This is a genomic window from Maribacter sp. IgM3_T14_3 (genome assembly GCF_049603095.1).
GTDB lineage: Bacteria > Bacteroidota > Bacteroidia > Flavobacteriales > Flavobacteriaceae > Maribacter.
In genome coordinates, this window is record NZ_CP187138.1 from 2,218,087 (window position 1) to 2,275,757 (window position 57,671).

General features: G+C 33.2%; 45 protein-coding genes and 1 pseudogene (1 of these 46 running past the window's edge). 34 read left to right on the forward strand and 12 right to left on the reverse strand.

From position 1 onward, the window contains the following. The first annotated feature begins 662 nt into the window (after positions 1-662). The 24 genes from ACPF9A_RS09925 to purD all read left to right on the forward strand — a co-directional run bounded on the left by ACPF9A_RS09925 (position 663) and on the right by purD (position 30,993). On the forward strand, positions 663-1,535 hold the full coding sequence (locus tag ACPF9A_RS09925) for a M23 family metallopeptidase (RefSeq protein ID WP_424004013.1): 873 nt from the start codon (positions 663-665) through the stop codon (positions 1,533-1,535). A gap of 6 nt (positions 1,536-1,541) precedes the next feature. Beyond that, positions 1,542-3,038, forward strand: a complete 1,497-nt coding sequence (locus ACPF9A_RS09930) for a GH3 family domain-containing protein (RefSeq protein WP_424004015.1) — start codon at positions 1,542-1,544, stop codon at positions 3,036-3,038. Positions 3,039-3,093: 55 nt separating this feature from the next. Next, positions 3,094-4,776, forward strand: coding sequence for a DUF6909 family protein (locus tag ACPF9A_RS09935; RefSeq protein WP_424004017.1), 1,683 nt, complete (start codon positions 3,094-3,096; stop codon positions 4,774-4,776). Beyond that, the gene (locus tag ACPF9A_RS09940; protein ID WP_424004019.1) at positions 4,776-5,774 is read left to right on the forward strand and encodes a hypothetical protein; all 999 of its coding nucleotides are present in this window, start codon (positions 4,776-4,778) and stop codon (positions 5,772-5,774) included. Before ACPF9A_RS09935 ends, ACPF9A_RS09940 begins: the two co-directional genes overlap by 1 nt. Before the next feature lie 14 nt (positions 5,775-5,788). Next, positions 5,789-6,832, forward strand: a complete 1,044-nt coding sequence (rfbB, locus tag ACPF9A_RS09945; RefSeq protein ID WP_424004021.1) for a dTDP-glucose 4,6-dehydratase — start codon at positions 5,789-5,791, stop codon at positions 6,830-6,832. A 24-nt stretch (positions 6,833-6,856) separates the two neighbouring features. Beyond that, positions 6,857-7,726 carry a glucose-1-phosphate thymidylyltransferase RfbA gene (gene rfbA / locus ACPF9A_RS09950; protein WP_424004023.1) on the forward strand — a complete coding sequence of 290 codons (870 nt, stop codon included), beginning with the start codon at positions 6,857-6,859 and terminating at the stop codon, positions 7,724-7,726. Further along, the gene (gene rfbC, locus ACPF9A_RS09955) at positions 7,723-8,268 is read left to right on the forward strand and encodes a dTDP-4-dehydrorhamnose 3,5-epimerase (RefSeq protein WP_299318388.1); all 546 of its coding nucleotides are present in this window, start codon (positions 7,723-7,725) and stop codon (positions 8,266-8,268) included. Before rfbA ends, rfbC begins: the two co-directional genes overlap by 4 nt. Continuing rightward, positions 8,265-9,116, forward strand: coding sequence for a dTDP-4-dehydrorhamnose reductase (gene rfbD / locus ACPF9A_RS09960; RefSeq protein WP_424004025.1), 852 nt, complete (start codon positions 8,265-8,267; stop codon positions 9,114-9,116). The genes rfbC and rfbD overlap by 4 nt, the downstream gene beginning before the upstream one ends. Positions 9,117-9,155: 39 nt before the next feature. After that, on the forward strand, positions 9,156-10,580 hold the full coding sequence (locus tag ACPF9A_RS09965) for an oligosaccharide flippase family protein (RefSeq protein WP_424004027.1): 1,425 nt from the start codon (positions 9,156-9,158) through the stop codon (positions 10,578-10,580). After that, positions 10,580-11,740, forward strand: coding sequence for a hypothetical protein (locus tag ACPF9A_RS09970; RefSeq protein ID WP_424004029.1), 1,161 nt, complete (start codon positions 10,580-10,582; stop codon positions 11,738-11,740). Before ACPF9A_RS09965 ends, ACPF9A_RS09970 begins: the two co-directional genes overlap by 1 nt. Positions 11,741-11,875: 135 nt before the next feature. Next, a complete protein-coding gene (locus tag ACPF9A_RS09975; RefSeq protein WP_424004031.1) occupies positions 11,876-12,655 on the forward strand; it encodes a hypothetical protein in 780 nt (259 codons plus the stop codon). Positions 12,656-12,727: 72 nt separating this feature from the next. Next, positions 12,728-15,271 (forward strand): T9SS type A sorting domain-containing protein, encoded by a 2,544-nt coding sequence (locus tag ACPF9A_RS09980; RefSeq protein WP_424004033.1) that lies wholly within the window; start codon positions 12,728-12,730, stop codon positions 15,269-15,271. Positions 15,272-15,781: 510 nt separating this feature from the next. Further along, positions 15,782-16,705 carry a hypothetical protein gene (locus ACPF9A_RS09985; protein ID WP_424004035.1) on the forward strand — a complete coding sequence of 308 codons (924 nt, stop codon included), beginning with the start codon at positions 15,782-15,784 and terminating at the stop codon, positions 16,703-16,705. 118 nt (positions 16,706-16,823) lie between these two features. Next, a complete protein-coding gene (locus ACPF9A_RS09990; RefSeq protein WP_424004037.1) occupies positions 16,824-18,473 on the forward strand; it encodes an O-antigen ligase family protein in 1,650 nt (549 codons plus the stop codon). A 160-nt stretch (positions 18,474-18,633) separates the two neighbouring features. Then, on the forward strand, positions 18,634-19,980 hold the full coding sequence (locus ACPF9A_RS09995) for an MBOAT family O-acyltransferase (RefSeq protein WP_424004039.1): 1,347 nt from the start codon (positions 18,634-18,636) through the stop codon (positions 19,978-19,980). 11 nt (positions 19,981-19,991) lie between these two features. Next, complete coding sequence (locus ACPF9A_RS10000) at positions 19,992-20,930, forward strand: hypothetical protein (RefSeq protein WP_424004041.1); 939 nt, start codon at positions 19,992-19,994, stop codon at positions 20,928-20,930. A gap of 106 nt (positions 20,931-21,036) precedes the next feature. Then, positions 21,037-22,455 (forward strand): MBOAT family O-acyltransferase, encoded by a 1,419-nt coding sequence (locus tag ACPF9A_RS10005; RefSeq protein ID WP_424004043.1) that lies wholly within the window; start codon positions 21,037-21,039, stop codon positions 22,453-22,455. Between the two features lie 4 nt (positions 22,456-22,459). Further along, positions 22,460-24,184, forward strand: a complete 1,725-nt coding sequence (locus ACPF9A_RS10010) for an alginate O-acetyltransferase AlgX-related protein (RefSeq protein ID WP_424004045.1) — start codon at positions 22,460-22,462, stop codon at positions 24,182-24,184. Between the two features lie 45 nt (positions 24,185-24,229). Continuing rightward, positions 24,230-24,949: a glycosyltransferase gene (locus ACPF9A_RS10015; protein WP_424004047.1), complete on the forward strand. Its 720-nt coding sequence runs from the start codon at positions 24,230-24,232 to the stop codon at positions 24,947-24,949. Positions 24,950-25,052: 103 nt separating this feature from the next. Continuing rightward, entirely contained in the window at positions 25,053-26,192 is a 1,140-nt protein-coding gene (locus tag ACPF9A_RS10020; RefSeq protein ID WP_424004049.1) for an SDR family NAD(P)-dependent oxidoreductase, read from the forward strand. A gap of 7 nt (positions 26,193-26,199) precedes the next feature. Continuing rightward, on the forward strand, positions 26,200-27,186 hold the full coding sequence (locus tag ACPF9A_RS10025; RefSeq protein WP_424004051.1) for a hypothetical protein: 987 nt from the start codon (positions 26,200-26,202) through the stop codon (positions 27,184-27,186). A 155-nt stretch (positions 27,187-27,341) separates the two neighbouring features. Next, a complete protein-coding gene (locus ACPF9A_RS10030; RefSeq protein WP_424004053.1) occupies positions 27,342-28,694 on the forward strand; it encodes an exopolysaccharide biosynthesis polyprenyl glycosylphosphotransferase in 1,353 nt (450 codons plus the stop codon). 7 nt (positions 28,695-28,701) lie between these two features. Next, on the forward strand, positions 28,702-29,679 hold the full coding sequence (locus ACPF9A_RS10035) for a UDP-glucuronic acid decarboxylase family protein (protein ID WP_424004055.1): 978 nt from the start codon (positions 28,702-28,704) through the stop codon (positions 29,677-29,679). Between the two features lie 42 nt (positions 29,680-29,721). Then, positions 29,722-30,993 (forward strand): phosphoribosylamine--glycine ligase, encoded by a 1,272-nt coding sequence (gene purD, locus ACPF9A_RS10040; protein WP_424004057.1) that lies wholly within the window; start codon positions 29,722-29,724, stop codon positions 30,991-30,993. Between the two features lie 58 nt (positions 30,994-31,051). Here purD and ACPF9A_RS10045 read toward each other — a convergent pair whose 3' ends face one another. Continuing rightward, complete coding sequence (locus ACPF9A_RS10045; protein WP_424004059.1) at positions 31,052-31,273, reverse strand: DUF6341 family protein; 222 nt, start codon at positions 31,271-31,273, stop codon at positions 31,052-31,054. Positions 31,274-31,313: 40 nt separating this feature from the next. Between ACPF9A_RS10045 and ACPF9A_RS10050 the strand changes: the two genes are divergently transcribed. The 3 genes from ACPF9A_RS10050 to ACPF9A_RS10060 are packed head-to-tail and all read left to right on the forward strand — an operon-like array spanning position 31,314 to position 33,924. Further along, positions 31,314-32,243: a hypothetical protein gene (locus ACPF9A_RS10050; protein ID WP_424004061.1), complete on the forward strand. Its 930-nt coding sequence runs from the start codon at positions 31,314-31,316 to the stop codon at positions 32,241-32,243. A 39-nt stretch (positions 32,244-32,282) separates the two neighbouring features. Further along, the gene (locus tag ACPF9A_RS10055) at positions 32,283-32,885 is read left to right on the forward strand and encodes a DUF4254 domain-containing protein (protein ID WP_424004063.1); all 603 of its coding nucleotides are present in this window, start codon (positions 32,283-32,285) and stop codon (positions 32,883-32,885) included. Beyond that, on the forward strand, positions 32,872-33,924 hold the full coding sequence (locus ACPF9A_RS10060) for a glycosyltransferase family 9 protein (RefSeq protein WP_424004065.1): 1,053 nt from the start codon (positions 32,872-32,874) through the stop codon (positions 33,922-33,924). Before ACPF9A_RS10055 ends, ACPF9A_RS10060 begins: the two co-directional genes overlap by 14 nt. Here the strand turns inward: ACPF9A_RS10060 and ACPF9A_RS10065 are convergent. From ACPF9A_RS10065 to ACPF9A_RS10100, 8 genes and pseudogenes are all read right to left on the reverse strand, one after another. Beyond that, positions 33,921-34,538 (reverse strand): TetR/AcrR family transcriptional regulator, encoded by a 618-nt coding sequence (locus ACPF9A_RS10065; protein ID WP_424004067.1) that lies wholly within the window; start codon positions 34,536-34,538, stop codon positions 33,921-33,923. The genes ACPF9A_RS10060 and ACPF9A_RS10065 overlap by 4 nt on opposite strands. Positions 34,539-34,811: 273 nt before the next feature. Continuing rightward, complete coding sequence (gene arsS / locus ACPF9A_RS10070) at positions 34,812-35,867, reverse strand: arsenosugar biosynthesis radical SAM (seleno)protein ArsS (RefSeq protein WP_424004069.1); 1,056 nt, start codon at positions 35,865-35,867, stop codon at positions 34,812-34,814. Positions 35,868-36,079: 212 nt separating this feature from the next. Further along, positions 36,080-36,415 (reverse strand): arsenosugar biosynthesis-associated peroxidase-like protein, encoded by a 336-nt coding sequence (locus ACPF9A_RS10075; RefSeq protein ID WP_081819435.1) that lies wholly within the window; start codon positions 36,413-36,415, stop codon positions 36,080-36,082. Between the two features lie 240 nt (positions 36,416-36,655). Further along, positions 36,656-37,285, reverse strand: a pseudogene (locus ACPF9A_RS10080) (metallophosphoesterase family protein); the annotation flags it as partial. Further along, positions 37,270-38,610 (reverse strand): sodium:solute symporter, encoded by a 1,341-nt coding sequence (locus ACPF9A_RS10085; protein WP_424004071.1) that lies wholly within the window; start codon positions 38,608-38,610, stop codon positions 37,270-37,272. The pseudogene ACPF9A_RS10080 and the gene ACPF9A_RS10085, both read right to left, overlap by 16 nt. A gap of 51 nt (positions 38,611-38,661) precedes the next feature. Further along, complete coding sequence (locus ACPF9A_RS10090) at positions 38,662-40,086, reverse strand: SusD/RagB family nutrient-binding outer membrane lipoprotein (protein ID WP_424004073.1); 1,425 nt, start codon at positions 40,084-40,086, stop codon at positions 38,662-38,664. A gap of 9 nt (positions 40,087-40,095) precedes the next feature. Beyond that, positions 40,096-43,299: a SusC/RagA family TonB-linked outer membrane protein gene (locus ACPF9A_RS10095; protein WP_424004075.1), complete on the reverse strand. Its 3,204-nt coding sequence runs from the start codon at positions 43,297-43,299 to the stop codon at positions 40,096-40,098. A 51-nt stretch (positions 43,300-43,350) separates the two neighbouring features. Then, positions 43,351-44,040 carry a TIGR04282 family arsenosugar biosynthesis glycosyltransferase gene (locus ACPF9A_RS10100; protein ID WP_424004077.1) on the reverse strand — a complete coding sequence of 230 codons (690 nt, stop codon included), beginning with the start codon at positions 44,038-44,040 and terminating at the stop codon, positions 43,351-43,353. Between the two features lie 373 nt (positions 44,041-44,413). Here ACPF9A_RS10100 and ACPF9A_RS10105 point away from each other — a divergent pair, with 373 nt between their 5' ends. Then, entirely contained in the window at positions 44,414-45,928 is a 1,515-nt protein-coding gene (locus tag ACPF9A_RS10105) for a Do family serine endopeptidase (protein WP_424004079.1), read from the forward strand. A gap of 78 nt (positions 45,929-46,006) precedes the next feature. Next, complete coding sequence (locus ACPF9A_RS10110; protein WP_424004081.1) at positions 46,007-46,780, forward strand: patatin-like phospholipase family protein; 774 nt, start codon at positions 46,007-46,009, stop codon at positions 46,778-46,780. Positions 46,781-46,788: 8 nt separating this feature from the next. Here ACPF9A_RS10110 and ACPF9A_RS10115 read toward each other — a convergent pair whose 3' ends face one another. The 3 genes from ACPF9A_RS10115 to ACPF9A_RS10125 form a co-directional block, all read right to left on the reverse strand. After that, a complete protein-coding gene (locus ACPF9A_RS10115) occupies positions 46,789-47,190 on the reverse strand; it encodes an SLC13 family permease (RefSeq protein ID WP_424004083.1) in 402 nt (133 codons plus the stop codon). Next, positions 47,187-48,617 (reverse strand): SLC13 family permease, encoded by a 1,431-nt coding sequence (locus ACPF9A_RS10120; RefSeq protein ID WP_424004085.1) that lies wholly within the window; start codon positions 48,615-48,617, stop codon positions 47,187-47,189. The genes ACPF9A_RS10115 and ACPF9A_RS10120 overlap by 4 nt, the downstream gene beginning before the upstream one ends. 245 nt (positions 48,618-48,862) lie before the next feature. After that, complete coding sequence (locus ACPF9A_RS10125) at positions 48,863-49,912, reverse strand: 2Fe-2S iron-sulfur cluster-binding protein (RefSeq protein ID WP_424004087.1); 1,050 nt, start codon at positions 49,910-49,912, stop codon at positions 48,863-48,865. A 238-nt stretch (positions 49,913-50,150) separates the two neighbouring features. On the opposite strand from ACPF9A_RS10125, the gene ACPF9A_RS10130 reads away from it, so the two are divergent. The 5 genes from ACPF9A_RS10130 to ACPF9A_RS10150 form a co-directional block, all read left to right on the forward strand. After that, positions 50,151-50,498, forward strand: a complete 348-nt coding sequence (locus tag ACPF9A_RS10130; protein ID WP_424004089.1) for a YciI family protein — start codon at positions 50,151-50,153, stop codon at positions 50,496-50,498. A gap of 5 nt (positions 50,499-50,503) precedes the next feature. After that, a complete protein-coding gene (locus ACPF9A_RS10135; RefSeq protein WP_424004090.1) occupies positions 50,504-51,742 on the forward strand; it encodes an RNA polymerase sigma factor in 1,239 nt (412 codons plus the stop codon). Positions 51,743-51,857: 115 nt separating this feature from the next. Then, positions 51,858-53,327 (forward strand): DUF5687 family protein, encoded by a 1,470-nt coding sequence (locus ACPF9A_RS10140; protein ID WP_424004092.1) that lies wholly within the window; start codon positions 51,858-51,860, stop codon positions 53,325-53,327. A 55-nt stretch (positions 53,328-53,382) separates the two neighbouring features. Further along, positions 53,383-54,078 carry an ABC transporter ATP-binding protein gene (locus ACPF9A_RS10145; RefSeq protein ID WP_424004094.1) on the forward strand — a complete coding sequence of 232 codons (696 nt, stop codon included), beginning with the start codon at positions 53,383-53,385 and terminating at the stop codon, positions 54,076-54,078. 718 nt (positions 54,079-54,796) lie between these two features. Continuing rightward, positions 54,797-57,671 carry the 5' portion of a gliding motility-associated C-terminal domain-containing protein gene (locus ACPF9A_RS10150; protein WP_424004096.1) on the forward strand. The gene runs 1,586 nt beyond the window's last position, so 2,875 of the gene's 4,461 nt are visible here — the first part of the coding sequence; its start codon is at positions 54,797-54,799; its stop codon lies off the right edge, out of view.

Here is a 57,671-nt window from a genome sequence, read left to right on the forward strand (position 1 = left end):
TTAAAAGAACGAGACCACTTTACGCTAGTAATCTTTATAATTCGTTAATATGGAAAAAATATACTGTGCATCCCTGATTTGTGAAGATCTAAATTGGATAAAGCTTTATTATGGCGTGCTCATATTATTTTCTTTGATTTTAAACGCTAACAATACACCAAATGTACCATGCCAGATATAATTTGGCATTCAGTGTAAATCTCATTAAATAGAAAATTTATAGATGTCGGACTTTAAAAAATACAAGTACAGCGATTTAGCCTATAGTTTTATTTAACTTATGCATGATTTCGGTATGAGTTTGAAAAGATTATATGTTTAACCATTTTTAGTTTAAATCTAGATGCTTTAAAAGGAAATTTGAATGTATCTATAAAGAGAGTATATCGATTTTTGATTTGCTAACTAGTAGTTTGGGTGGGTGAATATCCTAAAGACTACGATGTCTAGTCTTTAAGGAAAAGTTGATTAAAGAGAATTTTTACATTCCTAAACAATCAAATTAGTAAATAAGTAATTTTATTGATTGAAATTTTAAGAATCAATTAGTAGACCGGATGAACTAAAATTGTATTAAAAAACGTAACTAGTTAATCCTCTCTTTCTAAATTAATCATTTCAAAGAAGGTCTAAAATTAAATTCTAAGTTTATCTTTGTTAAGATGGCCAAAAAGAAAGTCAAGAAAAGAAAAGAAATAAAAAGGAAACTACTTCACAAGTACCGTTTAGTAATACTAAACGAGAGTACTTTTGAAGAGAAAATTTCTTTTAAATTAAGTAGGCTCAATGTTTTTGTTACAGGGTCTCTTTTTATGATAACCTTAATCGGACTTACAACATTACTAATCGCTTTTACACCTCTTCGAGAATATATACCGGGTTATTCTTCGACAAGACTTAAGAGAGAAGCTACTGAACTTACCTATAAAACAGACTCTTTGGTTAGAACCTTAAATTATACCAATAAGTATTTAGATAATATTCGTATGGTTTTAAAAGGGGATATCGAAAATACGGTTGTGAATAGAGATTCTCTGTTTCAACAATTTATACTAGACCCTGCATCAGTAGATTTGAACCCGATAAAAGAAGATTCATTATTAAGGGCAGAAGTTGCTCTTGAAGATAAGTATAACTTATTCGAACGAACGATTGACAAGAAAAATTTAGTATTGTTTACCCCTGTTTCAGGATCAATCTCTATGGGTTTCAATGCAAATGAAAAGCATTATGCAGTCGATATTACTGCTGTAACCGACAGTCCTGTAAAAGCAATTGCGAACGGCACGGTAATTTTTTCTGAATGGACGGCAGACACCGGATATGTTATTATAATAGAGCACGAAGGCGGATTGTTAAGTGTATACAAGCATAATGGGTCATTATCAAAATATCAAGGTAATATCGTAAGGGGTGGTGAAGTAATTGCTGCAGTTGGTAATACGGGCGAGCTTACTACTGGGCCACATTTACATTTCGAAATTTGGGATAACGGTACACCTATTGACCCTTTAAATTATATTGACTTTAATTAATACCAAATGTCACTAAAGACTATCGCTGCTAAAATATTTGCACACCGTATCGCGAAAAGAACCGATAGGTGGGTAAATAATCCTATTGAGACACAAGCTAGGGTTTTTACTGAACTCATAGCAAAAGGAAGTGAGACAAAGTTTGGTAAAGATCATAACTTAAAGACGATAAAAACGCATAGCGATTTTATAGCTCAGGTTCCTATTAGAGATTACGAAGAACTTAAAGAGTATGTGAATTTAGCGGTTGCTGGGCAAGAAGATATTCTTTGGCCAGGCAAACCTTTATATTTCGCAAAAACATCTGGCACCACTTCTGGAGCAAAATATATACCCATTACAGAAGGTAGTATTAAAGAACAGGTAAAAGCTTCCAGAAATGCTATTCTTAATTACATACATGAAACCGGTAAGGCGGACTTCGTAACGGGTAAAATGATCTTTTTACAAGGGAGTCCTGTTTTGACTGAGAAGAACGGAGTAAAATTGGGTAGACTTTCTGGTATTTCAGCGCATTATGTGCCTAATTACCTTCAGAAAAACAGAATGCCCACTTGGGAAACAAATTGTATTGAAGATTGGGAAACCAAGGTAAATGCCATTGTAGAAGAAACCAAGAACGAAGACATGACGGTCATAGCCGGCATACCGTCATGGGTACAAATGTACTTTGAGAAACTAAAAGAAAATACCAATGAGTATGTAGGTGATTTGTTCAAGAATTTTGAGCTATTCATTTATGGTGGAGTCAATTATGAACCGTATAGAAAGAAGTTTGAATCATTAATTGGTCGTAAAGTAGCTAGTATAGAATTGTTTCCGGCAAGTGAAGGTTTCTTTGCGTATCAGAATTCTCAGACAGAAAAGGGTATGTTATTGTTACTAGATGCAGGCATATTTTATGAATTTGTACGATCTGATGAATTTTTTGATGAACACCCTAATAGAATTACTTTAAAGGATGTTGAAATCGGTGTAGATTACGTCATGATCATTACAACAAATGCTGGATTATGGGCATATAACCTTGGTGATACCATTCGGTTTATTTCAATATATCCTTTTAAAATTGTGGTATCTGGTCGTATTAAACATTTTATTTCCGCTTTTGGGGAACACGTTATAGCCAAAGAAGTGGAAGAGGCTATGTTGGCAGCAACAAAAGCAACCGATGCCAGTGTAAGCGAATTTACTGTAGCACCACAAATTACTCCGCAAGAAAATGAGTTGCCTTTTCACGAGTGGTTTATAGAGTTTGAAAAATTACCATCTAACTTGGATCTATTTATACAAGAGTTAGATTTGGCACTTCAAAAACAAAACAGTTATTACTATGACCTTATTGTAGGCAAGGTGCTACAAACTTTAAAAGTTACTCCCGTTAAAAGCGGAGGGTTTTTAGAATATATGAAATCAATAGGTAAGCTCGGCGGACAAAATAAAGTTCAGCGACTTTCTAATGACCGACAAGTGGTTGAAGCGCTGTCAAAATATAAAGCATAGCGCAACGAGCTTTTAAATAACAAATTATAAATCGTAATTTCGTTTGAAATCATCAATGGGAAAAGCAATTACAACAACAAGAGCTCAAGAGTCCACAAATGCAATAGAACGCATGTATATTACTATGCGCCATCTTTTTAATAGAGGTTTCTATAAACCAAACGGAGTTTCTGGTGAAGCATTGAAAAATGCTTTACTACAGCTAAGACCTGAGATATATGGTTCTGTAGGTGAAGAAAAAGCCGAATTAAACGGACTCATATACGTTTTAGAAAGATTACCTGAGGGAATAGAACAATGTTCTTTTATAAATCTAACTTCAGATGAAGGGTATGGTATTTCTCATATCAATCCTATAATTCCGCCAAAAAGAAGAAGAAACTGCTACCGTATCGACGAAGAGCAGATGAATATAGAAATCACCAGAGGCCGTTCAGATATTTATGATATTCTTACACACCTTACTTTTTTATTCATTGAATCTGAAAAAATATGTAAGCGTGTTTTAATAACAGATACAGAAAGAACTATAAGAGATTGGGCTAAACTTGAAGCTGCAGTTCAAAAAGAAGAGTTGACCCAAGCTGAGCGAGAAATTGCACTTATACATACTGCCAACATTTTAGGTAGGTCTTTTGAAGAAATTCTAGAAGTCTATAAGAAGTTCAGTACCAAAAGTAATCCAGATAGATTTTTGAATGTCATTTATTGGTTGGGTAAGCTTGCCTTAGATGAAGAAATCTCAGGCGAGAAAAGAGCAGTTACATTTAGTGCTTTGCTAAGAGAACGATTAGGGCATCATATTCATGGAGAAAGATGGGCAAATAACATAAAGGAGGTTTTAACCAAAAACAAACTTATGCATAGGCCAATTCATATTATTTCTGCGAATATGCATAGTGTAATGAATTCTTTATTTGCAAAAGCAGCATTGAAAACTGAATTTCCGAACACAGATTCATTAGAAATTTTTGAAGCACTTAGTAGTTCTGGCAATGCAGCGCTAAGAAAGAAAGTAACGGACTTGGCAGAGAAGAATGGTATGATTATTATGGATGATACCTCAGGAACTAATATTGATGTTCAAATTTTTGACACCGCTAAAATAAAAGTTAACAATTGCTCATATGAGTTTTCTGAAAAGGAGCTTGATAAGAAACCTGTTATATTCGTAATGGATTATGCATTTGGTGAGCAGGCGTATGAAACCATAGATGAGTTGTTAAAACCATATATTACTAAAAAGAACGCACCGTCTCTAATAAATGTGGATTCTGTTTCAATAATGGGAAAAGCAGGTATTCTAGAGGGCGGGAAAGGAGATTTAATGATTCCTTCTGCACATATTTTTGAAGGAACGGCAGACAATTATCCATTTAAAAATGAATTGTGTGCCAAAGACTTTGAAGGTTATGGTTTAGAGGTATTTGAAGGGACTATGGTGACTGTTTTAGGAACATCACTTCAAAATAAAGATATTTTGAAGTTCTTTCATAAATCAACTTGGAATGTTATAGGATTAGAGATGGAAGGTGTGCATTATCAGAAAGCAATACAGTCTGCCTCTAAAATTAGAAAGAGTATAGGTGAAGATGTAAAAGTGCGTTATGCATATTATGCATCAGATAACCCTTTAGAAACTGGAAGTACTTTAGCGTCTGGCGGATTGGGTACAACAGGAGTAAAACCAACATATCTTATTACAGATAAAATTTTAAAGCAAATATTTAATACATAATGGCAAGTAATCAATCACCGTCTACTCAAAGCAATTCAGATGAAATTGACTTAGGGCAATTATTTCAGTTAATAGGAAGGGGTTTCAATGCCATATTTCGATGGTTTTTAAGAGTATTTCTTTATCTTAAAAAGAACATGCTTTTACTAATTGGTCTTGTAGTAGTTGGATTAGCAATTGGTTATGGTTTAAATAAAATAATATCTAAGAAATTTAAAACTGAGGTAATTGTTAAGCCTCAAATTGAAAGTAAAAATTACTTGTATGATGTTGTAGCTGAGATTCAATCAAATATAAAATCAAAGGACACTTTGTTTTTTGAATCGATTGGTGTTGAGAATATTGATTTCAATGGTTTAAATATTGAAATTTCTAGAGTTGCTGAAGTAGGAGGCTCAGAAAGTGATATTAAATATTTAGAGCTACTTCAAAGTTTTGAGAATACTGATGCAATTGCGGATATTGTAAGGGCGGAGCTTCAGAACAAAAGCTCATTTAACCATAGAATTACATTCTACTATAAAAATGCTGATTTTGGAAGAGTATTTGCAGAAAAAGTATTGAGTTATATTAATACTAATACGTATTTCAATGGACTTTTAGAAGTGTATAGAGGTAATGCCAATGCACGTATTGATGAGAATCAAAAGCTTTTGACGCAAGTCGATCAAATCATTACTAATTATACGCTTGGGTTAGCAAGCAAACGGGGCACTTCTGCCAATGAAAAAATTATTTTAGATAATCAAGAACAAGTAAATATCGCCGATATTTTTGAATATAAAACAAAGCTGATTAGGGATATTGAAGTTAAGAAGTTAGAATTAGAGGAGCAAACATTACCGGTAAGTATTATTAACTTAGGTCAACCTCAAGTAGAGCAAAAGTCATTTTTCGGTAAAAGTATTGTGTTGATTCCAATAATATTTGTTATGGTTTTCTTCATGTTGTCTGCATTGATATATTTAAATAAAAAATCAAAATTAATACACCAATAAAGAATTACTTAGGTATGAATATATTAATAACAGGAGGCGCAGGTTTTATTGGATCTCATGTAGTTAGAAGGTTCGTAAAGAATTATCCAAATTATAATATCTATAATCTTGACGCTTTGACCTATGCTGGCAACCTTGAGAATTTAAAAGATATTGATGGTAAGCCAAACTACAAGTTTATTAAAGGAGATATCGTAGACGAAAGTTTTATCAATAAGTTGTTTGCCGATGTTAACTTTGATGGGGTAATTCATTTGGCTGCAGAATCTCATGTTGATCGTTCTATTGAAGACCCGCTTGCTTTTGTAAGAACAAATATAATAGGTACAGTAAACCTTTTAAATGCTGCTAAAAATACATGGAAAGATAATTTCGAAGGAAAACGATTCTATCATGTAAGCACAGATGAAGTTTATGGTGCTTTGGGTGAAGAAGGCTTGTTTACAGAAACAACATCATATGATCCAAATTCACCATACTCTGCTTCAAAAGCAGGTTCTGATCATTTTGTAAGAGCCTATGGGGAAACATATGGTTTACCATATGTGATTACCAATTGTTCTAACAATTATGGGCCATATCATTTTCCAGAAAAGCTTATTCCTCTATTTATTAATAATATAATGGAAAATAAATCTCTTCCGGTTTATGGCGACGGTAAATATACTCGAGATTGGCTTTTTGTGGAAGATCACGCAAGAGCTATTGATTTAGTTTTTCATAAAGGTAAAAATCACGATACGTACAATATTGGAGGGTTTAATGAATGGCAGAATATTGATTTAGTAAAATTACTCTGTTCAGTTATGGACAAAAAATTAAACAGAGCCGAAGGTGAATCAGAGAAATTAATAACCTACGTAAAAGACAGACCAGGGCATGATTTAAGATATGCTATTGATGCTACTAAAATAAATAAGGAGCTAGGTTGGAAACCTTCTGTAACTTTTGAAGAAGGTCTAGAATTAACGGTAGATTGGTACTTTGATAATTCAGATTGGTTAAGTCATGTTACCTCTGGTGATTATAAAGAGTATTATAAAAAAATGTATACATAGTTTAACCATATCAAACCAAAAAGTATGAAAGGAATAATCTTGGCAGGAGGATCAGGAACTAGGCTTCACCCACTAACACTATCAGTTAGTAAACAATTAATGCCTATTTATGATAAACCGATGATTTATTATCCGTTGTCAACTTTAATGTATGCGGGTATTAAGGAAATTCTAATAATATCTACGCCAAAAGATTTACCACTTTTTGAAGATTTGCTTGGAGACGGCAAAAAATTTGGCTGCTCTTTTTCATATGCAGTTCAAGATGCTCCAAACGGGCTGGCTGAAGCTTTTATAATAGGTGCTGATTTTATAGGTAAAGAAAAGGTTGCACTTGTATTAGGAGATAATATATTTTATGGTTCTGGTTTGGCAAAACTACTTCAAAATAATAATGATCCAGATGGAGGTATTATTTATGCGTATAGAGTTCATGATCCAGAAAGATATGGTGTAGTTGAATTTGATGAAAATGGCGTTGCAATTAGCATTGAAGAAAAACCTATTGAGCCAAGGTCTAATTTTGCGGTTCCGGGTATATACTTTTATGATAATAATGTAGTTGAAATAGCTGCCAACATAAAGCCTAGTCCAAGAGGTGAATTAGAAATTACAGATATAAACAAAGAATACTTAAAACAAGGTAAACTAAGCGTAAGTATTTTGGATAGAGGTACAGCTTGGTTAGATACCGGTACATTTCAATCGTTAATGCAGGCTTCTCAATTTGTTGAGGTAATTGAAGAACGCCAGGGACTTAAGATTGGTGCAATTGAAGCTGCGGCTTATGAAATGGGATATATAGATAAAAATCAGTTTAAAGCGCTGGCAGAACCTTTAATGAAGAGTGGTTACGGCAAAAATCTTCTAGGTATTTTAAATAAAAATCAATGAATTTTATAGAGACTAAGTTAAAGGGTTGTTTTATTATAGAACCAACTTTATTTGCCGATGATAGAGGTTATTTCTTTGAATCGTTTAATGAAGAAAGATTTAATAAAGGCATTGGAACAAACGTAGAATTTGTTCAAGACAATCAATCATTTTCTCAGCAAGGCGTTATAAGAGCAATTCATTATCAATTAGGAGAATATGCACAAGCAAAATTAGTTAGGGTTTTGCATGGAACTGTTATTGATGTAGCTGTTGATTTAAGAAAAAGTTCTCCTACTTATGGACAACATGTAGCTATTGAATTAAGTGGTGAAAATAAAAGACAATTGTTTATTCCAAGAGGATTTGGGCATGGTTTCTCTGTAGTATCTGAAACGGCTGAATTTTTCTATAAATGTGATAATTACTATAATAAAGAATCTGAAGGTGGAATCATTTTTAACGATTCAACTTTAGAGATAGATTGGAAAGTAGATTCGGATCAAATTAAAGTATCTGAAAAGGATTTAATCTTGCCAACTTTAAATAAGGCTAGATTATGAAAAATATCCTTGTAACGGGAGGTAATGGACAACTAGCTACCTGTCTTAAAGAAGTAAGCGAGGAGCAAGGTGATTTAAATTTTCTTTTTGTTAGTTCTAAGCAATTAGATATAACAGATTATAATGCAGTTAATGATTTTTTTAAGAAGAATGATATCTCTTATTGCATTAATTGTGCAGCCTATACAGCCGTTGATAAAGCAGAAACTGATATAGAAGCTGCTACAAAGGTTAATGTTGTTGGTGCTAGAAACCTTTCTAAAGTTTGTAGTTTATTTAATACGATATTAATACATATCTCAACAGATTTTGTTTTTGACGGGGAGAAAACTTCTTTGTATTCTGAGGAAGATAAGGAAACCCCTATCTGTGTTTACGGGCAAACTAAGCTTAAAGGTGAAATTGCTATAGCCGAATCTTGGGAGAAACATATAATAATTAGAACTTCATGGCTATATTCAGAGTATGGTAATAATTTTTTAAAAACTATGCTTAGATTAGGCTCAGAAAGAGACAAGTTAGGTGTAGTCGTTGATCAAATTGGTACACCGACCTACGCGGTAGATTTGGCAAAAGTTATAGTTACTTTTATACACAAAGAGAGTATCGATTTTGGCATTTTTCACTTTAGTAATGAAGGTGTTGCTAGTTGGTATGATTTTGCTAAATCTATTTTTGATATTAGTAAAACTAAGGTTGAGTTAGCACCTATTAAATCGGAGGCTTATCCAACACCAGCGAAAAGACCATCTTTTAGCGTTATGGACAAGTCTAAAATCAAAAATGAGTTAGATATAACAATACCTTACTGGAGAGATAGTGTTGCTATGTGTTTGTCTAAATTTTAGTGTCATACTTTTAACATTGATTAATTAAAACTATAATTTGTGAGTAGTCTGGCCAAAGGGAGTTTACTTATTGCTGCTGGAACTCTATACAAAATTTTACTAACCATATTAATTGATAAGTATCTTGCTATTCATTTAGGTGTAGAGGATTTTGGAAAGTTTAAGTATGGTATTACCATAGTTTTATTATTAAGTACATTCTGTACCTTAGGTTTCAATTCTTCTATTATTAGATTTTTGGCAATACAAACGTCTTTTGATAAAAAGAAGTTGTTAATTAGTATATCGTTGGCTTTAACAGCTTTAATGACAATTTTAGTCGTTTCATTAGGGTTGATAAACCCTTCTCTTTTTGGTGTTGAATCTCCATTTTTATACGCAACCATTTTTTTTAGTTTAAACACATTATATACTAGTATTTATAGTGGTGTTGAAAAACCTAAACTAAAAGTTTTAATTAACGATATATTTGGGTTCTCAGCTTATCTAGTGTTTTTATGGGCATACTTTCATTTTTTTGAGCATAAATTTCAAATTGCACAGGCATATTTGGCATATGTATTAGTTGTTTTTATACTCAACCTATTATCCATTAAGTCTTATTACAAAAAAATTAATGCAATAGATTTAAAGAGTAAATTATTAAAAGAATATTCCTCTTATACCATTCCTCTTTTTGGGGTTTCAGTTCTTATTATTTTGAGCGCAAATTTGGACAAGGTTGTTCTAAATTTCTTCGTTTCGGAAAAGCAATTAGGGATTTATTACTCAGTATTTAATATTAGTAATTTACTACCCTTAATATTAACGATATTGGTTTTCATGTACTTGCCGAGAATGAGCAAAATTTTACAAAAGGGTAAAAAGAATAAAGCCGCTTTGTTGAGTAGTTATTCTTCTAAATGGACCATGATAATGGCATCTATCTTTTTTGGAGCAATATTCTTTTATGGTGTAGAGATTATGGAGTTATTGTACACAGATGATTTTGTAAGTGGGGTTAATGTATTGCAAGTTTTGGCTTTGGGGCAATGGATCAATGTGTCATTAGGTTTTACTGGTCAAAACTTATTGGCATTAGGAGATAGTAAAAGGCAACTTTATATAAGATTAATGTCATTTACAGTGGGGTTAGTTCTTCTTTATTTTGGAGCCAAGTATTATGGAAATATAGGGGCTGCAGTTTCAATTTTAATTGCTTTATTATGCTCAAATATTCTGCAGATAACAGTGTTAAAGAATGTTCATAATTTTGTTGGATATAGGAGGCAAAACATCTTTACATTGGGTATAGTGGTGTTAACCGGACTTTTCCTCTCATATTTGCATAAATTAGAATTTTTAAAAAACCTACACTTTGTGATTTCTATGGGGCTAGATCTAATAATTTTTTTAGTTACCATATTTTTAGTAAAAGTGATAAGTAAAAAGGATTTACAAGTATTGAAAATATCTGAAGGTTGATGGGAACACAAGAAGTACATGTTTTTATAGTTTGGAGTAAGGGGTTAAACCAAAAGGAGAAAATTTTAAATGATGTTCGGCAACATTTTGAAATTTTGCAATGTATTGATACTACATGGTCAAAGCAAAAATTTCCAGAGAACCTATCTCGTTTTTATGGTGAAAACCTGCCAAAAAACTCATCAAAAGAAAAACACTGCGGCACAGATACTTTTTTGTGTATTATAATTAGAGATAAACAACCGGTATATGAGTTACGGGAAACATCTAAAGGAATAAAGCCTGTAAACATAAATATGTTCGACGCTAAACAGCGATATCGGGAGTGGACAGGTGGTGGTCATAAAATACATGGTTCAGACAATGTTACAGAAGCTAGGAGTAATATTTATTTATTATATGGCATTCAGTATGAAGATTTTTTAAATACAAAGGAGAGTGAAGTAAACAAGACATTTACTGATGATTTAATTGGTGCTCACGGTTGGAATTCTTTAGACCAAGTCTTTTCTGCTTTTAATGAACTTGCAAAATATGTTGTTTTAAGAAATTTTGTTAATATAGAAGATGAATTAAAAAATTTACATCCGGATATTGATGTGTTAACTGATAACAAACGTTTATTAGCTGATATCTCTAATGCTAAACCAACTTATAGCGATAAAAGGAGAGTACAGTACTTAGTTAAGATCAATGAACAAAAGGTGTTTTTTGATTTTAGATTTATAGGAGATGGTTATTACGATTATAAGTGGCAACAAAACATTTTAAATACTCGTATATCATTCGGTAATATGTTTATACCTAATAGAGATAATCATTTCTACTCATTAATGTATCATGCATTTATTCATAAAGAAAAGGTGATATCAGATTATGTGATAAAACTAATGCACTTGTCAAAAGAATTAGAGCTTAATTATAACAATGTTTCTTTCCTAAATTATGACGTTTTAAAGGACCTTAACTCTTTTATGATGCTCAATAATTATAACTATGTTGAGCCAAGAGATTTAACCGTTTTTTATAATACTAAAATTATTGAGCCTTTTAAACATATTCTTTATTCTCAAAGCCGTAAAAAGCATGAAAATTTTAGGGCATTTAAAAATTTAATCAAAAAAATTTTTAAAAAGCTAGGTATTAAAATTGGCAATTAAAAGTAGGGTAATGCGTTTTCAAATTGTTCTATTAGTTTAGTTCTTTTATTTGTTATTGAAGATGGTGGTTTATATAGAATAATATCTAATTAATTGTTTAAAAAAGCATAAGAGAATAAAACGCATAAAATTAATATGGCCTTATTACGAAACTTATTGACCGCAGTTTACCGAAACTTAAAAAATGGAAGGTTTTATCTGAAAAACAAAAAATTTATTGTTGGTTTTTTTAAGGAAAATGGTTATCACCAAATAAAAACCTTTAACCTAAGTAAATGGCACCATGACTTGTACTTGTTCACAGCTGTTGATAAAGTGGGTGATCCTGTTTTTATTAAATTCACAAATTTACCTAGAATCTTAAAGAACGAAAATAGGGCGTACAAAAAATTACAAAAAAATGATTTTTTAAAAGATCATTTAATTGAACATAAAGGTTATATAAAGAAAGATGGCTATAAGGCTCTTATTTTAAAAAGAGCAAATGGAATAGTGTTAAATGAAGAATGGGCTTATCAAAATATAGATAAATTAGGAGACTTAATTAGAATAGTAGATGAGTTTACAGGTCTTTCTTTAATTCATAGAGATATTAAATTAGATAATTTCATCTATGAAAATGGTCATATAAAAGTTTTTGATTTTTCTTTCATGATAGATATGACTGAAGATAAAAAAATGAAAGAAATAGATCTTTCCAACAATGATAATATGATGAAACTTGTAACTATGGGTGTAAGCTATAAGCCAGCTCCTTTAAAGTGGGATGATTATTTTGCGTTGCATGTAGTTTTTAACTTCTTATTGAACAATAAACTCTCAACGATTTCGTTAGAAAATAGTAATCTTTTAGAACAGTATTTGAAAGAAGTTTCCGATAAAATTAATACCAATAGCTATACTATTTTAAAGTAAATATCTTAACTCTAATTTAACGGGTATTATGCTATGAGGTTTTTTTTGTTCATCTTATTTACTTTTTGTGGTTTGCAACATTCCTACGGACAATGCGAGCCAGTCTCTGCCATTCAAGAACCAGGGTTTGAGACTAATGTTGAACTGCCTTTTTATAATAGTAACGAAGGTCCTTGGCTTACAAACGATGGTCACATAATAGATGACGAAACTCCACACGAAGGGGATTTTTCGTTTTGTTTTGCTAATGGATCCATTTCACAAGAATTTGATCTATTACCAAACACAGAATATTTATTAACTTTTTGGATCAAAATACCTGCTAACGAGAGCTTATCTGCGGGGGTGTATAAATCATTATCTAATGGTAATGTGGAAAAGATAACTTCTAAAAGATGGACAGAAACTAGTGGTTGGGAACAGGTTTCTCTTCCTTTTTTTATAGGTTCAGATTATTTAGACTTAGTTCTTGATCTTGGCGGCACCAATTCTTGTATAGATTCATTCGAACTTTGTATAGTCGATTCTTATGTAAATTCTAATATAATAAGAGTACCACAAGATTATGAGGCCATTCAAGATGCCGTTGATGCAGCGAATGATAATGATATTGTTTTAATAGGACCAGGATTATATACTGTACAGGAAACGATAATCGTAGATAAGCCTATAAAAATAACATCGGAATACTTAAATTCAAGCAACGAAGCGGATATTGATGTTACCATCATTACTGGTCCTACCAATTTAGATCCACTACTACTTTTTACAGAAGCTGCTAATGGCTCAGAATGTACTGGTTTGACCTTTAAGGGCGCTCGAAAACAAGTGACACTAGAGTGCGAGTTTATGAAAGTAACATATTGTAAGTTTTTTGATAATAGTAGTGATGCTTTAAATATAGAAGCGGCTGGCGGTTATTTTGCATACAATTACTTTGAAAATAATGGAGATGAAGCTATTGACGCAGATGATAGTTTAGATTGGATTGCAGAATACAACACCATAATAAACCCTGGGGATGATGGTTTTGAAATTAGGTTACACAACAATGATTTTTCACAACGTACACATATAATCAGGTACAACTATATTTCGGGTGCAGATGAAGACGGCATTCAACTCATAGATTATGATGGCAATTCTGGTAGGAAATTTATAATCCATAACAATGTAATCCGTAATAGTGCAATGGTAGGTTTAGGTACTACTAGAGACGGTAATACCGTGGAGGATTTTGAAGGCTCATACATTGACGAAGAAGTGTTGGTGTATAACAATGTTTTTGATAATAATAATTATGGTATTACAGGCGCTAATAATATGGCTGTTATAAATAATATTATTGTAAATAATGAAACGGTTGGACTTAAAAAATTAGACAATAATTCTTATGCAGACTATAATTGCTTGTTTAACAACGGAGATGATTTTGATAACGTAGCGGCAGATTCCAATAATATTTTTGTTGATCCATTATTGAGGACAGATTACACATTAGAAGCAACAAGTTCATGTATAGATAGTGGTATTAGTTTTTCAAGCAAAAATGGCTTGATAACAGCGGTGTATTTAGCTAATATTTCAGGTAACGGTATTGATATAGGAGCTAATGAATTCATCGGTGTTGAGGAGTTGACTAATACGGCACCAACTGTTGATTTAGGAGAAAACCAAATACTTTTAAACCCAAATAATACTTTATTGTTGTCTGGTGATGTCTCAGACGATGATTTGCCGCAGAATAGTTTGGTGACAGTTCAGTGGAGTCTTGAATCTAGTCCACAAGATGCAAATGTAATTTTTGAGAATGCTACGAGTGCAGAAACCAATATTACCTTTGATGAGCAGGGTGTTTACGTATTAAAACTAACGGCTAACGATAGCGAATATACCAGTAGCGATATATTAACTATATCTTTTGTAAATGACTTTAAAGACTCATTAGTAGAGTTAACAGAAAGTACTTTTATTGAAGCCGAAGATTATAGGTTTTTGGCAGGTAATGCTCAAGTAATCAATTTTATCGAGGCTAGTGACAATGAAATAATAACGGTACCTGTGGGTAGCGGTAGTTATGGGTATACGGAATATCGCTTAGTAACTTTTTCAGAAGGAACTTATTACGTTTGGATAAACGCATCTGGGCTAGATAACGCGAGCAATGGTTTAAATGTATCTTTCAATGACTTAGAAAACGAGATGTTGTTAGAAACTACAATAACCAATAGTTTTGGTGATGAAAGTTGGGTTATGGTTGCTTTTGAGAATATTCCAGAAGGTGTATATCCGTTAAGAATTTCATCAACAGAAGAAGGTGTTAGTTGGGATAGAATATTTATAACAACAGATGAAAGTGAATTGCCATTTGAGATAAGTTATACCAACCCAGTCATATACCCCGTACCTAATCAAGGACAATTAACTGTTGCGCTAAAGAATACTCTACCTACTAAGATTAGTGTTTTTACAATGAACGGTCGATTGGTGTACAATACTGAAGTCAGCGATAAGCTTTTTGCTACACTTGATTTAACCGTTGCGGGAAAAGGAATTTATTTGGTAAAAATTGAAATGGAAAAGGAAGTTGTTTTTAAGAAAATAATAATAAATTAAATTCAAATCTTATAACGTATTCTGTTTTGTAGGACTTTCTGAGTTGTATAAAAAGCTAAGAAATTTTCACTACGTAAGATTTAAACATAAAAATCTGATGCTATTATCATTTGAATAAATACAGATTTGAATATCAGCTTACTAGAATGTTCTATTCGTTTTTTAAGAAAATTTGAGCATATTAGAATTAAATCTCCTGTTTTCAATTGGTAAGTGTATTTTTGTTTAATCTATGAACAAATAATTATTTGTTGCTAATCAATGTTTAGACTACTTAAAAACCCTTTTTATATATATGTTTTAGGTTTTGCACTGACCTTTGTAGTATATACGTTTAACTGGTCTGACATATATCCTAACTTGAGTTTAGGGATGAAAGTGTTTTTCACAATAACTTTTATTTGTTTCTTACTCCTTGGTATCACTGTAAATGAGTTTAAGCTTATAGGAAAAACAAAAACAAGAACAAAAAGCAAACTAATAAGGAACTGTTTTTATATAATTGCAGTATTGTATTTTGCTGAATTTCTTTATGAGCAAGATATTCCTTTGTTATCTACTATTTTAGGAAGACCAGGTGTTAGTTATCGCGAATTTGGCATACCTCTTTTACATGGAGTATTAATTTCTTTTAATTCTTTTCTAATTGCCCATTCCTTTGCGGTTTATATGTCTAGTAAAGATAGAAAAGTACTATTATACTATATTCTTTTATATGTGCCAGCTCTTTTAATAATCAATAGAAGTATTATAATGTTTGGGGTAATAACTTCTGTATTCATATTCCTTCATTTTGTAGGTAAGGTGAAGTTCAAAAATCAATTGAAACTGATTTTATTGGCGCTAGTTGGACTGTTTTGTTTCGGATACGTGGGTAATTTAAGATCAGGAGAAGAATTTATATACACACAAAGTAAGGTAAACAAAGAGTTTATGGAGTCGTCCATACCTAAAGAATATTATTGGACTTACCTATATGTTGCCTCGCCGTTAGCCAACTTTCAAAATACGGTTAATAAGAAGTATGTTGAAGAATATGATTTTACGGGTTTTGTTTTTTATGAAAATCTACCTAGAATTATATCTAAAAATTTAGGTGAGCCTTTAAATATTGAAAGAAAAGATTTGGTTAGAATTGTGCCTTGGTTAACGGTAGGTACCACCTATGCACGGTCATATTCATATTTAGGCTGGGGAGGACCATATTTATTATTTATAGCTAACCTTTTAGTTTATTTTTTAATTCTGTTTTTAGTTCCAAAGAAAAGTAATTATCATGTTACAACGGTAGCCATTTTATCTGTTATTGTGCTTTTAAACATTTTTACTAATATGCTTATTGTTACAGGAATTTCTTTTCAATTAGTGTATTGCATAGTATTCGCTTTTTTTCAGAATAAGAAAATAGTTTACAAGAAGGCGATTTCAAATTAAGTAATTAGGAAGTAAGGTTGATATGATAAAATTTGTCGCTAAGAAGTACTGTTTTTCTTTAATAGTTGTTCTTGGCATATTATGCTCTACTTTTTTGTCTTCTTTTTATCTAAGTCATATGGAAAATAAGTTGGAGAATGGTTTCTATGGCTTTAAGTTCATTTTGGAGAATGAAAAACCATTTGATGCTTCTTTACTATATACCTATGATAATGTTTTTAGCTCTGATTATGTTATAAAGAATACAAGTTCAGCAAACGACACCTTATTTTTCTACTTGCCAAGTTCTAATAAAGTACTAAAAAAATTTAGATTAGATTTCGGAAATAATACCAATATAGATAAGCTTAAGATTAAAGAGTTACAGCTTCTTTTTCAAAACGATACAATAGTTATTGAGAGTGATAAGTTGATTCAAAAGATATTTAATACGAGTGCTTCTGTAGATTTAGATAAAGAAAATAAAATTATTAGGTTTAAAAAAAATGTAGTTCCTTTTGACCCTTATATTATATTTTCGCAATTGGTAGAATTTACTATTGTCAAAAAAGAATACACGCTATTCTTATTGCTTCCTTTTGTTATTTTACTTCTTGTTTATTTTATCCTTGTTACCTCTAAAAAACCATCCATTTCTGTTATTGAAATTCTGTGCTTGCTATTTGTTATATGTATCCCGTTAAAGATAGCTTGGACAACATTTGCCACAATATTATTAGGAATCTATGGACTTTATGATTTGTTATTCAATAAAAGTAAATCGCAATATATTCCGTTAACCCTTTTATATGTAGGATGTTTTTGCATTTTTTTATTGTTTGGTAGACCTTCTAACTTCTCGGATATCGATATGCAAATGGGGCTTTTATTATGGGCCTTGATTTATGCTACTGTACACATACCAGTAGAAAAAGTTTATAAGTACTATGTAATAATGATAATGGTCATTAATGCGATGATAATAAGTTCTGGTATAGGTTTTTTGTCTTGGTTCAATGAGTTATATGGTCTAGACCTTATAGATTATTTTAATAATATTAAACTATACAGTAGAGATGTAAGGGGGTGGCTCTATTATGACCATGCGGCTTTTTTAACGTTTTTTGGAATAGCCGGTGTGCTTTTTGTACAAAAGCTTTATAAACAGAGGGTAGAGAGCTTGCTATTAGTCTGTGTATATCATTTGATACTAATTAGTTTTATTTTAATTACAGCTACTAGAGTCGGTTTATTTATTTATTTATTTGTGTTATTGAATGTTTTAATAACCTCTAATTTTAGAATTAGACTATTACTAAACACCGTAATATTGGGCGTATTTTCAACTAGTTTGTTTTATCTTATAAATAAGATAGACAAAAGTCGTTCTGTACTATGGGAAGTAACTTGGAGTTTGATTGAGGAAAAACCTTACTTTGGTTATGGTATAGGGCAATCTAATAATATGTTACAAATTGCATATCATAATAAAATTGGTATTGGGTCATCATTGTTAGAGTTGAATCATTCCCATAATCAATACTTGACCTATTTATTAGAATTTGGTATTGTAGGTAGTCTTCTTTTATTATTTATCCTTGTTCTCTTCTTATATAAAACCAAACAGTATAAAAATGATATGCTAATGGTTTTTCTGTTTGCTTTGAGTTTTCTCTTTTTAACTGAGTCTGCTTTTCAAACCTCTAAACCACTTTATGTAATATCTTTTCTATTTTTAATGATTTGTTCAGGTAATTATTTTAATAAAGTTGATACAAGAACCCAATAAAGGGTATTTAGATAAAATTGGTATAATTAAAAAAGGACATTAAATGCTTTTCAATTCTTTTAACTTTTTAATGTTCTTTCCTATAGTGGTTATACTGTATTTTCTTTTTCCAAAGAAAATAAGATGGTTATGGTTACTTATAACCAGCTATTATTTTTATATGAGTTGGAATGTAGAGTATGCATTTTTATTATTGATATCTACAAGCACAACTTTTCTAAGTGGTATACTAATACAAAATGCAAGTTCAATAGGGCGTAAAAAGCTATACGTTGCAATTAGCCTCTTTGTCAATCTAAGTATATTAGTGTTGTTTAAATATTATAATTTCATAGGAGATAGCCTAACTTCATTCATTTCAATCTTTGATATTGAGTATAAGGCGCCAAAATTTAATTTAATGTTGCCTGTAGGCATATCGTTTTATACATTTCAAGCCCTTAGTTATACGATGGATGTTTACCAGGGTAAAATTAAGGCTACAAAGCATTTTGGAAAATATGCATTATTTGTCTCTTTCTTTCCGCAATTGGTTGCTGGTCCTATAGAGAAATCAGCGAGTTTATTACCACAATTTAATAGTGCCAAATCCTTTAATTATGAACGAATTAAAGAGGGTCTAATTCTAATGGCCTGGGGGTTTTTTAAAAAAATGGTAATTGCAGATAGGTTAGCAATTCTAGTTGATACAGTTTATAATAACCCTACGGAATATGAAGGCATAGAACTGGTTGTTGCTACCTTTTTCTTTTCTATTCAGATATTATGCGATTTTTCTGGTTATACCGATATCGCTATAGGGGCTGCTAAGGTTCTTGGGTTTGACCTTTCAAAAAATTTTAATAGACCTTATTTCTCTAAATCAATTCCTGAATTTTGGCGTAGATGGCACATATCACTAGGATCGTGGTTTAAAGATTATCTATACTTTCCTTTAGGAGGAAGTCGAGTGGTTAATTGGAAAAAATATAGAAATATATTGATTGTTTTCATTGTAAGTGGACTGTGGCATGGCGCAAGTTGGAATTTTTTAATTTGGGGTTTACTTCACGGAATGTATCAAGTATTGGATATAGTTTTAACACCATTGATGAAAATCAAGAATGGTCGATTTAATATTAACAAGAACAATTTCATTTATAAATTTTATAAAGTCAGCCTTGCCTTCTGCCTTGTAAGTTTTGCTTGGATTTTTTTTAGAGCCAATAAAGTATCTGATGCTTTTTATATAGTTAAAAATTTATTTGTTTTAAATACTGAAGTGATTCTTGGTAATGGTATATATGATCTTGGGTTAAATCGAACCGAGTTTAAAGTAGCTTATATAGCCTTGTTAGTTCTGCTTTTAGCAAATTTATTAGAAAGAAAGTACAACCTTATGAACTTATTACACAAGCAACATTTATTAGTTAGGTGGACTTATTATTTATCACTTATTTTCTATATTTTAGTTTACGGCGTATATGGTAGTAATGAAAAAGCCGCATTTATATATTTTCAATTTTAAAAAATTTAAACTTGGCAGGTAAATTAATTATTAAAATCATAATTTTTATTACTCTAATTGGGGTCTTCTCTTTTTTAGCAATGTTTATAAATCCCGATTATGACAAGGAATATATCGCTGGTATTTCTCCTAAGCTTGAAAAGTTAAAATCTGCACATGGAAATAAAATTGTAATTATAGGAGGGAGTAATGGTAGTTTTGGTATTGATTCTCAATTAATGGAAAAAAAGTTGGGTGTTTCGGTAGTTAATATGGCACTACACGGGGGGCTTCCATTAAAATATGTTATAGAACAAGTAAAGGAAGAATTAAACAAAGGGGATATATTAATATTAACTAAGGAATACGGAGGGCTAAAAAGTCAATATTGGAATAGGATGAACGGTATAGAACTGCCTAAAATAGTAACTTATGATTTATCGCAAATTAAAGTGCTACTAACAGATAAAACTCTTTTTGTTTCGACACTTACAGGGCTATTTAAAACAATTAATTTTAATATAAAAAGGTTTCCATTTAAAAGAAGGAAAAACTTAAATTCAGTTTATAGTATAAATGCTTTTTATAAAGACAATCTTAAGGCTCAGTTTTTAGAAGGTTCTTATGAAAAAAAAATAAGCATTCATACTTTACCTAAGTTAAATGTCAATTCAAAACTGATAGAAAGTCTTCAATATTATCATGGGTATTTTAAAAAAGAGGGTATTGATTTCTATATAACACCACCTGTAATTATAGAAGGATATTATGATGCTGAACAATTACTTCCTTTTTGGAGGTACTTTTCAAATATTACCAATATACCTTTGTTAAGCAATAATAAGCCGTACGTCTTACCAAGAGAATATTTTTTAAACTCACATTATCATACAAATTACAAAGGCAGAGAAAAAAGAACAAAATCATTAATTGAAGACATAGTAAATAGTGACGCTTCAATCACTAAGTGAAATGATAAGATATTTCCTTCAAATAATAAAAATCAAACGTTAATTTTATTTTATAATGTATATTTTTGTTTCAACCTCCAATAGACAAATAGCGAATTAATATTAAATGGTTTTTAGCTCTACAGTATTCCTTTTTATTTTTTTGCCACTTGTTTTAATTATCAATTTTCTACTAAAGAAAGAGTATAGAAATATTTTCTTACTACTGGCAAGTTTGTTATTCTATGCTTGGGGAGAGGGTTTGTTAGTACTGTTAATGTTATTTTCGATAAGTATAAACTATATTTCTGGTTTAGGGATTGCATATTTTTTGGAAAGAAATACAAGACTAACTAAACTAGTTCTAGGTGCCGCAATTTTTGGTAATTTGGCTTTATTATTTTATTATAAATATGCAAATTTCATAATAGCGAACCTTCAAGAACTAGGGTTGTACTTAAATTATGATAATAAAAGCATTCTTTTGCCAATAGGTATTTCGTTTTTTACTTTTCAAGGAATATCATATTTAATAGATGTTTACAGAAAAGAGACCGAAGTGCAAAAAAATCTTATGCACTTAGGGCTTTACATCTCCTTTTTTCCACAGTTAATTGCGGGGCCAATAGTTAGGTATCATGATGTTGATCAGCAAATTAAAAAGAGAGAAATTACAACACCTTTATTTACTGAAGGAATAATAAGATTTATTCGAGGGCTTGCTAAAAAGGTAATGATTGCTAACAATGCTGCTTTTTTTGCTGATCAAGTTTTTTCTGTATCGGCAGCTGAAATAACGACCGGTTCTGCTTGGTTAGGAATTATTTGTTATGCTATTCAAATATATTTTGATTTTTCTGGCTATTCAGATATGGCAATTGGTTTAGGTAAGATGCTTGGGTTTACATTTAAAGAAAACTTTAATTATCCTTATATATCTAATTCGATTCAAGATTTTTGGAGACGCTGGCATATATCATTGTCAACATGGTTTAGAGATTATCTATATATACCTTTAGGAGGCAGTAGAGGCGGCTTATTTATGACCTATAGAAATCTTATCATAGTCTTTTTCATAACAGGATTATGGCATGGAGCAAGTTGGAATTTTATTTTCTGGGGGCTTTTTCATGGATTTTTCTTAATACTTGAAAGAGCTAATATTTTAAAAGTTGTTAAATGGCCTAAGTTTTTCCAACATTTATATGTCTTAATTGTAGTGCTCTTTGGATGGGTTTTTTTCAGGGTAGAAACTATGGCAGAAGGAATTGTTTTTGTCAAAAGTTTACTTGGTTTAACTAATGGTCATAACCGGATTGCATTTGTTTACTTGAATCGATATACTACAATCATGATTGTTTTGGCATTAATATTTTCAATGCCAATAAGAGAAAAAGTGAATGTCTTTTGGGATAAGTCCAAAATACCATTTATAAGTAACATAAAACAAACTGCGATTTTTACATTTTATATTTTTTTGTTTTTATTTTCGATTGTAGAGTTAGCACAGTCTAGTTATAACCCATTTATCTATTTCAGATTTTAAACATATGAGTTCAAGTTTAACATTTAGAAAATATGTATTAGTCATACTTGGGCTGTTGACCTTTGTAGGGTTAGGCTTTTTGCTAAAAAATTTAAAAACCACAACCCATAATAATCTTAAAGTTGTTTTGTTAGCAAAAGTGCTTCAAGATGATATGTTTCAATTGTTTTATGAAGAAGTAGAAAAAGATGGTTTTTCTCATAAAAAGACTGTAGATGTAGAGATAATTGGAAATAATAAATTTCAAGAAATTACATTTATGGTACCTAAGATAGCTAGTCTAAATAGACTTAGATTAGATATAGGTAATAATAAAAATCAAAATTCTATTATAATCAGAAGTATAAGGTTCTCTTTAGATGAGCAAGATATCATTTATGATGTAGAAGCATTTAATCGACTTTTTAAACCAAATAACTATGTTAAAAAAATAGATAAGAATGGAACATTCAAAGGTCTTTCTGCAATGCGTAAAAATAAAAAGATTTTCGACCCTTATTTTAGTTCGAGACGTACATCTAATGAGTTAATAGCAATTAGAAATCAGCCTTTCATTGTTTACCCTTTTTTAGTTTCAGCTTTCATAACAGTAGTTTTATTTCTGTTCATTTTTTTTAATATTGGAAAAATAAAACTAACAAAAGAAGCTGTTTTTATAGTGCTATTCTTTATGATGTTAACGCTTCCGGTTTTACAGAATACTTTTAAACTTATAGAGCCTGGTAAAAATTTAGAAAAAAGAAAGTTGGCTAGCAGACCTCAATTTAGAGTGTCTGAATATTATCCAAAACAGTTTGAGACATTTTTTGATGATAATTTTGGTTTAAGAAATTACTTAATCAATTTTGGAGGAGCTTATAGAACAAAATTATTTCGATCTTCAATACATCCTGAGTTAGTAAAATTCGGTAAACAAGATTGGTTGTATTATAATAGGATTGATGGTAAAATTTTTAAAAGCTATACCCATACAAATTTGATTTCTAAAGACACCTTACAAAGAATAGTAAAAAAATGGGAACAGAATAAAATTAATTATGAGTCTAAAGGAGCCAAATATTTCTTGACATTTTGGCCAAATAAACACACTGTCTACCCAGAATATCTTCCTGAAACTATGAGTATGCAAATAAAAGATACGGTTTCAAGAATAGATCAAATTTTAAGTTTTTTGGAAAATAGTAAATCATCGATAAAACTATTTGATTCAAGATTGGTTTTGATTAATGGAAAAAACGAAAATCAATTGTATCATAAGTTTGATACTCATTGGAATGATTATGGGGCTTTTTTAGGTTATCAGGGCTTTTTCAATGATAACTTCGACAAACTCGGAATAAATCCTAAAACTTTAGACGACTTTAAAGTAGAATGGAATGATTTTAAAAAAGGAGAACTAATTCAAATGCTTGGGGTAAAAAATGATGGGTACTTTAAAGAAAGTACTCCTAATTTTACACTTAAAAAGGATAAAGATCAAATAGAATTTTTATCAACCAAAGGTTATCCAAAACAGACAAAAATTACTAGAAATAGATATTGTGGAAACAAGCTTAAAGTCCTTGTTTTTAGAGATTCTTATACAACAAAACTAATTCAGTTTTATTCCCTTCATTTTTATGAGGTTACGTATATCTGGGGTCATGGAGAAAAATATGTAGACCTTATTAAACCAGATATTGTTATAGAAGGTTATGTAGAAAGAAGTACTGCTGAAAAAATACAATAATTCAAGGTGTACTTGAGCGCTTTTTATTAAAATATAATTGCATTTATGAACAAAATATCGGTTTGTATGACCACCTTTAACGGAGAGAAGTTCATTGAAGAACAATTATCTTCCATATTACCACAATTGTCTGAATACGATGAGGTATTAATTTCAGACGATGGTTCTACTGACAGAACTATTGAAATAATTAATTCTATTAAGGATAGTCGAATAAAGTTATTTCAAAGCTCGTTTAAAAATGTAATTAACAATTTTGAGTTCGTAATTGGTCAAGCAAAAGGTGATATTATTTTTCTCTCTGATCAAGATGATATTTGGTACCCTAACAAAGTAAAAGAGTCTCTAAAGTTATTGGTTAAAAATGATTTAATTTATACTAATCTAAATGTTTTTAACACTAAAATTTCAGAAGGAAAATTAATGTACGATTCTTCTAAAAATTATCAAGGTATTCAAAGAAATTTTATAAAGAATCAATGCGTGGGAGCTACTATGGCATTTAAATCACACCTTCTTAAATATGCACTTCCATTTCCGAAAAATGTTGAAATGCATGATATGTGGGTATTTTTTATAAGTTCTTTTTATGGAAATACATATTATTATAATCGCCCTTTAATTTACTATCGAAGACATGGAGCAAATATTTCTAACACGGGAGGTAAAACCTCTAATTCATTTTTTAAAATCATTAGAATAAGGTTACGGTGGATTGTAGTACTTTTAAGGCGTATATTAAAGATTCGTTTCTCTAATAGTTGAGAGTGTTCTTAGGCTAGTTTTAGGCAATAAACTAATTTGCATATTTTTGTTTCAATAATAGGTGTTAATCCTATTTTATATATATAATTTAAAACAACCAAGTTTGAGTAAAAAAATTTTAATTACAGGCGGGTCTGGTTTTATAGGCACAAATTTATCTTTAAAGCTTATAAATAAAGGTTACCAAGTAAGTGTTTTAGATAATTTATCAGAACAAATTCATGGTAATAATCCAGAGTCTTCTACATTGTATTCTCAAATTAAGAATAAGGTTCGTTTTATAAATGGTGATGTTAGAAATAGGGAAGATTGGACTAAGGCGTTAGAAGGTCAAGAAATGGTTGTGCACTTTGCTGCAGAAACAGGAACAGGTCAGTCTATGTATGAAATAGAGAAGTATACTGATGTCAATATAAAAGGCACTTCAATTCTTTTGGACATTTTAGCGAATAATAAAGAACATAAAGTAGAAAAAATTATCATTGCTTCATCAAGGTCTATCTATGGTGAAGGTAAGTACGAGTGTCCAGAACATGGTGTTGTTTATCCTACAGAACGTTTTGAAGAGGATATGAAAAACAAAGATTTTTCTGTTAAATGTCCGATATGTAATAAGAAGACTTTATTGCTAGCTACAGATGAATCTAGTAAGATTCATCCTTCCTCAATATATGGTTTAACTAAGCAAGCACAAGAAGATATGTGTATGATAGCTGGTAAGACCTTAAATATACCTGTAGTGGCTTTTAGATATCAAAACGTCTATGGGCCAGGTCAATCGCTTTCTAATCCTTATACGGGTATCTTATCTATCTTCTCTACTATTATAAAGAATGGTAATGATATTAATATATTTGAAGATGGTTTAGAAAGTCGAGATTTTGTGTTCATAGATGATGTTGTAGATGCTACTATTTTGGGTATTGAAAAAGAAAGCGCAAATTATAATATTTATAATGTAGGATCTGGTGTACAAACTACAGTTTTAGAGGTTGCTAAGTCGCTTGTAAAAGCATATGATAGTAATGTGAAGTACGCAGTTTCTGGAAATTTTAGATTAGGCGATATTCGGGATAATTATGCTGATTTAAGTAAAATACAGAAAGATTTAGGTTTTATTCCCAAGGTTAGTTTTGAAGAAGGAATCGAGAGATTTTGCGAGTGGGTTTCATCACAAGAAATTCAAGAAGATGCTTACAATAAATCCATTTCAGAAATGAAGGATAAAGGTCTGCTAAAATAAATTAAATATGTTCCAGGATAAGAAGGTATTGTTCTTTTCGGCAAATTTTTTTGGTTATCAGAATGAAATTTCGGCAAAACTGAGCTCATTGGGTGCAGAGGTAGAAGCATATGATGAGCGGCCAAAAAACACTTTCTTTTACAAGGCGATGATTCGTCTAGATAAACGTCTGTTGAAAAAAAGACTGGATAAATACTATGAAGATATAATTCAAAATAATAGTAAAACAGAATACGATTTCGTTTTCTTTTTAAAAGCTGAGGCTATAACAGAGGATAAATTAGAAAAGCTAAAGAAGAGCCAACCAAAAGCAAAATTTGTGTTATATATGTGGGATTCTATAGAAAATTGCCCCTCAGTCGAAAAACTATTTCCTCAATTTGACACGATAAAGTCTTTTGACCCTGCAGACGTCAAAGAAAATAAGCACTTATCATTTAGAGCACTTTTTTATCTAGATGATTATAAGAATTTGAATCAATCTTCAGATTTAAAATATGATATCAGTTTTATAGGAACCGGTCATACAGATCGATATGAAATTGTGTCTAGGGTAAAAAAATTATGTAACAAGAATAACTGGAAATACTACTTTTTTATTTACTTGCAAGACATTAAAATATTCTATGCTAGAAAATTGTTTTCAAAGGCATTTAGATTTGCTAAAAAAGATGATTTTAGCTTTAATTCCTTACAAAAGAACGATATTTTAAATATTGTCCAAAACTCTAAATGTGTTCTTGATATAGAAAGACCTGTTCAAAGGGGGCTTACAATGCGTACTATTGAGATTTTAGGAGCCAGAAAAAAGTTGATTACTACTAACAAGGATATTGTAAACTATGATTTTTATAATTCAAATAATATTCTGGTAATAGAAAGGGATAACCCTAGAATTACATTAGAATTTCTTGAAGGACCGTATATAGAAATACCCACTGAAGTTTATCAAAAATATAGTATCGATAATTGGATACATGAAGTCTTTGATTAGGAGATGTAAGATTTTCGTATAAAGTAAAAAACTTACTTTGCATTTTAGTGTTGTTTTTTTAGACTGGTGCACACTAGCATTTCTTATTCTAAATCATTTAATTTGCAGCTGTTACTAGATTAGTATTTTTGAACGAATAATAAATAATAAAGAAGTTGAATTATAAAGAAGGTAGGTGGTCTAAACTAATTAAACCTTTAGTGGCTTTGATTGATTTGACTGTACTAGTTTGTGGAGTTTTTTTATTTGATATATTTCTTGTCAATCATTTTATCTTTATTGGTTACGTTACCATTGCATGGATTATCATAGCTGTTAAAAATGGCTTCTACGAAGTAGAAAGACAGGCAAGAGCTATTCAATTGTTTTCTCTGTCGATAAGGCAGGTTATAATATTTGTGGTTGTTGTTTACGCTTATATCGGCTTTTTTAAACAACCTCATGTTGGTCGACTCGCCTTAGCTCATTATATAATCTTTATTACAGTTGTTGTTGTTTTCTTCAAGTTTCTTACATTTTTTCTGCTTAAAAAATTCAGAGTTTTATTAAAAGGGAATGGAAGAAGTGTTATTGTAATTGGTGATAATGCTAAAACTAGACAGCTCATTAAAATTTTTAATTCGAAATTAGAATATGGATTTAATTTTAGAGCTAAATTTTCTGTTAGGGATAAAAACTTTTCTTTAATGAAATGTTTAGAATACGTTGTAGAAAATAATATTGATGAAATATATTTTTCTGTAGCTGAGTTATCTAATGATCAAATAACACATCTTGTTGACTTTGCAGAAAACAACTTAAGAACACTAAAGTTTATTCCGGATAATAAAGACATTTTTGCTAGAAACTTGAAATACGAGTATTACGACTATATTCCAATTTTATCTTTACGTAAAATAGCACTACATGATCCTATAAATGCGTTTATCAAGAGAGCGTTTGATATCGTTTTTTCTTCAGTAGTTATATTGCTTGTTTTGTCTTGGTTAACCCCATTAATGGCTATTTTAATCAAGTTAGAGTCTAAAGGACCAACGTTGTTTTTACAAAAAAGGCATGGACTTGATAATGGTGAGTTTTATTGTTTCAAATATCGCTCGATGGCAGTTAACCGTGGTAATGATGCTCTACATGTTACAAAGAACGATATGCGAGTTACCAAAATAGGAAAATTTATTAGAAAGACTAGTTTAGACGAAATGCCTCAATTTTATAATGTATTCTTTGGTCAGATGTCGGTTGTAGGGCCAAGACCACACATGGTTTCTCTTTCTGAAGTTTATATGAAGAAAGCCAATAGATATATGTTAAGACACAGTGTAAAGCCAGGTATAACTGGTTTAGCTCAGGTTAGTGGCTTTAGAGGAGAGATAGAGGCAGATACAGATATAATCAACAGAGTAAAATATGATATTTTTTACCTTGAAAATTGGTCTTTGTTATTGGATTTAGGTATTATTATTCAAACTGTCACAAACTTATTTAAGGGAGAAGAAAAAGCCTACTAGAATTATTATGAAAAAAATATTAATTACAGGTGCTGCTGGTTTTTTGGGTTCTCACTTGTGCGACCGTTTTATTGCTGAAGGTTTCCACGTCATTGGAATGGACAATCTTATTACAGGAGATTTAAAGAACATAGCTCATCTTTTTCCATTAGAGCATTTCGAGTTTCATCACCATGATGTTTCTACCTTCGTTCATTTAGAAGGAAAGTTGGATTATATCTTGCACTTTGCATCACCCGCAAGTCCCATTGATTATTTGAAGATTCCAATTGAAACTTTAAAAGTAGGATCATTGGGTACTCTTAATTTACTTGGTCTTGCAAAAGAGAAATATGCTAGAATATTGGTTGCTTCTACTTCTGAAGTGTATGGCGACCCATTAGTACACCCTCAAAATGAAGAGTATTATGGAAATGTTAGCCCAATAGGCCCACGTGGAGTTTATGATGAGGCTAAGCGCTTCATGGAGTCCATTACAATGGCTTATCATAGACATCACGGACTAGATACCCGTATCGTTCGCATATTTAATACCTATGGGTCTAGAATGCGTTTAAACGATGGTAGGGTGGTACCTGCTTTTATGGGGCAAGCGTTACGAGGAGAAGATTTAACCGTCTTTGGAGATGGTTCTCAAAGTAGATCATTCTGCTATATAGATGATCAGGTCGAAGGAATATACCGATTGCTATTTAGTGATTATACAGATCCTGTTAATATTGGAAATCCGCATGAAACAACTATCAAAGAATTTGCAGAAGAGATTATTGCTTTAACAGGAACCAAACAAAAAGTGGTTTACAAACCACTACCTCAAGATGATCCTACACAACGTCAGCCAGATATTACCAAAGCAAAGGAGATTTTGGGTTGGGAACCGAAAGTTCATAGGGCAGAAGGATTAAAAATCGTATACGATTATTTCAAATCCTTGTCTCAAGAAGACTTACAAAAGAAAGAGCATAGAGATTTCTCTACAAAATAATATTATTAAAGAGCAAACAGTGGTTTTGCTAAAATTGAATAGATGAATATTTTAATTCTAGGATCAGGTGGTCGCGAGCATACTTTTGCTTGGAAATTGGCACAAAGTAATAAATTATCAAAACTTTTCGTGGCACCAGGAAATGCTGGTACAGAAAAAATCGCAACAAACATACCAATTGGTGTAAATGATTTTGAAGCTATTAAGAAATTAGTTTTAAAGGAGAATATTAAACTTGTTATGGTTGGTCCTGAAGATCCTTTGGTAAACGGAATTCACGATTTTTTTCTTGGTGATCAAGAATTAAAAAAAGTTGCTGTTATCGGTCCCGAGAAATTAGCGGCTACTTTAGAAGGTAGTAAAGAGTTTGCGAAAGAATTTATGATGCGTCATGAAATACCTACCGCTCAGTATAAAAGTTTTACGGCTGAGACTGTTGAAGACGGATTTAAATTTTTGGAAGAATTAAATCCTCCCTTTGTTTTAAAAGCTGACGGATTGGCTGCTGGTAAAGGTGTAGTTATTCTCAATGACTTAAACGAAGCCAAGGTTGAATTAAAATCAATGTTGGTTGATGAGAAGTTTGGTGCTGCAAGTGCAACTGTTGTTATTGAAGAGTTTCTTGATGGCATTGAACTAAGTGTTTTTGTGCTAACCGATGGTGATAGTTACAAAGTGCTACCAACAGCAAAAGATTATAAAAGAATAGGTGAGGGTGATACCGGACTCAATACTGGCGGTATGGGCGCTATTTCACCGGTTCCTTTCGCCGATAAGGCTTTTATGGATAAGATAGAGCAGCGAATTGTAAAACCTACGGTAGATGGTCTTAAAAAGGATAATATGCCTTATAAAGGATTTATTTTCATCGGATTGATTAAAGTAGGTGAAGATCCTAAGGTTATCGAGTATAATGTTAGAATGGGCGATCCAGAAACTGAAGTTGTACTTCCCCGTATTCAGAACGATATAGTTGAACTTCTACAAGCGGTAGCTAATCAAACATTATCTGATATTGATTTAAAGTTAGATGATAGAACGGCTACAACAGTAATGACTGTTTCTGGGGGTTATCCAGGATCTTATGAAAAAGGAAAAGAAATTACTGGAATTGATTCTATTACTGAATCTCTTGTATTTCACGCAGGTACTACACTCAAAGATGGTAAAGTGGTTACTAACGGTGGTAGGGTAATGGCAATTACATCCTTTGGTGCTGATTTTAAATCGGCACTGGCTCAATCGTATAAAAATGTAGAGAAGCTTTCCTTTGAAGGAATGAATTATAGAAAAGATCTTGGTTTCGATCTTTAATATATAATCTCATATCAGTTTTTAAAGATTAAAAACTGATATGAGATTTAATTTGATATTATAAGTAAGAGTGAGAAGTGCTCGACTTATCTTCTTCACCGTTATCATTATATTTCTTCAATTGAAGCATCCAATACACAAATGCTACAGAGCCTATCAACATAAATATCCAATTTAAGATATTTGATAAAGCCCAACTATCTGTAAAACGTAAAAAATCTAACGGTGCAAATAGTACATTTACGAACAAATCTGCGATACCTTCAAAAAATGATTTCATCTTATTACTATATTTACCAGCAAAAATATAAAAAGCTTAGATGATTTCAAGCATTTTTGAGAAAACAAAACCGGTGAATTTCATCATTCTTCTGGTTTTTTTGTTTCTTTTCTACTGGGCAGTCCAATTTTACTTCTTTGATGTATCGATGAGCAATGTAGAAATTGCTCCGTCAATCGGTATTTTGACGATTTTATTATTTAGTGTTTTTATTGTTGACTTGGTTGTTAAGCGTAACAAACTTACCGGTACAAATTCTTTTGCAATTTTGTTTTTCACCCTGCTTTTTGTGGTTTTTCCTGAGACGCTAGGTAATAATAATGCCATTTTTACCAGTTTTTTTCTATTGCTGGCCATGAGGAGGTTGTTAAGTATTAAGTCTTTAAAGAATATTAAACTTAAGATTTTTGACGCCTCACTTTGGATCTGCATTTCAAGTGTATTCTATGAATGGGCTTTACTTTATTTGCTTTTGGTTTTTGCAGCAATATATATTTATGAACCAAAAAATATACGAAACTGGTTGGTAATCATATCGGTTGGCGTCTGTTTTTTTATGATACTGTACGGTATATTAGTTTTACTTGACAAGCCTAATTTTATTCTTGAACATTATGATTTTGCAATCAATTATGACGCTATATTCCCCATTAAATGGTGGACTAGCTTAAAAATGACATTGTATGCTTTGTTCAACATAGCTTTTGCTTTTTCTGCTTTCGTTCATTTAAGTAAGTCGGGTGTAGGTAAGGTAATCGTTATGAGACTTATTGCATTTTCTTTTGTTATAGGGTTGGTGGTTAATGTATTGGTTACTTCAGAAAATAATAACGCCGTGATAATCACCTTTTTTCCTTCGGTAATTTTTATTGTCAATTATTTAGAATCTATTAAGAAACCTAAGTTTCTAGAATTAATTCTTGTTTCTAGTATTTTAATACCCATTATAGTTTTTGTTGTGAAACTTTAGGTTTACCCTTTAAACTTTATCTTTGTAAAAAAGGCTCATATGTTTAGCGAATTCGCATTTAATATATTTAATACCAGTATTGAAAAATATCATATTGAAGATGATGTGTATCAAAGTTTTCATAATCCTTATTCGAAAGAAGAAATAGAGCACTTGTTGTATCGCAAAAACTGGATTGACACCGTGCAATGGCATTATGAGGATATCATTAGAAATCCGGATATAAACCCTGACGACGCCTTAGTTTTAAAGCGTAAGATTGATGCTAGTAATCAAGATAGAACTGACTTGGTAGAGTTCATTGATAGTTATTTTCTAAAAAAATACCAATCGGTAGATGTTAAGTCTGACGCTACTATTAATACCGAGAGTCCCGCTTGGGCAATTGATCGTCTATCTATTTTAGCACTGAAAATCTATCATATGAAAGAGGAAACTATTAGAGCAGATGCTTCTTTAGCGCATAGAGAAAAATGTCAAGTTAAATTAGAAATCTTGCTTGAACAAAAAAACGACCTTTTTGTAGCTATTGACCAATTACTTGCTGATATTGAAAGCGGTACAAAGTATATGAAGGTATATAAGCAAATGAAAATGTATAATGATGAGGAACTAAACCCCATCCTTCGTGGCAATAAATAAAAACAAGCATATTCTGGTCATACGACTTTCCGCAATGGGAGATGTCGCTATGACTGTTCCCATTATTTTAGGGGTTTTAACAAAATATCCTCACCTTAAAATTACGGTTTTAACAAAAGCCTTTACTGCGCCAATTTTTGAAAATATCCCAAATGTCTCCGTTTTTAAAGCCGATGTAAAAGGAAAGAATAAAGGCATTTTGGGTCTTTGGAAATTATACAAAGAATTAAAGGCGTTACAGATTGATGCAGTTGCAGATTTGCATAATGTTCTACGTAGTTCTATTCTAAAACAGTTTTTTAAATTTTCTACCATTCCATTCATTCAAGTGGATAAGGGAAGGACAGCTAAGAAAGCTTTAATAAATCCGAATCGAACATCTTTTAAACCTTTACCAACTACTTTTGAACGCTATGCTGTGGTTTTTAGCAAGCTTGGTTATCCTGTTATTATAAGTGAGATGGAAACCTTATCTAAAAGACTAATTCCTAATTCAGTAAAAAGTTTGATTAATCCTGAAGAAAAGGTAATAATCGGTATAGCTCCTTTTGCAGCTTTTAGTGGAAAAATGTATCCGCAACTTTTGATGGAAGAGGTACTAAGTACATTGAATTTATCCAACAAATATCAGATTGTATTATTTGGTGGCGGAAAAAAAGAAATAGAAGTTTTAGAAAAATGGGAAGCTCAGTTTAACAATTGCTATAATGCTGCTGGAAAATTATCATTCTCAGATGAATTAAGCTTAATATCCAACCTTAATTTAATGTTGGCGATGGATAGTGGCAATGCGCATTTAGCCGCTATGTTCGGTGTGCAAACCGTAACAATTTGGGGTGTAACACATCCGTATGCTGGTTTTTCACCTTTTAATCAACCAGCGAGTAATGCTCTTATATCCGACAGAAAAAAATATCCTGCTATACCAACTTCCATTTATGGAAATAAGTATCCTGAAGGTTACGATAAAGTCATGGAAACCATACTACCAGCAACTATCGTTCAGAAAATAAGTGAAATTTCAAGTACGTCGGTTTAAGAATTAACGGGCTTAGCTTCTATGCTTTTAAAATATTGACGTAGCTGAGACATAAATCTATATTTCTTAGAAGCAGGTGCTGTACTTGTCATTAAGGTTCTTACCCCGAAATAAGAGCTCATCATAAAAGTAGCTGCAGCTTCACAATCTGCATGGCGGTCTAAATAGCCATTAAATTTTCCTTTTTGTAAAGCAGTTACTAGATTTACCTCCCATACAGTAACAATCTCATTTAGATGACGCATAACAACATCATTCTTACCATTGAATTCGGCCAAAAAATTACTTAGAACACAACCATAATCCATTTCATTATGAACTGCGGTTTCCAAGGCATCGTCGAAACATTTTGTAATAAGTGTTAATGGATTATCATGACCCTCAATAGGTTCTATTAAGGTGCTATATATTTTACGTGCAAGAAGATTTTCTATAATTTGTATAAAAAAATCTTCTTTAGATTCGAAGTGATAATAAAAAGCACCTTTAGAAAGATCTAGTTTTTTTAGAATATCATCTACACTAGTATCGTAATACCCTTGGGCATAAAACAATTCTAATCCGGTGTTCTGTAAACGTTGCATGGTTGCCATGCGCTTAAGGCTTTTGTTCATAATATTTAGATTTGGGTAAATCCGACCATGTGGTCTTTTTATTGAACGCCAGATTGTCAAACAACCTCAGTATTTATAGATTAGATGCATTTTTTTTTCGATAAACGACCATTTAATCGGTGTATAGCATCTTTTTTACACTACTAAACAAACTAAGTGGTCAGTTCTGTACGTGATGTATTTGGTTGGTTTATAGTAGAATGAGTTCGTTTAAAACAAAAAACCGCTCAATATAAATCATCAAACGGTTCTTTAATTTCATCCTAAATTGTATTAAGCAACAGTCCCCTGGCAACTACTACCGGCACCTGCTGTACAACCATAACAATGCTGTGATATGATAATGTTTCTATCGTTTAACACATCTTCATTATAATCTTTAATATGTTTTACTTTACTAGCTACTTTTAGGTCTAGCATTTGGTTAAAATCACAATCATACAACCAACCATCCCAGCTAATAGAAATGGTATTGGTACACATTACATTTTCTACTGCTGCAGGGTTATAAGCTTCTACTAGCGCATACATATAATCTTCATAATTCTCAGATGCTATTAAGTAGTCTAAGAAACGTGCAATGGGTAAATTTGTAATGGCAAAAAGACTATGAAACTGAATATCAAAATCCTCTTTTAAAGCTTTTTTGAAATCTTTTTCCATCGCTGCTTGGTCACCCGGTAAATATGCACCTGATGGATTATAAACTAAATCCAGCCTTAAATCGCTACCAGGCATTCCATACCCTCTTTCGTTTAATTCTTGTAATGCTTTAATCGATTTATCGAAAACTCCGTCACCTCTTTGCTTATCGGTTTTACCACGCGTGTAGTGTGGCATTGAAGAAATAACGTGCACGTTATGTTTTTTAAAGAAATCTGGTAAGTGATAGTATTTCTTGTTTGCCCTTATAATAGTCAAGTTAGAACGAACAATGAAATCTTTGATTCCGGCTTTTGCAGCTTCTTCTACGAACCACTCAAAATCAGGATTCATTTCTGGTGCACCACCAGTTAAATCTAAAGTGTGAGCTCCTGTATTTTTAATGACATCTAAACACTGTTTCATCGTTTCACGGGTCATAATTTCCTTACGATCCGGACCAGCATCTACATGGCAATGCTCACAAACTTGGTTACACATGTAACCGACATTAATTTGCAAGATCTCTAGCTTTTTAGGACGCAAAGGAAAATGACCTATTTCGGAAATTTTATCTTTAAAGTAAGGAAGCTCTCCATCAGCAAATATGCCTCCGTTCAATATTTCTAACTGCTTATTGGAAACTGCTAAATCGTTTCCTTTTGCTTTTAATGATTTTGTAGCCATTTTTTAGTTGTTCGTTGTTCGTTGTTCGTTGTTGGCATTTTGTACAAATGCATTAAACTCTAACTTCACAACATTTAATTTCTTTTTTTTACATGGATATTCATATTGAATATTCTATTTGCAATATTTTTTAAACCAGCTTTAATTTCACTGTATTGATTGTTGAAGAAGGCTGTTACGAACAACCATCAACGAACAACCAACAACGAAATTTACATGGACAATTTATTATACTTATTCATCATCTGTACACCATGAACCAATGTTGCTCCACTTTCAATGGCAGCACCTACATGTACCGCCTCCATCATCTCTTCTTTCGTAATTCCTTTTTGCAATCCGTCTTTGGTATATGCATCAATGCAATACGGACACTTTACCACATGCGAAACTGCTAATGCAATTAGGGATTTCTCTCTAGCACTTAGTGCGCCTTCTTCGAAAACCTTACCATAATAATCGAAAAATTTTGTTCCTAGCTCTTCGCTCCACTCTGTAATTTTTCCGAATTTTCTTAAATCTGCTGGGTCGTAATACGTATTTGCCATCTTTTTTTGTGTTTTAGGTTTTATTGAATCTTTTTGTTCTTGGTTAAAATGAATTGGAATTCCCTGCCCCATTTTTTCTATTTCTGGGAGAATTTCCATGTTGTCCCAAATACCTGAAGTAAGCGTGTCTCCATAGGCTTCAGGTAAATGATTTTTATACATTAATTTTTGTGCTGTTTCGGCATCGTATTCAAATGATTGATGTGTGTAGCTTACTTCGCCATCAATAACATCCAAAAGCATATACCAAACTCTAGTAGTGCCATCATTTGCGGGCATGCCAATTACTCCAGGATTTAGCCATAGGTGATCTTTTATAGATTGATGAAATGGTAGACCGCAATGCCCTGCTATGATGATATCACTTTTAGTCTCATTAAAACATCGTTCTTTACTTTCGGTGGCATTTGACTTAAACACAAATTCAGAAGTATTTCCATAGTTTCCATGGACTACGGTTACTTTTTTACCAGCATAATCAAAACTGATGTACTCTGGTATTTCTTTCATCCAATATAAAGATTGTTGCGATAAATGCCCTTTCGTATACGGAAACCACATTTTTGAAAAATCATCGCAACGGCTACCACTTTTAAAATCACATCCACAGTCTTCACTGTCACTAGCTAGTTGTAGTTCTACGTTACCTGCAATGCTTAATGCACCCCATTTTTGAAACAATTGAATAGTTTCTTCAGGTTGTGCACAGTAACCGGTTAAATCGCCGGTACTAATACAGTTCTCTGGTTTTACACCAGCCTCCTCAGCAATAGAAATTAATTTCTCTAAAGCTTGTAGGTTGCTATAAACCCCTCCAAAAAGCAATAGCTTTCCTTCTTTTACACCAATATGTTTTATTTCTTTATCCATGTAGGTATTATATAAACGAATAGGCAACAGATGATGCCCCAAAAATTAATCCAAAGTAAACTGGCGTATTTACCAGTGGTAAATATCATATTTTCTGGAAACCAATTAAAAATTAATAGGAAGCCAAACAACAATCCGACAAAAACACTTAAATGAAAACTGATTTTAGGAGCTTTGTCTTTCCAAAATATAAAAATAGGTGTCAATCCTATGACCATAGTTCCGCTAATGGTAGTAGCAGATAATATCTCTGCATCTAAAAAAACAGGAATTGTACCTAACACTGCAATAGCAACCATTGACCAACGACCGAATTTTAAACTGTTTCCTAAGTTTAAGTCAAGAGCCAATAGTTTAGAGAATGAGGAAAAAGTAGAATCTAAAGTAGAAGCTGCAGAGGTGATCATGATGAAATTGATAACCAATAATATGATTGTTCCAAATGCCCTACCTACTTGTACAGCTGCCTGGCCTTTCATTCCTTGAGTTTGTGCGTAAACACCAATAATACTAAATAGAATTATACAAATAGCACCCAATACGCTTGCCCATAAAAAACTTTTTAGTGTAATCTTTGGACTGCTGATAAATCCTCTATCCGTTAAAACCGGATCATGAAAGGGATAGCTGAAAGATTGTAGTAGTGCTGCGAACAGTAAATTAAGACCTGTTTCAAAAGACCATATTCCAGAATTTGCAACTTCAGTTACAGATAAATTAGTTTCCTTACCAAAAATTGTGAACAATATTACCGCTAGAAGAAGGGTAAATAATCCCATTTGGACAACATCGGTAAAAATTGAACTGCTCATACCTCCTTTTAGTACATAGGCTAATGTTAGTGCTGTAAATATTAAAATGGATAAATAGTAGGCACTAGAACCAATTTCGCCAAAGTAAGATCCTATCACCATGGTATTACTCCAGACTTCATTGAACAATCTAAATGCAATCAATATGGAGAATATAGTCACGGCAGATTTACCGAATTTTGAAGATAGAAAATGATGAATACTGGTGTATTTACCATGAAGTCTCATTTTGTAAATGACGATACCTGCTACGGCAAAAGACAAATAATACCCTGCATAAGCTACGCCACCAACGATACCAAAATCTAATCCTAAATTTGCCGCGTTCGTAATGCTCTTTGCAAAAATCCATGAGATAATTAAACTACCCATTAACATAAATGTATTGGGTGCTTTCTTTTTCTGGACTGCCTTAAAAAACTGGTTAGTGTCTTTTGCCCATGGTGAAAGGAAAAACATCACCAAACTTGATGCTATTATTAATCCCCATTGCCAAATTTTTACTTCAGTCATTTTTTTGTTCTTACCTAACTCCTAACTCCTAACTCCTAACTCCTAACTCTGTTACTCATCCCACCAAACAGGTACATTTATACTATTGCCTTCCGTATTGTTTGAAGCATTGGTATAATTGATACTATTTAAAGCTTCTTCTTCAGAAGGATAAGGCATTCGAATTGGAATTAAATCATTATTCAAACTAGCCGATATCGTTTTCAATTGTGGAAAACCTGTTCTTCTATATTCAACCCAACCTTCATACCCGTTTATGCTATTCGCAATCCATTTTTGAGTAATGATATTTTCTAATGCGTTACCATTGTCCAGTGCGGCATCAACCGTTAAATAATCGGCAGGTAGGTCTACTTGCCAGTAATCAAAAGCTTGAGTTACTCCTGTGTTATACAACGTTTCGGTATCAGTTGTTATAAGCCCTTTTTGAGCAGCTTCAGCCAATAGGAAGTGAGTTTCCATGCTTGTCATGAAATTGGCGTCTAAAAGCCCTGTATTTTCTCTAAAAATTGCACCTAGCAAAGAGTAATCAGCTAACGAGACTCCGGCAGAGGCATCAATCCCATTTAATAATCCATTATATTTACCATCCGTGCTATTGGCGAATGGTTGATACAATTGTGCGATACGTGGGTCGTTTAAACTTGTCAAAATTTCATCCATTGTTTCAGAAAGCACGTAATTATTAAAATCACCAACCCTAAGTTGTGCCAGTCTAAAACTATTCGGCTCACCATCGGTAAAGTTGAAAATCGCATTTTCGCTGTTATCATCAATGAAATTACCTTCGGCGGCTATGGTTTGTAATTGGGCGGCAACATCTATTTTGCCCGAAACTCGCATTAGATATTTAATCTTTAGCGAATTTGCAAAACGAATCCATCCGTCTAAATCTCCATTAAACAGAATATCACCTTCTAGCGAAATTGTACCGGTATAGTTTTCTAAAGCAGCGATACCTTTGTCAAGATTATCAAAAACACCATCTTCATCCATGTAAATGGATTCTTGAGAATCATAGATTGGAGTAACGGTTTCCGTATCACCTTTGAATGCTTCTGAATAAGGAACATCTCCAAATAAATCTGTTAACCCTGCTGCCATGTAGGCTTTCATTATTCTTGCAGGTCCTTCATAGACCGTCAAGGCGGTATTTTCTTGAGATAGATTCAATATAATTTCGTTGTCTCGTAAGTTCTGATAGAATATAGGCCACGGATTTCCACCTAATTGTGGAGATTTCAAATCATGACGATCAAATAAGTTAAAATCTAGTGCCGTACTATATTGACCTAACAGATTGCCTGCAGTAAAACCTTCATATGACATTTGTTCGCCAAAATCATAGATAACCTGTCTTAACAATAGACTAGGTTGTACCGCTACAGGATCATTGGTATTCGTATTAATTTCTTCAAAATCTTTTGTGCAGCCAACGACCAATAATAAGATTAGAATGCTATATATATGTTTCATCTTTTTTTCTTAAAAATTAAATCCGGCTTTGAAACCTATGCTTCTTGTGGTGGCGTATGACATATCTTCAACACCACTAATAAACCCTTGCCCTTGTACCGCTAATTGCTCTGGATCAAAATGCGGATTTTCTGTAATGGCGAACAAGTTCTTTCCAATTAGAGATAAACTCAGCGTTGCATCTTGATTGAAAAGACTAAGATTGTCAAACGTATAACCAATGGATAGTTGTCGCAGCTTTAAGAAGGAAGCATCATACGTATTGTTTTCTTCATGATTTCTATCATAAAACTGACGATAGTAACTTTCGGCTGAAACTGCCACTGTATTTTCAGTATACACAGAATTCTCTGTAGTACCTGTATTTACAACGCCTTCGGGCACGATACCACCTTCTGGTCTAAAAGCTGTTTCTGCCAGCTGACCACCAACATTACCTAATGCTCTTGTTCTGGAAACTATGATTCCGCCTTGTCGCCAATCGAAAAGGAAACCCATATTCCAATTCTTATAATTGAACTGGTTATTGAAACCCAACATAAAATCTGGATTGTAATTCCCTAATTTTTGTAGTTCATTATCTGGAATGTATCTGCCTTCATCCGTTAAGATAAAATCTCCATTTTCGTTTTTCAAATAGCCAGTTCCGTATAAATCACCAACGCGACCGCCTTCTTCTGCCTGTAAAAATACCGTTTGGTTTTGACTGTCGTATATTCTAGAGTATGCCAGTGTTAATCGACCTTCGTCTTGTGGTAAACTTTCAACAGTAGACTTGTTCGTGCTAAAATTTAAGGTACTATTCCATTTTAAATTCTGACTTATTACTGGCGATACGCCCAAAATAATCTCGACACCTTTAGAGCGAACTTCGCCACCATTAACTACTTGTTGGGTATAACCAGAAGAGATACCTATAGGTAAAGAAATGATTTGGTCTTTGGTCAATGCGTTATAATACGAAACATCAAATCTTAGTTGGTCGCCAAAGAATCTTACATCTGCACCTACTTCAAATGAAGATGTTAATTCTGGTTTAAGATTCGCGTTTGCGATAGTATTTGAATTACTAAAAGTCGGCTGACTATTAAATGGTGTTTGCGAAACAAATGCACCTGTAGTCTGGTACGGATTTGTATCGTTACCAACCTGTGCCCAACTAGCTCTTAGTTTTGCAAATGAAATTGCTTTAGGTAAATCAACTACTTCTGATAGTATAAAACTACTAGATACAGACGGATAAAAGAATGAGGTGTTATCTACTGAAAACGGAGTTGCTAATGCACTAGACCAATCGTTTCTGCCTGTGACATCTAAGAAAAGATAGTCTTTGTATCCGAATTTTGCCAAGCCGTAAAAACTGTTTATTCTTTTATTGGATTCAAATTCGAACACTTCAATTGGTGAAGCGGCATTCGATAATCTAAAAATACCCGGTTGGGCCAAACTTGTGGTTTGTGCTTGTGAGGTAAATGCTTTTTGGTCTAATCGATTACCGCCAAGAGATACATCAACTTTAAAGTCATTGAACAGATTTGCATAGTTCAATAGAAAATCGGTATTTACCTCTCTGTAGAACACATCATGCTCAGCATAACCACCATTTGAGAATCGATTAGAACTATAGGCTCTTTTTAATTGACGTAGTTCACTAGAGTAATCCATTCCTGTTCTAATGGACGCTGTTAAATTTTCTGTGATATCGTAGCTAGCTGAAATATTTCCAAAAACCCGATCCCGGTTGAAAGAGTTGGTGTTTTCATTAAGGATAAAATAAGGATTGTCAAAAAACGTATAGTTATAAGAATACTGTTGTATGCCTTCTAAGCCAGGTTGCCAATAGTTTTTTAAATTTTCAATATTCAAGGAACGTGGTCCCCATGCTACCAAAGAATAATTTGCGTTTTCTGATCCGTAGCCATTTGATGGCCTGTTATCACTATTAGAATTGATATAACTTATGGATGAATTGATGCGGAGCTTATTAATAGGTTGAAAACTCAATCGTGTACTAATAGTTTGTCTGTCTAAATTAACCCCTGGAATAATCGACTCACTACGAAGATCTGTAAAAGAAAGTCGATAATTGCCTTTGTCAAATCCGTTTGAAATAGCAATATTATTAATCAGGGTAGTTCCGGTTTCATAGAAGTTCTTCAAGTTATCAGGATTCGATTTAAACTCCGTTGGTGTTATTGTATTACCGTTATAAAGAGCAGTATCGCCACCGCGAACAACAGTGCCATCTGCCAATGTTACCGGACTATCGTATTGGGGAATTAAGTTACCAACATCTAAACGAGGTCCCCAACTGTAGGTAATTAAGTCATTGGTGCCACCACCTAATCCGTCTATAAAAGCAAACTCACCAGAATTACCTTGTCCGTATTCATTTTGAAAATCAGGTAGTTGAAAAGCGGAATCCACAAAAAAGCTGGTGTTGTAGCTTACTCCCAATCCTTTCGTGTTTTTACCACTTTTAGTTTCAATAATAATAACACCATTAGAAGCTCTTGTTCCGTATAGTGCTGCTGCACTTGGACCTTTTAAAACGGATACTTCGGCAATATCATCAGGGTTTACCTCCATAGCTCCGTTACCGAAATCAATTTCTTGAAAGCCGGCAGCAGCTTCACTGGTAAAATTAAAAACCGAGTTGTTATTAATAGGCACTCCATCTACAATAAACAACGGATTGTTATTAGAGAAAGAAGCTTCTCCACGAATAGTAATTTTTGAGGAAGAACCAAGGCCAGTTGCGCCTTGGTTAATAGTTACACCTGCTAATTTCCCTGAAAGGTTATCCAAGAAATTTACAGATTTTACCTCCGTAACTCCCTTGGCGTCTAAACTTTGAACTACATAACCTAATTCTTTGGTTTCTCGTTTCAACCCTAATGCGGTTAATACGACTTCGTCTAAAACTTCAGATGAATCATTTAAAGTAAGATTAATGGTTCGTCTATTGTTTATAGAAACTACTTGAGTTTTATACCCTAAAGCTGAAAATTCAATAGCCCCTTCGAGGTTGGGTATATCAATAGTATAAAAACCATTTTCATTGGTGGTCGATCCAGTTACGGTGCCAGACAGTAGAATGTTTACGTACGGTATCGTATTTCCATCGGTATCGGTAACAATACCTGTAATTGTTTCTTGAGCATTGACCATGTTTATTATAAACAATGTCAACACTAGTACTAAGTGTTTCATATATAGCTTTGAACTGAGTTTTCATTTATCCAACTATTGGACAAAGGGGGTCTAGATAAATGAAACTACAGGAGAGCCTTTGTTATAAAGAAAGCTGTTAGGAAATACAGCAGAGAAGTTCTGTTTAGTGTGGTATAGAATTTTGCTTCTTTTTAATAAACTGATGATCAACAGTAATATGGTTGATGATAGATCAGTAGAAAATGATAGGATAGACTTTAAATCTCTTTCGTTATCCAAATCTTGTAGAACAGGTAATTTTATTAATTCAGACGATTCTTCTTGTAACCACAATGAAATTTGGTGGTATAAGCTGAATCGTTGCCATGGTAAATTTTGAAATTCAGCAACTTCAAAGTTAGATTTTTGTAAACCTAACAAATAGAAACCGCCATCAATAGAAGGACCAATTACAGTCTTACCTAAAGCTAATTGGTTAGCAGTATGTTTAAGGTGTTGCGTTTTTAAATGGGGAGTATCATTACCAATGGTAATTAAATTAGAAAATCCTTTATCAAAAACAGTAGCAATAGCATTTGTAAAACGTTCGCCAAAAGTAGCGCCAACTTGATCTTTATCTGAAAAATGAAAAACAGGTAAACCTGTGTTTTTTGCTTTTTTAAGAGTGGTTTTGGTTAGTACATCAAATAATTGCTCACCTTTAGGAATTGACTTATTCGCCAAGTCTTCTTTGGCGGAATTGGCAAATACCAAAATTGCAGTAGTACCGTGTGAATTCAATTAAATTTTCTTTCTCGTTGTTAAACTTACGTAAAAATAAAACAAAGGTTTTCTAAGTATAACTAATTTGTATCATTATAATAGACGAAATATCTTACTTTAAGTCAAAATGTCAGTTTTAGACCATGTGGTCGGTTTTAAACAATAAGGTTCATTATCTAACTTATATAATCACCTATAAACATGATATATAATAGGATAAAGTACTTCTTTTTGAGTATTTGCCCATGCTAATTTTATGCTTACAGACCACTTAGTCTAAAAAATCCCTTAAAATTTCAAAAAATTTTAGATTTTTTTAGCATTGACAGGCATAGACATGGCATAGCTATTGCGATTAGGACATCAGAAGAATTATAAAAATTTAATATATATGAAATCAGACACAAATACAAAAGGAGCTTGGAAGGTTTACTTCTTCTCAGCGATTATTGCGCTTGCAGTGAGTTACGGAGTACTACATTTTAACAAACAAGAGTTGAAAGAATCTACAGGAGTAACCGTTGTAGAATCTGTACCAGGTGCACAGGCTTTATATACGAGGGATAACGAAGGAAATATTAAACCTTTAGATTTTACCGAGACCTCTGAAAAAGTTTTAGATGCCGTAGTGCATATTAAATCTACCCAAACGGGGTCATCGAATCAAAGACAAGGTGCACGCGAACTGCCAGATCCTTTTAAAGAGTTTTTTGGCGATATGTTTAAAGGGCAATCTCCGCATGGTATGCAATCTCAACCAAGAGTAGGTACTGGATCGGGAGTAATTATTAATGATAAAGGGTATATCGTTACCAATAATCACGTTATCGATAATGCCGATGAGGTTGAGGTAACCTTATATAATAACCAATCATATAAAGCTACGGTAATTGGTACCGATCCAACTACAGATTTGGCACTTTTACAAGTAAATGCAGATAATCTAAAAACGATGTCATTGGTTAATTCTGATGATGTAGAAGTAGGGGAGTGGGTATTGGCAGTTGGTAATCCGTTAGGGTTGAACTCTACGGTTACTGCAGGTATTGTAAGTGCAAAGGCAAGAAGTATTCATATTAATACAGATAAGTTTGCGGTAGAAAGTTTTATTCAGACAGATGCTGCTATCAACCCAGGTAATAGTGGTGGTGCTTTGGTTAATTTAGACGGAAACCTTGTCGGTATCAACACTGCGATTGCTAGTACAACGGGTACATATACAGGATACGGATTTGCAGTGCCGAGTAATATCGTTACCAAAGTAGTTGAAGATTTACTGAAATTCGGTAATGTACAGCGTGGTATGTTAGGTGTTACTATTAGAACTATGGATGGTAACCTGGCGAAGGAAAAGAATGTGGACTTTACCAAAGGGGTATGGGTAGAGCAAGTTGGTGAAGATAGTGGGGCCGATTTGGCAGGTATTGAATCTGGAGATATTATCGTTAGCGTTAATGGAAAAGAAACTGGAACCTCACCTAGGCTTCAAGAAATTATAGCAGGTAAAAGACCTGGCGATAAGGTTGCCATTGTGGTGAATAGAAATGGTAAAGAAAAAGAATTGGAAGTAGAGCTTCAAAATTCTCAAGGTGGTACCAATATGATTAAAAAGGAAGAGAAAGAAGTTTTTAATCTTCTTGGAGCCGATTTTGAAAACGTGAATAAAGAAGTCGCTAAGAAGTTTGGTTTAGATGGCGGTGTTCAGGTTACCAAATTATATCCTGGTAAAATTAAAAGTGAAACTCAAATGAGAGAAGGGTTTATTATCACACATATTGATGGTAAACGTGTAAAAGATGTTGATGATGTTGCTGCTGTTTTAGAGAACAAAAAAGGCGGAGTAATGTTAGAAGGTGTTTATGAAGATGGCACTAAATATTATTATGCCTTCGGATTGGATTCATAGTCCGCTTTAATGACTAATTTTATGCCGAGCGGATAATAGTATCTGCTCGGCATTTTTTTTGAAATTAATTCTAGATAGATGCAATTAGGTTCTAAGTCCGTAGGTTTGGTGCTTTCCGGTGGGGGCATTCGAGGTATGGCTCATATTGGTGTTATAAAGGCAATGCAAGAATTTGGTATTGAAGCCAGCGTTGTTTCCGGAAGCAGTATTGGTGCTTTAGTAGGTGCGTTGTATGCAGCCGATAAACCAGTTATTGATATGCTCCGCTTTTTTAAGGAGACTCCGCTTTTTAAATACAATTACTTTGCGGTCGCTAAACCTGGTTTACTGAATAGCGAGAGTTATATATCATCCTTCAAACAGTATTTTCCAGATGATAGTTTTGAGGCTTTAAATAGAGAGCTTCACGTGGTAGCTACCAATTTGCAAAGGGGAGAAGAGCTTTTTATTGACAAAGGTGAATTGATAAAACCTTTATTGGCATCTGCCGCTTTACCTCCTGTTTTTAGTCCGGTAGAATATAATGGTGAATTATATGCCGATGGCGGAATAATGAATAATTTTCCTTCAGAACCAGTTTTGTCTAGAGTAGAGTATGTAATTGGTAGTAATGTATCGGTAGTTTCTAAATTAGAGAAGAAGCATCTGAACAATTCATTTCAATTAACAGGCAGAGTAACCGGTTTGATGATTTATGCCATCAACCGACAAAAAATCAACAATTGCCACCTTATTCTCGAATCGCAAGAATTGGAACACATCGGCTTATTAGATCGAAGAGGCATCGAAAAAGCCTATGCAATAGGGTATGAGACTGCGGTGAGAAAATTTGAAACAATGTTTCCAGAATAGTTCATGGTCTACAGCATGGCACTTAATAATAAGGTGCCAACAATCCACAGTACTACAGATATTGTTCCGCCGATCACTAAAAAGTGTTTAAACTTATAGATTCCCATACTATAAATTAGGGCATTTGTTTGATAGCCTAAGGGAGTAAAGAAGCTAAAATTCGCAGCGAACATTACACAAAGAATAAATGGTTTTGGGTCAAGACTTAATCCGCTTGCCAAAGAAATTCCTATAGGTGCCATTATAATTGCTGTAGCGTTATTAGATACGACGCTACTTAAAACCATAGTAGTCAAAAATAGCAAACCAATAATAAATAAGGGTTGTTGACCTGCCATCAATGCCAATAACTCTTCAGTAATCCAAGTATCTGCTTTGGCATTACTCATGGCGATACCTAACGGAATCATACCTGCCAGTTTATCTTTTCATAAATACGGTTCAGCTCTACGCACTTAAAAAGGAGCATGGCTAAAGTACCGGTAATTACACTTGTCATGACCTCAAAAACTCCTGTAGCCGCCATGGCAATCGTTGCCACCAAAATTAGGATGGATAGATTTCTTTTAAACGGAGTAGCAGGCGTTCGACCCTCATATTGATTTAACACTGCTAAACTATTGCTATTTTCAAAATTAGAAACGTATTCGGGTTTGGTCTGTATCAATAAACGGTCACCAACGTGTAACTTGGTAAATTCATGATTACTTTGATGTAATCGGTTTTGAAGAATACGTAGTTTCTTTCGCTTATTTACCGCCAGAGGTATTGCTCTTGGCATTAACATCGTTTTTAATTCGGTTAAATTTCTTCCTAAAAATTTAGATCCAGGTAATAACAAAAGTTCTAGCAATAAACTTTCATCATTCTTGTCAGTATTCTTTGCAGAATCATTTTCTGAGCTGCCGACCTTTTTAATTTGAGTGTTTTTGGTGGATTTAAATTGATCTTTTTCGGCTACATCAATATCAAAATACCCTTCACCCCGCATTTTTTGTAGATTCTCTAAACTGCAATGTAAAAGAATAACATCGTTCGGTTTTATAAGTAAATCATGATTTTCAAGATTTTGGTCATAGCCATATCTAGATAATCGCAACACCGTAATATCTACTTCCTTATACATAAAGCTTTCGCCAATGGGTTTATCGACTAAAGGCGAATCTTCTTCAATAGTCAATGTCAAAAGATAGCGATCAAGGTCATAATTGTCTGAAAGCTCGCCATTGTCATTTGGTAAAAAACGATAGAAAAGAGCTATAATACCTACAGAAATACCTAAAAAAGTGATTCCCATGAGCGAAAATTCAAAAAATCCGAGTTTTTCGCCGGTGTATCTAGCAGCGATATTACTGACCAATAAATTCGTTGAGGTTCCCATAAGGGTACAACTACCACCCAGAATACTTGCAAATGATATGGGTAATAATAATTTACCTGGAGGTAATTGATACTTTTCTCGTAGCTCAGCAACTATCTTTATAAAAACAATTACTACAGCGGTTGAACTTACAAAGGCAGAAATACTACCGGCAATGAGCATAATAGCAACTGTGGCTAATACGACAGGCCAGTTCTTTAAAATTTTGAGTCCCTTCGCGAGATAAGATATTGCTCCGTTTTCCTCCAATCCTATTGCTAAAATCATCAGACATAAAATGGTAATGACCGCTTTGTTAGAAAATCCGCTGACGGCTTCTTCGGGAGAAACCAAACCTGTTAATAATAAGGCGGCAATAATACAGAAGGATATTTTATCCATCGGAAAAATCTCAAACGCAAACAATATAATTACAGCTGAGATGATGATAAATACACCAATGATTTCGATGGTCATAGCTTGTGAAAATTGAAAATGTTTTCAAAGCTATTGCAACGCCCCAGAAAGGGTGACTCAAACAAATTTTATTTTGACTTTGAGTAAGAGAATAATCTAAAAAAAAACGTCATTACGAACATAGTGAAGTAATCTGTCGAATAGTTGTTCCTAATGTTCAGATTGCTTCGTGCCTCGCAATGACGCTTGAGAAGTAAATTTTTACTTCTTAAAGTTATAAGTTTCCCCTTCGGGGACTAAGAAGATTAGACATCATCATAATCTACCTTTATAGTAGGTGTCGTTGGTTGGGCTTGGCAGGTAAGAATAAATCCGTCTGCGATTTCTTTATCGGTAAGAATTTGGTTCATGACCATTTCTGCCTTTCCTTCAGTTACTTTGGCAATACAGCTACTGCAAACTCCGCCTTGGCAAGAGTATGGTGCATCTATATTTTCTTTTAAAACGGCGTCAAGAATAACCGTCTTTTTATCCATGGTAAATTGAAATTCTTCATCGTCAACAAGAACGGTAATCGAAGTTTGACCTTCTGCCTGTACAGGTAATTCTTCTTTTATTTCTGTGGGAGTAAAAAGCTCAAAATGGATTTTATCTTTTTCAACTTCATTCTCTACTAAAGTATCTTGAACCAAACGAATCATCTCTTCTGGTCCGCATAAATAGTATCCATCAAAATCAACATCCTTATGCTTATTTAGTAAAGCATAATTTACCGTTGAGGTGTCTATTCTACCAAATAAAGCCTTGTCTTCACGTGTTTGACTATTGGTAAAGTAAACAAAAAACCGATTGGCATATTCTAATTCTAGTTTCACCAAATCGGTGTAAAACATAGTCTCTTCGTAAGATTTGTTTCCGTAAACCAAAACAAATTTGTTCTTAGGGTTGCTATCTAAAACAGATTTTACAATACTCATTATAGGGGTAATACCACTACCTGCGGCAAAGGCTGCAATGTTTTGAACGTCTTTGGTTGTTTTAAAAACAAAACGACCGTCTGGTTCCATTACATCTAATGTATCACCAACTTTTAATTCTGAGTTGGCGTAGTTAGAGAATCCGCCATTATCTACCTTTTTTATACCAATGGTGATACCATCTTTTTCTGTAGATGAACTAATAGAATATGCTCTTCTAAGTTCTTTTCCTTTAATTTCTTTTTTTATGGTGATGTACTGACCTGCTGTAAAGGCGAAAGTCTGTGCCAATTCTTTCGGAATTGAAAATGTAACGGCAACAGAAGTTGGCGTTAATTTTTTAATATGTTTTACCGTTAGTGGGTGAAAATGCGACATATGTTCGTTTCTTTAAATCGATTTACGAAATTAAGCATTGCTTTTACGATATAGAATGACATTTGTCAAAAAATCTGAATCTCTAAGTTTTTCAATGATAGTTTCATCTAAATAATCCTTAATTTTTCTCTTTCTAAAAAAAATTCTAAAAAATGTCCCCAATTTGGTTTTGGTAACGTCATGGGGTAAAGAATGAGAACTTAGAGCGAGTTCTATGTAAAATTAAAACAGTTAAATTATGAAAGATTTTATGATGATTTTCATCGGTGCAGATTACCAAGAATTAGGTTTATCTCCAGAAGAACTACAAACGCGAATGGGTAAGTGGTTCGCTTGGAACGAAAAAATGCAAAAGCAAGGAATTGTCAAGGGAGGTGAAGCTTTAGTACCTAGTGTAAAAAGAGTTTCAGGACCTAAACGCACAGTAACTGATGCTCCTTTAATAGAAGGTAAAGAATTGATCGGTGGTTATTATATTGTTCAGGCTGAAAATGCCGATGCAGTGGTTAAGATTGCCGAAGATTATCCAGATTATGATTTAGACGGAACTGTTGAAATCAGGGAAGTAATGGTTTTTGAACAATAATATATATGGAACATAAAGTAGTAGACCATCTTTTTAGACATCATTACGGGAAGATGGTCGCTATTTTAACCCGCTTTTTTGGACTCTCTTATATTGAAACTATTGAAGATGCGGTACAGGATACTTTTATAAAAGCAACTTCGAAATGGAGGACAAAGATTCCAGATAATCCTGAAGCATGGTTGAACAAGGTTGCCAAAAATAGAACCATAGATATTCTACGAAGTATACAAGCCGAAAAGAATAGGAATTTTAAAATTACTACAGGGGCATCATCGCTACAGATTGATGAATTATTTTTAGACCATGAGGTCGCCGATAGTCAGTTACGAATGATTTTCGTTGCCTGTCACCCTAGTCTACACCCAAACGAGCAAATTGCTTTTGCTTTAAAAACCATTTCTGGATTTAGTACTAAGGAAATCGCTGCCGCATTATTGACTAAAGAAGAAACAATAGTCAAACGATTAACCCGTGCTAAGAAATCTATTAGAGAGAATAACATTCAATTTAAATACCCAGCTCCCGAAGCTATTCCTGAAAGAACGGTACGAGTTATGGAAGTAATCTATTTGACATTTAATGAAGGGTTTCATTCAACCAATACCGATAAATTAGTAAAGGAAGATTTGTGTGGCGAAGCTATTCGACTTTGTCAACTTCTTTTGAAAAAAGAGCGATTTAGAAGCGGAAGTTTGTATGCACTTTTTGCGTTACTATGTTTTCACATGTCTCGATTAGAAAGTAAAATATCTATAGATAATCAAATAGTTGATTTGCAGAATCAAGACCGTACCAAATGGTATTTTCCATTGATAAAAATGGGTAATAGTGCTATGAATAAAGCTTTGGAGTATGACGACACCTCTATTTATCATTACGAAGCTGCAATAGCATCAGAGCATTTAAATGCCAAAACTTTTGAAGACACCAACTGGGAAAATATCTCTAATTGGTATGAACAATTATATATGTTGGAATCAAATATGTTTACCTTATTGAATCATGCTACGGTATGTATTCAATTGAGTGATTATGAAAAAACACTTCACTTACTAAATAGTATAGATGTTTCAGATTTAGGACAAAGAGCGTATTTGTATTATGGTTGTTATGCAGAATTATATACTAAAAAAGGAGAGAAAGAATTAGCGATTTCTTATTTAGATAAAGCCTTGTTGGGGACCTCAAATATGCTAGAGAAGGAGTTTTTGACTATAAAGAGAGAGGGATTAATCGGTTAATTTTTTAGGTATATATAGTAAGGTATAAAATAAGAGCTTAAAGAATTTTTTGAAATTTGTTTGTAACAAACTCGAGATTTTTCTTACTTATATTCAGAATACTAAAACCAACCGAATGTTTAAACGTTTTTCTTCCTTACAATGGAAATCCTTTTTTAGGTCCTCTAACCTTGGTAAAAGCCTGGGAATAAAAATTTTCATGGGCTTTATGGGGGTATACTTGCTTTTATCACTTGCAGTAACTGGAGGCGGAATATACTTTCTTTTAAAAGAAATATTCCCAGATCAGAGCCCAATGTGGAGTATTAGTCAGTATTTTATCTATTGGATTTTAATTGAATTATTTTTACGTTATTTCATGCAGAAATTACCAGTAATGGATATAAAACCATTCTTGACCACCCCGGTTAAAAAAAGCACTATTGCACATTATATATTAGGCAGATCAGCAGCATCTATTTATAATCTGTTGACACTATTTTTTATTGTACCCTTTGCATTTGTATTGCTGTTTAATGGCTACCCGGTATTAAATGTTTTGCTTTGGATTGTTGGTATTATAGGTATTGTACTTTGTATTAATTATGTGAATCTTCTAATTAATAAGAATGAGAAGGTTCTTATTGGAATAGGAGTCATTCTTGCTTTAGGGTACGGATTGGATTATTTCGAAGTGTTTTCAATAAAAGAATTTTTTGCTCCTGTTTTTCATGCACTTTATGCATACCCAATTACAGTATTGATTCCGATTGCGTTAGCGGTATTTATTTATTATGCGAATTATAAATATCTAAAAAATAAGATTTATTTAGATGCAACATTAAAAGCTAAATCTGTAGAAGCGAATACGTCAGATTTAGCTTGGACAAAGCGTTTTGGAGAAATGGGTTCATTCTTACAGCTCGATTTAAAAATGATTTGGAGAAATAAAAGAACCAAGTCTCAAGTATTCATTTCTTTACTTTTCGTTTTTTATGGCTTAGTGTTCTACACAGTTGAAGTATACAGTAGTATGATGCCTATGAAAGCACTTGTCGGCATATTTATGACGGGGATTTTTTTAAGTAATTTCGGTCAATTTATACCTGCTTGGGATAGTAGCTATTATAGTATGATGATGTCGCAAAACATACCTATGCGTAAATATTTAGAATCTAAAGTTATTTTAATTACGGTAAGTGTTGTAGGCATGTTTTTATTAACGATACCCTATGTGTACTTTGGTTGGGAAGCATTAGCTATTAATTTTGGTTGTGCGCTCTATAATTTAGGGGTAAATATACCCGTCATTTTATATTTTGGTTCTTTCAATAAGAAAAGAATAGAGTTAGATCAGAGTCCGTTTGGTAATATGCAAGGTACTAGTGCAACTCAATTTTTAATTATGCTACCCGTGTTGGTGGTTCCTATTATAATATTCTCCGTTTTTTATTACATCTTTAATTTACAAGTTGCGGTAATAGTATTATCAGCATTAGGGGTCATTGGTTTTGCTATGAAGAATTATTTACTAGGTTTAATTACGGAACAATACAAAAGAAAAAAATACGGAATGATTGCCGGTTTTAAAGAGAAGGCTAGTTAAGGTTTTTCCATTTATCGCATCAAATTTCATCCTATAAAATTAGAACAACAAGATTATGATTACAATAGAAAATTTATCAAAGAAATACGGTTCACAACAAGTTCTTAATATTGAATCTTTAAACATACCAACGGGGCAAAGTTTTGGTTTGGTGGGTAATAACGGTGCGGGTAAAACAACACTTTTTAGTTTGTTGCTAGATTTAATACAACCAAGTACAGGTCATATTATTAATAATGATGTTCAGGTAAACACTAGTGAAGATTGGAAACCGTTTACATCATCGTTTATAGATGAAACTTTTTTAATAGGGTACTTGACTCCTGAGGAGTATTTCTACTTTATCGGCGACCTTCGCGGCCAGAACAAGGCTGATGTCGATGCATTGTTAGCAGGCTATCAAGATTTCTTTCATGATGAAATTTTAGGGCAGAAGAAGTATTTACGAGATTTATCTAAAGGAAATCAGAAGAAAGCGGGTATCGTAGCATCCTTTATAGGAGACCCAAAAGTAGTAGTATTAGATGAACCCTTTGCCAATCTGGACCCAACTACACAGATACGCTTAAAGGGAATTATTAAAGACTTGGCTAATAAAAAAGATGTCACTGTTTTAGTCTCCAGTCACGATTTAATACACGTTACCGAAGTATGCGAACGCATTGTTGTTCTGAACAAAGGTGAAATTGTAAAGGATATTCGAACATCTACCGAAACGCTAAAGGAACTAGAAGCCTTTTTTGGAGGTTAGCAGACTAAAATATCTTCACCAAATTATTTAATTTACAGTTTTAGAACTAAAGAAATCTTGGGTGTTTAGATTATACAGAAATTAGAATGAGAAAGTAAAAAAACATCTTTGAATTAGTACTGCTTCAAGAAATAGCATCTTATCCAAAACAGTAGATTAATAGGTATACTATTTAATAGTACCAAGGGTTATCTATAAGATTTAGAATTTATCCTGATATATCATATTTATATCTTCACTATTCTATAAAGGATGCATCACTAGCTTTGGACCGTTATCTAATACGTACGGCGACCTCTAGTTTTCGCCACATAATTTCTGTTTAAACAACAGCTCCCTTCAACCCTCCTTTTCAAATTTTCAAAAAATATGAACGAAGTGATTCCACAATAATAAAAAATAAAAGTATTTGGTTACATCTAAAATAACCGGTCATCTCTAACGAGTTTTACCTTCTTATCGCTTCCCAAAACCTATCTTATAGTTTACACCATAAGTATTTTAACAAAACAAATTGACCATTTGTCGAGGCCAATAATTGCCACTACTATAATTAAGAAATAAACTGTGAAATTATACCACAAAATCCCCTTGCTACACCACAGAAATGGAACATTTGACAACAACGCTCAAAGTTATGGTATTTCTTAACTGTAATTTTGGGTTCGTAATGTATGGGTTAATTGATAGATCCTAATATACTTTTAAGTTGTTTAAAATGAAATCAAGAATAAAACTATTTTCAAAACTAAGAAATACCTTTTTCTTTGGTTTATTTCTTTTAGGTACTAATATTGGTTTTTCGCAATTGAGCGATTTACATTATTTACCACCATTAAGACAAACTGGCCCCACTAATGACGTACCGTTTAGAAATCAGGCACTGTACCTCTCTACACCAGTACTCACTCCTTTTAATGTAAATATCTATCAGGGTACCAATCCTGTTGCCATTGCAACGGTGAGTGTCTCAAATAGTGCTCCTTTTGTATACGCGCTTGCTAATAACAACAATAACATTACTATGGTCGAGGAAGCCAATACAGGTATTGTTTTAAGCAATAGTGGGCTTCGTTTAGAGTCTCCTGGAGGTCAACTCTTCTATGTTAGTTACAGGGGTAATAGCACGGCACAAGGGGAAAATCTTACTAGTAAAGGCCGTACAGCGCTAGGTACCTCGTTTAAATGGGGTGGCATACCATCTATTAATTCAGGAACTTTTAGAGAAAACCACAATGCTACACTGGGTATTATGGCTTCAGAAGATAATACTACTATTAGAATTTCAGATTATGATACGGGCTGTACCTTTAGACAGGGCACCAATCCTGACGCTATCACCGCAGATGAGCTGACCATTACCTTAGATGCTGGCCAAACCTATGTTTTGGAGGCGTGGATAGGTAATAATATCATTAATAGATATGGAACTATTGGAGCGAATATAGAATCTGATAAAGATATTGTAATCAGCAATGGAAATTTAATGTTGGGATTGATACAAAATATTAATAATCAAGATGCGTGTTTAGACCAATCTGTGCCTATTAATAAATTGGGTAAAGAATATATTTTTATGCGAGGTAATGGTAGAGATGAATTAGAATTTCCTGTAATTATAGCTACTGAAAATGCGACTACAATATTTATAAACGATGAAACCACGCCGGCAGTTACGCTTAATGAGGGCGAGTATTACCAAATTCCAGGCTCCAAATATTCAGGGGTAGGCGCAGGTAACAACATGTTCGTAAGAGCGTCTAAAAACGTATACGCGTACCAACTTACCGCAGGTTCAGATGGGTTCCCAAATTTAGGGATGAACTTTATTTCTCCTGTTAATTGTTTGATGCCTCAGATAGTGGATAATATTGCGTTTATTGATGAATTACCTCAAACAAATGTAACAGGAGGTGTTAATCTGTTGGCATCAACTACTACACCGGACGGCAATATTAACGTAACAGATGGTAACGGCACTGTTTCACTACCCACTTCTAGATCAGTTTCAGGCACTACAGAATGGAAATCATTTTATTTGCCAGGTCTTGTAGGAAACGTTAGCATAGTATCCTCAGGACCTATATCTGTAGGTTATGTAGGTTTTAACGGTGCTATAGGTACAGCTTCTTATTTTTCTGGTTTTGATACCGTACCCGTGGTAGATTTTACGATAAGTGGTGAAGGTTGTTTAGGCAGTACCATAACCATAACTAACGCTTTTGATACGTATCAGTGGTATCAAAATGATGTTGCTGTTTCAGGAGCTACTTCTAGAGAATATACCCCAACCGCAATTGGTGAAGTATATGTTGAAGTATCCTCAGGAGGCTGTTCTTTTGATAGTAATACTATAGCTATGTTTTATTGTGAACCAGAAATCGTGTTGAACAAAACGGTAGACCAAGAAAACGTAGATGTTGGTGATGTAGCTACTTTTACTATTACCGTTCAAAGCCTTGGTATTGGTGAAGTAACCAATTTAAATATAGAGGACACCTTACCGGAAGGTCTTACCCTAATCGATGCCACGCCAACAAAAGGCACTTGGGCAAGTCCTAATTGGAGTGTAGACACCCTAACTCCCGGTGAACTGCAAAGTATTGTTATAACCGCAACCGTGGATAATGTGCCCGCTAATAGCAGTTCCAATATACTGGTCAATACTGCTTTTAATACGCAAGACCAGACAGATAACAATATAGAAAAGGATGACCCAACGGCCATAGTAATTGTTGGTAACGATAGCGACAACGATGGAATTGATAATGATATAGATTTGGATGACGATAATGACGGTATTTTGGATATCGACGAAACCAATGTTGATACTGATGGTGATGGTATCATCAATAGTATCGATTTAGATTCTGACAATGATGGCATTTCAGATTTAATAGAGGCCGGTGGTGCAGATACGGATGGTGATGGAAGGGTCGATAATTTCATCGATGCCAACAACGACGGGTTTTCAGACTCCATTGCTGCCAATCCTCTAGAAGACCCAAACACAGATGGTGATGCTGTAGTAGACAGGTTGGATATTGATAGTGACAACGATGGTATTCCTGATAATGTAGAAGCGCAAACTACGGATGGCTATATTCCACCTAGTGGTAACGATAGTGACAATGACGGTATAGACGACGCATATGATTTTGGTAGTGGTACACCTATTACACCAGAAGACACAGATAATGATACAATTCCTGATTATTTAGATGAGGATAGTGACGGTGATTCCGTCATGGACAATAATGAAGGAAACGACTTTGATTTCAATGGCGTCCCTGATCAAACTTTTACTGGAACAGATACCGATGGTGACGGTTTAGACGATGGGTACGAAGGAGCCGATGTCAATGATGGTTTCGACGTAAATGATGAAATAGACAGCCCTGCTACCGACTTGCCAAATACAGATGGTACAGAAGATGTGAACTATAGGGATTTGGATGATGATGGAGACGGAATCAACACTATAGATGAAGATATTGATGGCGATAACGATCATACTAATGATGATACTGATAGTGACGGTATTCCCGATTACTTGGATCCAACGGATGATAGAATCGATACCGATGGTGACG

Bases quoted from the DNA above. Each gene is read 5' to 3' on its own strand.
- ACPF9A_RS09990 (WP_424004037.1), top strand. From the start codon at position 16,824: ATGGAAAATAAGTTGGAGAATGGTTTCTATGGCTTTAAGTTCATTTTG.
- ACPF9A_RS10010 (WP_424004045.1), top strand. From the start codon at position 22,460: ATGAGTTCAAGTTTAACATTTAGAAAATATGTATTAGTCATACTTGGG.
- ACPF9A_RS10105 (WP_424004079.1), top strand. From the start codon at position 44,414: ATGAAATCAGACACAAATACAAAAGGAGCTTGGAAGGTTTACTTCTTC.
- ACPF9A_RS10140 (WP_424004092.1), top strand. From the start codon at position 51,858: ATGTTTAAACGTTTTTCTTCCTTACAATGGAAATCCTTTTTTAGGTCC.
- ACPF9A_RS09935 (WP_424004017.1), top strand. From the start codon at position 3,094: ATGGGAAAAGCAATTACAACAACAAGAGCTCAAGAGTCCACAAATGCA.
- ACPF9A_RS10045 (WP_424004059.1), bottom strand. From the start codon at position 31,273: ATGAAATCATTTTTTGAAGGTATCGCAGATTTGTTCGTAAATGTACTA.
- ACPF9A_RS10055 (WP_424004063.1), top strand. From the start codon at position 32,283: ATGTTTAGCGAATTCGCATTTAATATATTTAATACCAGTATTGAAAAA.
- ACPF9A_RS09970 (WP_424004029.1), top strand. From the start codon at position 10,580: ATGGGAACACAAGAAGTACATGTTTTTATAGTTTGGAGTAAGGGGTTA.
- ACPF9A_RS09975 (WP_424004031.1), top strand. From the start codon at position 11,876: ATGGCCTTATTACGAAACTTATTGACCGCAGTTTACCGAAACTTAAAA.
- ACPF9A_RS09940 (WP_424004019.1), top strand. From the start codon at position 4,776: ATGGCAAGTAATCAATCACCGTCTACTCAAAGCAATTCAGATGAAATT.
- rfbB (WP_424004021.1), top strand. From the start codon at position 5,789: ATGAATATATTAATAACAGGAGGCGCAGGTTTTATTGGATCTCATGTA.
- ACPF9A_RS10025 (WP_424004051.1), top strand. From the start codon at position 26,200: ATGTTCCAGGATAAGAAGGTATTGTTCTTTTCGGCAAATTTTTTTGGT.
- ACPF9A_RS10035 (WP_424004055.1), top strand. From the start codon at position 28,702: ATGAAAAAAATATTAATTACAGGTGCTGCTGGTTTTTTGGGTTCTCAC.
- ACPF9A_RS10125 (WP_424004087.1), bottom strand. From the start codon at position 49,912: ATGTCGCATTTTCACCCACTAACGGTAAAACATATTAAAAAATTAACG.
- ACPF9A_RS10090 (WP_424004073.1), bottom strand. From the start codon at position 40,086: ATGAAACATATATATAGCATTCTAATCTTATTATTGGTCGTTGGCTGC.
- rfbD (WP_424004025.1), top strand. From the start codon at position 8,265: ATGAAAAATATCCTTGTAACGGGAGGTAATGGACAACTAGCTACCTGT.
- ACPF9A_RS10015 (WP_424004047.1), top strand. From the start codon at position 24,230: ATGAACAAAATATCGGTTTGTATGACCACCTTTAACGGAGAGAAGTTC.
- ACPF9A_RS10110 (WP_424004081.1), top strand. From the start codon at position 46,007: ATGCAATTAGGTTCTAAGTCCGTAGGTTTGGTGCTTTCCGGTGGGGGC.
- ACPF9A_RS10120 (WP_424004085.1), bottom strand. From the start codon at position 48,617: ATGACCATCGAAATCATTGGTGTATTTATCATCATCTCAGCTGTAATT.
- ACPF9A_RS09930 (WP_424004015.1), top strand. From the start codon at position 1,542: ATGTCACTAAAGACTATCGCTGCTAAAATATTTGCACACCGTATCGCG.
- ACPF9A_RS10130 (WP_424004089.1), top strand. From the start codon at position 50,151: ATGAAAGATTTTATGATGATTTTCATCGGTGCAGATTACCAAGAATTA.
- ACPF9A_RS10050 (WP_424004061.1), top strand. From the start codon at position 31,314: ATGATTTCAAGCATTTTTGAGAAAACAAAACCGGTGAATTTCATCATT.
- ACPF9A_RS10005 (WP_424004043.1), top strand. From the start codon at position 21,037: ATGGTTTTTAGCTCTACAGTATTCCTTTTTATTTTTTTGCCACTTGTT.
- ACPF9A_RS10065 (WP_424004067.1), bottom strand. From the start codon at position 34,538: ATGAACAAAAGCCTTAAGCGCATGGCAACCATGCAACGTTTACAGAAC.
- ACPF9A_RS09995 (WP_424004039.1), top strand. From the start codon at position 18,634: ATGAGTTGGAATGTAGAGTATGCATTTTTATTATTGATATCTACAAGC.
- ACPF9A_RS10115 (WP_424004083.1), bottom strand. From the start codon at position 47,190: ATGATTCCGTTAGGTATCGCCATGAGTAATGCCAAAGCAGATACTTGG.
- rfbC (WP_299318388.1), top strand. From the start codon at position 7,723: ATGAATTTTATAGAGACTAAGTTAAAGGGTTGTTTTATTATAGAACCA.
- arsS (WP_424004069.1), bottom strand. From the start codon at position 35,867: ATGGCTACAAAATCATTAAAAGCAAAAGGAAACGATTTAGCAGTTTCC.
- ACPF9A_RS10095 (WP_424004075.1), bottom strand. From the start codon at position 43,299: ATGAAACACTTAGTACTAGTGTTGACATTGTTTATAATAAACATGGTC.
- ACPF9A_RS10075 (WP_081819435.1), bottom strand. From the start codon at position 36,415: ATGGCAAATACGTATTACGACCCAGCAGATTTAAGAAAATTCGGAAAA.
- ACPF9A_RS10085 (WP_424004071.1), bottom strand. From the start codon at position 38,610: ATGACTGAAGTAAAAATTTGGCAATGGGGATTAATAATAGCATCAAGT.
- rfbA (WP_424004023.1), top strand. From the start codon at position 6,857: ATGAAAGGAATAATCTTGGCAGGAGGATCAGGAACTAGGCTTCACCCA.
- ACPF9A_RS10145 (WP_424004094.1), top strand. From the start codon at position 53,383: ATGATTACAATAGAAAATTTATCAAAGAAATACGGTTCACAACAAGTT.
- ACPF9A_RS09925 (WP_424004013.1), top strand. From the start codon at position 663: ATGGCCAAAAAGAAAGTCAAGAAAAGAAAAGAAATAAAAAGGAAACTA.
- ACPF9A_RS10135 (WP_424004090.1), top strand. From the start codon at position 50,504: ATGGAACATAAAGTAGTAGACCATCTTTTTAGACATCATTACGGGAAG.
- purD (WP_424004057.1), top strand. From the start codon at position 29,722: ATGAATATTTTAATTCTAGGATCAGGTGGTCGCGAGCATACTTTTGCT.